Annotated in this window: 61 protein-coding genes (1 of these 61 cut by a window edge); 33 read left to right on the top strand and 28 right to left on the bottom strand. The window is 64.5% G+C overall.

All coding sequences use genetic code 11. The features are described from left to right. The first annotated feature begins 211 nt into the window (after positions 1-211). On the top strand, positions 212-790 hold the full coding sequence (locus tag R3P93_RS11250) for a hypothetical protein (RefSeq protein WP_269596024.1): 579 nt from the start codon (positions 212-214) through the stop codon (positions 788-790). Between the two features lie 67 nt (positions 791-857). Beyond that, the gene (locus R3P93_RS11245) at positions 858-1,481 is read left to right on the top strand and encodes a luciferase domain-containing protein (RefSeq protein WP_317533036.1); all 624 of its coding nucleotides are present in this window, start codon (positions 858-860) and stop codon (positions 1,479-1,481) included. Between the two features lie 20 nt (positions 1,482-1,501). On the opposite strand, the gene R3P93_RS11240 is transcribed toward R3P93_RS11245, so the two are convergent. Continuing rightward, entirely contained in the window at positions 1,502-2,122 is a 621-nt protein-coding gene (locus R3P93_RS11240) for a TetR/AcrR family transcriptional regulator (RefSeq protein WP_317533035.1), read from the bottom strand. Between the two features lie 55 nt (positions 2,123-2,177). Between R3P93_RS11240 and R3P93_RS11235 the strand changes: the two genes are divergently transcribed. Both R3P93_RS11235 and R3P93_RS11230 read left to right on the top strand, forming a co-directional pair. After that, positions 2,178-2,612, top strand: coding sequence for a PaaI family thioesterase (locus tag R3P93_RS11235; protein ID WP_317533034.1), 435 nt, complete (start codon positions 2,178-2,180; stop codon positions 2,610-2,612). 39 nt (positions 2,613-2,651) lie between these two features. Next, complete coding sequence (locus tag R3P93_RS11230) at positions 2,652-3,110, top strand: DUF6194 family protein (RefSeq protein ID WP_068049266.1); 459 nt, start codon at positions 2,652-2,654, stop codon at positions 3,108-3,110. Here R3P93_RS11230 and R3P93_RS11225 read toward each other — a convergent pair whose 3' ends face one another. Beyond that, complete coding sequence (locus R3P93_RS11225; protein WP_094638347.1) at positions 3,111-4,010, bottom strand: transketolase family protein; 900 nt, start codon at positions 4,008-4,010, stop codon at positions 3,111-3,113. After that, on the bottom strand, positions 4,010-4,690 hold the full coding sequence (locus R3P93_RS11220) for a thiamine pyrophosphate-dependent enzyme (protein ID WP_094638348.1): 681 nt from the start codon (positions 4,688-4,690) through the stop codon (positions 4,010-4,012). The genes R3P93_RS11225 and R3P93_RS11220 overlap by 1 nt, the downstream gene beginning before the upstream one ends. Positions 4,691-4,838: 148 nt before the next feature. Here R3P93_RS11220 and R3P93_RS11215 point away from each other — a divergent pair, with 148 nt between their 5' ends. The 6 genes from R3P93_RS11215 (at position 4,839) to R3P93_RS11190 (ending at position 9,455) form a co-directional block, all read left to right on the top strand. Then, on the top strand, positions 4,839-5,210 hold the full coding sequence (locus R3P93_RS11215) for a VOC family protein (protein WP_094638349.1): 372 nt from the start codon (positions 4,839-4,841) through the stop codon (positions 5,208-5,210). Between the two features lie 57 nt (positions 5,211-5,267). Next, positions 5,268-5,612 carry a hypothetical protein gene (locus R3P93_RS11210; RefSeq protein WP_218829020.1) on the top strand — a complete coding sequence of 115 codons (345 nt, stop codon included), beginning with the start codon at positions 5,268-5,270 and terminating at the stop codon, positions 5,610-5,612. Between the two features lie 14 nt (positions 5,613-5,626). Beyond that, a complete protein-coding gene (locus R3P93_RS11205) occupies positions 5,627-6,100 on the top strand; it encodes a GNAT family N-acetyltransferase (RefSeq protein ID WP_094687287.1) in 474 nt (157 codons plus the stop codon). A 23-nt stretch (positions 6,101-6,123) separates the two neighbouring features. Beyond that, the gene (locus R3P93_RS11200) at positions 6,124-6,879 is read left to right on the top strand and encodes a class I SAM-dependent methyltransferase (protein ID WP_317533033.1); all 756 of its coding nucleotides are present in this window, start codon (positions 6,124-6,126) and stop codon (positions 6,877-6,879) included. Positions 6,880-6,970: 91 nt separating this feature from the next. Next, positions 6,971-7,255: a DUF1490 family protein gene (locus R3P93_RS11195; protein WP_068049254.1), complete on the top strand. Its 285-nt coding sequence runs from the start codon at positions 6,971-6,973 to the stop codon at positions 7,253-7,255. A gap of 19 nt (positions 7,256-7,274) precedes the next feature. Next, positions 7,275-9,455 carry a heavy metal translocating P-type ATPase gene (locus R3P93_RS11190; protein WP_068049252.1) on the top strand — a complete coding sequence of 727 codons (2,181 nt, stop codon included), beginning with the start codon at positions 7,275-7,277 and terminating at the stop codon, positions 9,453-9,455. A 46-nt stretch (positions 9,456-9,501) separates the two neighbouring features. Here R3P93_RS11190 and R3P93_RS11185 read toward each other — a convergent pair whose 3' ends face one another. Together R3P93_RS11185 and R3P93_RS11180 are read right to left on the bottom strand one after the other, a co-directional pair. After that, positions 9,502-9,759, bottom strand: a complete 258-nt coding sequence (locus tag R3P93_RS11185; protein ID WP_068049250.1) for a DUF3297 family protein — start codon at positions 9,757-9,759, stop codon at positions 9,502-9,504. A gap of 162 nt (positions 9,760-9,921) precedes the next feature. Further along, positions 9,922-10,152: a hypothetical protein gene (locus R3P93_RS11180; RefSeq protein WP_317533032.1), complete on the bottom strand. Its 231-nt coding sequence runs from the start codon at positions 10,150-10,152 to the stop codon at positions 9,922-9,924. A 163-nt stretch (positions 10,153-10,315) separates the two neighbouring features. Between R3P93_RS11180 and R3P93_RS11175 the strand changes: the two genes are divergently transcribed. Then, positions 10,316-10,852, top strand: coding sequence for a hypothetical protein (locus R3P93_RS11175; RefSeq protein WP_094668984.1), 537 nt, complete (start codon positions 10,316-10,318; stop codon positions 10,850-10,852). On the opposite strand, the gene dnaB is transcribed toward R3P93_RS11175, so the two are convergent. The 6 genes from dnaB to rpsF form a co-directional block, all read right to left on the bottom strand. Further along, a complete protein-coding gene (gene dnaB / locus R3P93_RS11170) occupies positions 10,849-12,243 on the bottom strand; it encodes a replicative DNA helicase (RefSeq protein WP_032396923.1) in 1,395 nt (464 codons plus the stop codon). The two genes, R3P93_RS11175 and dnaB, sit on opposite strands and share 4 nt — an antisense overlap. Before the next feature lie 521 nt (positions 12,244-12,764). After that, the gene (locus tag R3P93_RS11165) at positions 12,765-15,044 is read right to left on the bottom strand and encodes a SulP family inorganic anion transporter (RefSeq protein ID WP_068048787.1); all 2,280 of its coding nucleotides are present in this window, start codon (positions 15,042-15,044) and stop codon (positions 12,765-12,767) included. Between the two features lie 234 nt (positions 15,045-15,278). Beyond that, a complete protein-coding gene (rplI, locus tag R3P93_RS11160) occupies positions 15,279-15,734 on the bottom strand; it encodes a 50S ribosomal protein L9 (protein ID WP_032378698.1) in 456 nt (151 codons plus the stop codon). Positions 15,735-15,748: 14 nt separating this feature from the next. Further along, complete coding sequence (rpsR, locus tag R3P93_RS11155; RefSeq protein WP_032396926.1) at positions 15,749-15,991, bottom strand: 30S ribosomal protein S18; 243 nt, start codon at positions 15,989-15,991, stop codon at positions 15,749-15,751. 42 nt (positions 15,992-16,033) lie between these two features. Beyond that, positions 16,034-16,585, bottom strand: a complete 552-nt coding sequence (locus R3P93_RS11150) for a single-stranded DNA-binding protein (protein ID WP_037195207.1) — start codon at positions 16,583-16,585, stop codon at positions 16,034-16,036. Positions 16,586-16,642: 57 nt separating this feature from the next. Further along, the gene (gene rpsF, locus R3P93_RS11145) at positions 16,643-16,930 is read right to left on the bottom strand and encodes a 30S ribosomal protein S6 (protein WP_008711385.1); all 288 of its coding nucleotides are present in this window, start codon (positions 16,928-16,930) and stop codon (positions 16,643-16,645) included. A 162-nt stretch (positions 16,931-17,092) separates the two neighbouring features. Here rpsF and R3P93_RS11140 point away from each other — a divergent pair, with 162 nt between their 5' ends. The 3 genes from R3P93_RS11140 to R3P93_RS11130 all read left to right on the top strand — a co-directional run bounded on the left by R3P93_RS11140 (position 17,093) and on the right by R3P93_RS11130 (position 19,921). Then, complete coding sequence (locus tag R3P93_RS11140) at positions 17,093-18,496, top strand: hypothetical protein (RefSeq protein ID WP_317533031.1); 1,404 nt, start codon at positions 17,093-17,095, stop codon at positions 18,494-18,496. Between the two features lie 21 nt (positions 18,497-18,517). Beyond that, positions 18,518-19,216 carry a response regulator transcription factor gene (locus R3P93_RS11135; protein WP_317533030.1) on the top strand — a complete coding sequence of 233 codons (699 nt, stop codon included), beginning with the start codon at positions 18,518-18,520 and terminating at the stop codon, positions 19,214-19,216. Between the two features lie 339 nt (positions 19,217-19,555). Continuing rightward, the gene (locus R3P93_RS11130) at positions 19,556-19,921 is read left to right on the top strand and encodes a helix-turn-helix transcriptional regulator (protein ID WP_068048450.1); all 366 of its coding nucleotides are present in this window, start codon (positions 19,556-19,558) and stop codon (positions 19,919-19,921) included. Positions 19,922-19,945: 24 nt separating this feature from the next. On the opposite strand, the gene R3P93_RS11125 is transcribed toward R3P93_RS11130, so the two are convergent. Together R3P93_RS11125 and R3P93_RS11120 are read right to left on the bottom strand one after the other, a co-directional pair. After that, positions 19,946-21,043: a DUF475 domain-containing protein gene (locus R3P93_RS11125; protein WP_068048447.1), complete on the bottom strand. Its 1,098-nt coding sequence runs from the start codon at positions 21,041-21,043 to the stop codon at positions 19,946-19,948. A gap of 93 nt (positions 21,044-21,136) precedes the next feature. After that, positions 21,137-21,712: a TerD family protein gene (locus R3P93_RS11120; RefSeq protein ID WP_032396932.1), complete on the bottom strand. Its 576-nt coding sequence runs from the start codon at positions 21,710-21,712 to the stop codon at positions 21,137-21,139. A 220-nt stretch (positions 21,713-21,932) separates the two neighbouring features. Here R3P93_RS11120 and R3P93_RS11115 point away from each other — a divergent pair, with 220 nt between their 5' ends. From R3P93_RS11115 to R3P93_RS11075, 9 genes are all read left to right on the top strand, one after another. Next, the gene (locus R3P93_RS11115; protein ID WP_068048460.1) at positions 21,933-23,018 is read left to right on the top strand and encodes a hypothetical protein; all 1,086 of its coding nucleotides are present in this window, start codon (positions 21,933-21,935) and stop codon (positions 23,016-23,018) included. A 23-nt stretch (positions 23,019-23,041) separates the two neighbouring features. Next, positions 23,042-24,190: an HpcH/HpaI aldolase/citrate lyase family protein gene (locus R3P93_RS11110; protein WP_317533029.1), complete on the top strand. Its 1,149-nt coding sequence runs from the start codon at positions 23,042-23,044 to the stop codon at positions 24,188-24,190. After that, a complete protein-coding gene (locus tag R3P93_RS11105; RefSeq protein ID WP_317533028.1) occupies positions 24,187-26,520 on the top strand; it encodes a phosphoribosyltransferase in 2,334 nt (777 codons plus the stop codon). The genes R3P93_RS11110 and R3P93_RS11105 overlap by 4 nt, the downstream gene beginning before the upstream one ends. Further along, complete coding sequence (locus R3P93_RS11100) at positions 26,517-27,320, top strand: HAD family hydrolase (protein ID WP_317533027.1); 804 nt, start codon at positions 26,517-26,519, stop codon at positions 27,318-27,320. Before R3P93_RS11105 ends, R3P93_RS11100 begins: the two co-directional genes overlap by 4 nt. A gap of 39 nt (positions 27,321-27,359) precedes the next feature. Beyond that, positions 27,360-28,745 (top strand): PPE domain-containing protein, encoded by a 1,386-nt coding sequence (locus R3P93_RS11095; protein WP_317533026.1) that lies wholly within the window; start codon positions 27,360-27,362, stop codon positions 28,743-28,745. A 17-nt stretch (positions 28,746-28,762) separates the two neighbouring features. After that, positions 28,763-29,494, top strand: a complete 732-nt coding sequence (locus tag R3P93_RS11090) for an ESX secretion-associated protein EspG (protein ID WP_317533025.1) — start codon at positions 28,763-28,765, stop codon at positions 29,492-29,494. 84 nt (positions 29,495-29,578) lie between these two features. Beyond that, positions 29,579-30,178, top strand: coding sequence for a DUF2975 domain-containing protein (locus R3P93_RS11085; RefSeq protein WP_317533024.1), 600 nt, complete (start codon positions 29,579-29,581; stop codon positions 30,176-30,178). Further along, positions 30,178-30,405, top strand: coding sequence for a helix-turn-helix domain-containing protein (locus R3P93_RS11080; protein ID WP_068047485.1), 228 nt, complete (start codon positions 30,178-30,180; stop codon positions 30,403-30,405). Before R3P93_RS11085 ends, R3P93_RS11080 begins: the two co-directional genes overlap by 1 nt. A gap of 90 nt (positions 30,406-30,495) precedes the next feature. Further along, positions 30,496-31,728, top strand: coding sequence for a TerD family protein (locus R3P93_RS11075; protein WP_317533023.1), 1,233 nt, complete (start codon positions 30,496-30,498; stop codon positions 31,726-31,728). On the opposite strand, the gene R3P93_RS11070 is transcribed toward R3P93_RS11075, so the two are convergent. From R3P93_RS11070 to R3P93_RS11060, 3 genes are all read right to left on the bottom strand, one after another. Next, positions 31,703-33,154 (bottom strand): glycosyltransferase family 87 protein, encoded by a 1,452-nt coding sequence (locus R3P93_RS11070; RefSeq protein ID WP_317533081.1) that lies wholly within the window; start codon positions 33,152-33,154, stop codon positions 31,703-31,705. The genes R3P93_RS11075 and R3P93_RS11070 overlap by 26 nt on opposite strands. Before the next feature lie 112 nt (positions 33,155-33,266). Further along, complete coding sequence (locus tag R3P93_RS11065) at positions 33,267-35,375, bottom strand: transglycosylase domain-containing protein (RefSeq protein ID WP_317533080.1); 2,109 nt, start codon at positions 35,373-35,375, stop codon at positions 33,267-33,269. A 702-nt stretch (positions 35,376-36,077) separates the two neighbouring features. After that, complete coding sequence (locus R3P93_RS11060) at positions 36,078-36,509, bottom strand: DUF5318 domain-containing protein (RefSeq protein WP_170944655.1); 432 nt, start codon at positions 36,507-36,509, stop codon at positions 36,078-36,080. A 191-nt stretch (positions 36,510-36,700) separates the two neighbouring features. Here R3P93_RS11060 and R3P93_RS11055 point away from each other — a divergent pair, with 191 nt between their 5' ends. Beyond that, a complete protein-coding gene (locus R3P93_RS11055; protein ID WP_317533022.1) occupies positions 36,701-37,231 on the top strand; it encodes a GNAT family N-acetyltransferase in 531 nt (176 codons plus the stop codon). A gap of 35 nt (positions 37,232-37,266) precedes the next feature. Here R3P93_RS11055 and R3P93_RS11050 read toward each other — a convergent pair whose 3' ends face one another. Beyond that, complete coding sequence (locus R3P93_RS11050) at positions 37,267-37,674, bottom strand: fatty acid desaturase family protein (RefSeq protein ID WP_094638365.1); 408 nt, start codon at positions 37,672-37,674, stop codon at positions 37,267-37,269. Positions 37,675-37,795: 121 nt separating this feature from the next. Here R3P93_RS11050 and R3P93_RS11045 point away from each other — a divergent pair, with 121 nt between their 5' ends. Together R3P93_RS11045 and R3P93_RS11040 are read left to right on the top strand one after the other, a co-directional pair. Continuing rightward, positions 37,796-38,386 (top strand): PadR family transcriptional regulator, encoded by a 591-nt coding sequence (locus R3P93_RS11045; RefSeq protein WP_068047497.1) that lies wholly within the window; start codon positions 37,796-37,798, stop codon positions 38,384-38,386. Continuing rightward, positions 38,379-39,461 carry an inositol-3-phosphate synthase gene (locus tag R3P93_RS11040; protein WP_032396939.1) on the top strand — a complete coding sequence of 361 codons (1,083 nt, stop codon included), beginning with the start codon at positions 38,379-38,381 and terminating at the stop codon, positions 39,459-39,461. Before R3P93_RS11045 ends, R3P93_RS11040 begins: the two co-directional genes overlap by 8 nt. A gap of 141 nt (positions 39,462-39,602) precedes the next feature. Here R3P93_RS11040 and R3P93_RS11035 read toward each other — a convergent pair whose 3' ends face one another. Next, complete coding sequence (locus R3P93_RS11035) at positions 39,603-39,953, bottom strand: nuclear transport factor 2 family protein (protein ID WP_068047527.1); 351 nt, start codon at positions 39,951-39,953, stop codon at positions 39,603-39,605. Positions 39,954-40,061: 108 nt separating this feature from the next. Here R3P93_RS11035 and R3P93_RS11030 point away from each other — a divergent pair, with 108 nt between their 5' ends. From R3P93_RS11030 to R3P93_RS11015, 4 genes are all read left to right on the top strand, one after another. Continuing rightward, on the top strand, positions 40,062-40,481 hold the full coding sequence (locus R3P93_RS11030; RefSeq protein ID WP_306437681.1) for an MmcQ/YjbR family DNA-binding protein: 420 nt from the start codon (positions 40,062-40,064) through the stop codon (positions 40,479-40,481). Further along, positions 40,472-41,359, top strand: coding sequence for a LysR family transcriptional regulator (locus R3P93_RS11025; protein ID WP_317533021.1), 888 nt, complete (start codon positions 40,472-40,474; stop codon positions 41,357-41,359). The genes R3P93_RS11030 and R3P93_RS11025 overlap by 10 nt, the downstream gene beginning before the upstream one ends. A gap of 88 nt (positions 41,360-41,447) precedes the next feature. Then, positions 41,448-41,816: a DUF5313 family protein gene (locus R3P93_RS11020; protein WP_094668537.1), complete on the top strand. Its 369-nt coding sequence runs from the start codon at positions 41,448-41,450 to the stop codon at positions 41,814-41,816. A gap of 47 nt (positions 41,817-41,863) precedes the next feature. Next, entirely contained in the window at positions 41,864-42,589 is a 726-nt protein-coding gene (locus R3P93_RS11015) for a peroxiredoxin (RefSeq protein ID WP_317533020.1), read from the top strand. 3 nt (positions 42,590-42,592) lie between these two features. Here the strand turns inward: R3P93_RS11015 and R3P93_RS11010 are convergent, their stop codons facing one another. Genes R3P93_RS11010 through R3P93_RS10995 form a run of 4 tightly spaced genes read right to left on the bottom strand, consistent with a single transcriptional unit; the run spans position 42,593 to position 45,922 of the window. Beyond that, positions 42,593-42,766, bottom strand: coding sequence for a hypothetical protein (locus tag R3P93_RS11010; protein ID WP_317533019.1), 174 nt, complete (start codon positions 42,764-42,766; stop codon positions 42,593-42,595). Next, entirely contained in the window at positions 42,763-43,584 is an 822-nt protein-coding gene (locus R3P93_RS11005; protein ID WP_068047507.1) for a carbohydrate ABC transporter permease, read from the bottom strand. Before R3P93_RS11005 ends, R3P93_RS11010 begins: the two co-directional genes overlap by 4 nt. Next, the gene (locus R3P93_RS11000) at positions 43,581-44,627 is read right to left on the bottom strand and encodes a carbohydrate ABC transporter permease (RefSeq protein ID WP_317533018.1); all 1,047 of its coding nucleotides are present in this window, start codon (positions 44,625-44,627) and stop codon (positions 43,581-43,583) included. The genes R3P93_RS11005 and R3P93_RS11000 overlap by 4 nt, the downstream gene beginning before the upstream one ends. A 14-nt stretch (positions 44,628-44,641) precedes the next feature. Further along, complete coding sequence (locus R3P93_RS10995) at positions 44,642-45,922, bottom strand: ABC transporter substrate-binding protein (RefSeq protein WP_094687298.1); 1,281 nt, start codon at positions 45,920-45,922, stop codon at positions 44,642-44,644. A gap of 189 nt (positions 45,923-46,111) precedes the next feature. Between R3P93_RS10995 and R3P93_RS10990 the strand changes: the two genes are divergently transcribed. Beyond that, positions 46,112-46,930 carry a DUF2786 domain-containing protein gene (locus tag R3P93_RS10990; RefSeq protein ID WP_094668539.1) on the top strand — a complete coding sequence of 273 codons (819 nt, stop codon included), beginning with the start codon at positions 46,112-46,114 and terminating at the stop codon, positions 46,928-46,930. Here R3P93_RS10990 and R3P93_RS10985 read toward each other — a convergent pair whose 3' ends face one another. The 6 genes from R3P93_RS10985 to R3P93_RS10960 form a co-directional block, all read right to left on the bottom strand. Beyond that, positions 46,931-47,743, bottom strand: a complete 813-nt coding sequence (locus tag R3P93_RS10985; protein ID WP_094668540.1) for a MerR family transcriptional regulator — start codon at positions 47,741-47,743, stop codon at positions 46,931-46,933. 311 nt (positions 47,744-48,054) lie between these two features. Continuing rightward, on the bottom strand, positions 48,055-49,320 hold the full coding sequence (locus tag R3P93_RS10980) for an MDR family MFS transporter (RefSeq protein WP_094687322.1): 1,266 nt from the start codon (positions 49,318-49,320) through the stop codon (positions 48,055-48,057). Next, on the bottom strand, positions 49,317-51,068 hold the full coding sequence (locus R3P93_RS10975; protein ID WP_217901106.1) for an ABC transporter permease subunit: 1,752 nt from the start codon (positions 51,066-51,068) through the stop codon (positions 49,317-49,319). Before R3P93_RS10975 ends, R3P93_RS10980 begins: the two co-directional genes overlap by 4 nt. Positions 51,069-51,071: 3 nt before the next feature. Next, on the bottom strand, positions 51,072-52,586 hold the full coding sequence (locus R3P93_RS10970) for an ABC transporter substrate-binding protein (protein WP_068047551.1): 1,515 nt from the start codon (positions 52,584-52,586) through the stop codon (positions 51,072-51,074). Next, positions 52,583-53,329 carry an ABC transporter ATP-binding protein gene (locus R3P93_RS10965; RefSeq protein WP_317533017.1) on the bottom strand — a complete coding sequence of 249 codons (747 nt, stop codon included), beginning with the start codon at positions 53,327-53,329 and terminating at the stop codon, positions 52,583-52,585. The genes R3P93_RS10970 and R3P93_RS10965 overlap by 4 nt, the downstream gene beginning before the upstream one ends. Next, the gene (locus tag R3P93_RS10960) at positions 53,326-54,051 is read right to left on the bottom strand and encodes an ATP-binding cassette domain-containing protein (RefSeq protein ID WP_317533016.1); all 726 of its coding nucleotides are present in this window, start codon (positions 54,049-54,051) and stop codon (positions 53,326-53,328) included. The genes R3P93_RS10965 and R3P93_RS10960 overlap by 4 nt, the downstream gene beginning before the upstream one ends. 98 nt (positions 54,052-54,149) lie before the next feature. Here R3P93_RS10960 and R3P93_RS10955 point away from each other — a divergent pair, with 98 nt between their 5' ends. Both R3P93_RS10955 and R3P93_RS10950 read left to right on the top strand, forming a co-directional pair. Further along, the gene (locus R3P93_RS10955) at positions 54,150-54,659 is read left to right on the top strand and encodes a TIGR04338 family metallohydrolase (RefSeq protein WP_300516392.1); all 510 of its coding nucleotides are present in this window, start codon (positions 54,150-54,152) and stop codon (positions 54,657-54,659) included. 46 nt (positions 54,660-54,705) lie between these two features. After that, positions 54,706-55,352, top strand: the 5' portion of a protein-coding gene (locus R3P93_RS10950) for an LLM class F420-dependent oxidoreductase (protein WP_317533015.1). Its footprint extends 124 nt past the window's final position; 647 of the gene's 771 nt are visible here — the first part of the coding sequence; the start codon lies at positions 54,706-54,708; its stop codon lies beyond the right edge, outside the window.

Below are 55,352 nucleotides of genomic sequence, written 5' to 3'. Positions count from 1 at the left end.
ATCGGTCTGCGTGGGTATTTCGTCGTACATCTCGAGATGTACGACGCGGTCCGGGTCGGCCCCGTTGTTCAGTCGACCGAACGACACAAGCCTTTGGGGCACAGACAATTTGGCTCCGAACGATCATCCGAACAAGGGATATCCGACGCGGTTCCGTTGTGTCACCATCGCTGAGACGGACAGCCCGTCCAATACTTTCGGTGGAGGAATTGTGTCGAGCAAGAGTGGAATTCGTAAGAACCTGGCGCGCCGTTCGGTGGCGGTGGCCCTGACCGCCGCAGCGTTCACATTGGCCGCGCCCTCGTCGGCCCTGGCCCAGCCCGAACTCGGCCCGATCGTCGACAGCGGCAGCGCCATCGTCGACAGTGGCAGCGCGATTCTCGACGGCGGGAACATCATCGACAACGGTGTACGCATTCTCGGCAGCGGAAGTGCCATCGCCGGCGACATCCTCGGGATCGACACGGGTTCGGCGAACGGAGGTATCGCGACCCAGCAGTGCAACGCCTCGACACTGTCGGGCGAAGAGGGCCTGACGGAGACCCTGCACGAGTTGGGTCGAACCGGACCGACGTCGTTCGTTCTCAGCTACGACACCGTCGACGTTCCCGATCAGATCGAGGTGTTCTACCAGGGCGCACTGATCCACAACACCGGCTATGTCGGCGGCAGCACCGGCGTCGGCTCGGTGGTGGTGGCAGTTCCGCCCGGCGCAGCAACCAATGTTCTGGTGCGCGTCACCGGACCGGTCGGCACCGTCTGGACCTACACCGTGAGCTGCCCGGCCTGAGGTAGAGCTACCCACGACAGGCCCCTCCGGGCTACGTTGTCGCTGAGCGACGTGACCTGGGGGGGCTGTGCACAACGTCAAGAGCGACTACGCCGCGTGGATGGAACTGGGGCCGGGCGGCCTTCCCGCGAACGTGGGCGGCTGGCTGATCACCACTGCCCTGAGGCCACTTGCTCGACGCGATCCACTGACGGTCGCCGGCACATCGAGTCCTGGCCTGCACTGGCATCTCGAACAGCGCCCCGGGACTCGGCCGGCGATCGCGCCGCACCCCATTCCTCATCGCCAACTCACCGATCGAGGTACCCATGCTTCGATCGAGCGTCTGACTGCCGCCGTCGCCGAACACGCCGGACCGGAATCGCCGTTTCACATGGAGCGCAGTCGATTCGAGCGACGAGGCGACGCGCTGTACGTCTCGGACATCAGTGCTGCCGCGCCGTGGATATCCCGAACGAAGGGCGAAGTTCTGCACGTACACGAGAGCGAAGGCTCGATGCACGTGGTGATGCAGCCGGACGACGCCCAGACCGTCATCTCCGCCGGGTGGGGCGAACTGCACCCTTTGGCCGGACGCCCGGTCCTCGGGTTGCCCGAGACCTACGTCTTCCTCTACGCACCACGAGACTCCGACGACATCTACGGAATCGAACAGATCATCGGTCGCGCGGTCTCCACCGCGAGGGCCTGATCCTCCGCTCGAGCGGGCGATCACCGGTTTTCATCGGACGCGCCTGTCAGGTGACGGAGCATATCGGCCCGCGTGATCGCGAGCATCGCGTCGAGCATCGGTTGATCGACGATGCGTCGCTGTCGCAGTGACACGGCGCCGTTCATCGCTGCCCAGGCATTCAGAACCAGTGCACGGGGGACGACGTCGGTACCGGCGTTCTCCACCGCTCGCGTCACCGAATCGATGAGTTCTCCGAGTGCAGTGTCGATCCTGTTCTTCGCCTCACCGACCGATACGGACTCGGACTTGTCCACATCCGTCAGCGCCAGCAGTCGCAGCGCCAGTGGATTCTCGCGGTGGAACGCGATGTATCGGTCGAGGAACTCGGCAACCACACGGACGGGGTCGACCGCGTCGATGGGTGCAGACATCTGCTCGACGTGAGTGAGCGCAGTTCGCCACGCCAGTGCCGCATAGACGTCGACCTTGCCTGCGCCGAAGTTGGCGTAGATCGAACTCACTGCCACATCTGCTGCTGCAGTGAGCATCTCGATCGTCGTTCCGCGATAGCCGTGCCGAAGGAAGAGCTTCTGACCGGCGTCGAGCACAGCGTTGTGGGTTCGACGCTTCCGCTTGTCGGTGGGGGTATCCAAGACCATAACTTTATCGTACTCTGATTCCGATATCGGAATCCAATTACGATAGAGGGTAGTGATGACAACCAACGACGTACAGGCACCGGACAGCGGCAGCGCGGCGATGGCCATGTTTCTCCCGCAGTCACCGTTCGTGCAGCAACTGGGCATCGAGCTGGTGACCATCGACGAGGGCACAGCTCGGCTGCGGCTGCCATACCGCGATGAGCTGTCCACCGTCGGCCAGATGCTGCACGGCGGCGTGATAGCCGGCTGCATCGATATCGGGATCATGACCGCCGCATGGGCCGGATCCGCAGTGCCCGAGAAGCTTCGGGGCGTCACGGTCTCCATGTCTGTGCAGTTCATGGAGCCGGTCTACGCCGAGGGTGTCGACATCGTCGGGACCCGGATGCACGCGGGCCGGAGCCTGAAGACATGTCGAGTCGACATCGTCGGGACCGAATCCGGCCGCCTCGTCGCAACCGGTACGGGAACCTACAAAGTGGGCTGAACTCTGGGCAGAAGCTGCCGAACATGTGACGATCGATGAATGACACTCGACGACATCGTGAACGTGGTCGCCAGCTTCGAGGGCACCGTGACGCAGCGCCCACGAGAGGGTGATGGAACTCCCGAACTTGCTTGGGGCGATGCGTTCTTCTACTACTCACCCGACGGGACGATCCCGACGACGCAGCCGTTCGCAACCATCGTGACCAAGAACTATCCGGGTGACGAATTGTCCCAACTGAACAGGCCAGGCGCGTTCCGCGTCAATATCGTTGCAGGAAAGCAGGATTTCGAGAGGATTCTGGGAATGCCGCCCCGCGACGCGGCCCACGCACCCCAGGCCGACAGCGACGACGTCATCGCCGCCCACCCTCAGTACGGCACCGCCGGTTGGCTTTCGGTGGTCAACCCGTCGGCGCAGACCGAGACACACGTTCGGGAACTACTGGACTCCGCCTACAACGTTGCCAAGAGCAGATACGAACGACGCCAGGGCTGATCAGCCGAAGAAGTCGTCCATCGATCGGGACAGCCCTTCGACGTCCAGGCCGTTGGCCCGATCGTGTTCGGCCACTGTGCCGTACTTGCGACGCTCTCCGGGCTCCACCCCGATTCCCGACACCCGATGACGCACATCGGCCAAGGCTCGATCAACCTGCAGCACAGACGTTCCCGCGAGATACGGCTCGACGATCATGATGTCCGGCGCCGTCAGCCTCTCTCGTAGAGTGGCACTGTCGAAGGGCCTGATCGTCGACGCATGCAGCACCGTCAGGTCGCGGCCTTCGGCCGCGTTCTGCACCCGATCGGTCATGGGCCCGACGGAGATGACGGTTCCCGAATTGCCCTGCTGCAGAACGGTGAACATCCCGTCGGACCGTCCGTAAGGGCGATCGTTGCACACCCCGTCGAGCCTGATGTACACGCGATCGTCGGTGGCCGCCGCGCTGTGCAGCATCCACTCGACCTCGTCTACGTGACCGGGGACGTGGACCGTCCACTCGCCCAGCGTGTCGAGGAGTGCGACATCTCGCTGACCGAAATGTGTCTCGCCGCCCTGCGGCCATCCGTAGGACCCGCCCGAGCTCACCAGGATGGCACCGACGCCCTGGTGCCCCAGATCGAGCTTCACCTGCTCGAAGGGTCGCTCGATCAGAAACGGCGGGAAGGTATGCACGATCGGCCGCATTCCGGCCAGGGCCAGACCACCGGCGACACCGATCATCGCCTGCTCTCGAATCCCGACGTTGATGACCCGCGATCGAATATCAGGGGTGAGGTGCGGTTCGAGATACCCGGCTCCGATCTCCGCCAGCACCAACGCTGTTCGCTCGTTATGCGCCAACAATTGGGGTACCAGACTGTAGAAGTATTCGCGTTGATCCAGCGATGCACTCATCAGCTCTCCTTCTTTTCGACGTGAGCGACCACCACGTGCGGACGGCCTGCGTGATCGGCGCGAAACGCCTGGCGAAGAGCACTGTGGTCTCGACCGTCGACGTCAGAGGTGAGCCACCCCTCGACGGCGAACCGCGAGGCGATACCTCCGGGCCAACCCAGACCGGCAGAATCGTTGTCGATCACCACGGCGGTCAGGTTGCCCAACTCGGACCGCGCAGCGAATTGGATGGCCTCCATATTGCTGCCCTCGTCGAGTTCCGCGTCGCCGATCAGTACGAAGACTCGGGCAATGCGCTTCTGAATCCGCAGCGCGACAGCAGTTCCAGCGGCCAGCGCCAGACCATGACCGAGCGATCCGGATCCGATGTCGACCCCGCGAATGAGCGTGCGGTCCGGATGATTACCCAGCGGAGAGTGGTAGCTGCCGAACGACGCGAGCTCGGTGGGCGTCAAGAATCCACGTGCCGCGAGCACGGCGTAGTACGCCATCGGGCCATGCCCCTTGGACAGATAGAACCGATCACGATTCGGGTCATCGGGATTCGTAGGATCGAGCCGCACTATGTCGGAGTACAGCACCCACAACACATCCAGCGTCGAAGTGGCACTGGTGCTGTGCTTTTCGTCGCCCGTCATCAATGTCATGAGTTGCGGCAACTCGTCGTAAGTCCTCTGCATGACCCCACCTTGCAACCTCGAGTGCACTCGAGGTCAAGGCAGAAGTGGGTGGTGCGGTGGGTGTCCAACATTTGTGCTCCGATGCGCTTTCCAGATTCTCGAGCAGAATCGTGGACACTGAGCGCACCGCCGCCCGTAGTCTCCAGACATGCCGCGAAAACACCTCGCTGTAGCGGGGACGTCCATCGACTGCGCCGAGCCGGCGGAGCTGGCTCGCTTCTACCTCGCCCTACTCGGTGGAGAGCTGTTGTGGGAGAACCCGTCGAGCTCGGGCATACGCACGCAGGCAGGCCTGAACATCGTTGCGCAGAAAGTAGCGAAATACATTCCGCCCGTGTGGCCGTCGACTTCGATCGTGCACTTCGACCTAAACGCGGGAGGGGACCTCGCGGGATCTGTTTCCTACGCAGTCGAATGCGGAGCGACCGAGGCGGCGGACCAGCCTGACCCCCGTTGGCGCGTTCTCCTCGACCCTGCCGGACACCCCTTCTGCATCACCACGGAGGTGTACGACGGTTGACGGGCGGTATCGAATTGCGACGCTAAGCCGTTGCCCATACCGGGGTGCGGTGACAGCATGAAAGGCATGAAGGCCGAAGAACGCCCCTGGAAGCGATACGGGCTTGCCGCGTTGCTGGCTGCGCTCGCGTTCATGACCATCAGCGACCTTGTGTCCGATCCTTCTGCCTGGAACTGGTCGAAGCTGGTTGTGCTGGCTGTAGCCGGTCCGTTCATCTGGTTCGGAGAGAGCCGGTCCCGGACGTCTCCGGAGAAGATCGGGCCCGAGGCCGTACCCGCCGAGGATGTCGACGCGGTGGTCGCAGAATCCGGCAGAACTGTCCACGCCATCAAAGCGCTACGAGAGATGCATCCCGGTCTCGGTCTGCTCGATGCGAAGAATCTCGTTCAACCGGATCACTGACGGGGGAGAAGTCGATGACATCGGTCAGCGGTACACGTGCCGTCCAGGATGCCGCCGAATTCATCGAGGCTGCGCAGCTGTTGATCGATTTCAATCGCGAGTACGACTACCCGGTGCCCGAGCCCGACTGGCTTGCAGCACATCTCGACACTCTGGTGAAGTCGGGCGACACCAGCGTGCTGACGTTCGGGACTCCCGCTATCGGTGTTGCGGTACTGCGCTTCCGGACCGGTACGCTGAGCGCAGACCTCGAGGCCTACCTGGCCGAGTTCTACATCCAGCCCGGTCTTCGCGGGAAGGGCTACGGCACAACCTTTCTCGATGGCGTCATCGAACACGCGCGCGGCAGGGGTGCCACCTACATGGACCTCAATACCTCAGAGGACGACGAGGCGGCGCGACACGTATACGAAAAGCGTGGGTTCGACTGCCACGAAGGCCGCGGCGAGGGACCGAAGGCTCTCTACTACGAACTCGAACTGAACTGACGCAGGAGATGTAACCTGGCTATATGGTTAGCCGAGATAACAGCTCGACGTCGTTCGGGACCGTCGCCGACGTGTACGAATCTGCTCGCCCCGAATACCCGTCAGCCGCGGTCGAGTGGCTGTTGGAACCCGTTCTCGAGGTCGGCAGGCGTCCTCTTGTCGCCGACGTCGGAGCCGGCACCGGCAAGCTCACCCGCATCATCGTTGCTGCAGGGTGCGATGCCGTCGCCGTCGACCCTGATCCCGCCATGCTCGACGCCCTGCGCGACGCAGTGCCCGGCGTTTCCGCCCACGTCGGCACTGCCGAGTCCCTCCCGTTGGAAGACGGAAGCGTGGATGCCGTCCTGCTCGGACAGGCCTGGCACTGGGTCGAGCCAGTGGCCGCGTCACGCGAGATCGGCCGGGTTCTTCGCCCTAGCGGCACCCTGGGACTGATCTGGAACCTTCGCGACGAATCGCAGCCGTGGGTTCGGCGACTGAACTCGGTGGTCTCGCGTGGTGGAGCCCTGACCATGTTCGACGACGGTCCACCGCCGATCGCAGAACCGTTCCATCAGCTCGACGAAAAGCGGTGGGCGTGGTCGCGGACTGTGACTCGGTCCCAGCTGACCGACCTGGTTCGGTCGCGCAGCTTCTACATCACTGCCACCGCCGATGAGCGCAACCGGATCGACCAGGAACTCGCCGCACTGTTCGACGAACTGGGCCTGAACGGCTCGACGACGATCGACCTTCCCTACGTGACCAGAGCGTTCCGCACCACGATGCCGATCCGATGATGCTTCCCGCGACCCCGGAAGTCGCCACAGCCGAACAAAACGAATACGATTCCCAATAAGTGGGTCAGGTTCGAATTCGAGGAGCTACAACATGGCGTTTCCGATCATCGTCGCGAAGGCAGTATCGACGGTCGTAACAGGCGCAGTCGGAGTCGCCGCATACAACGGTGCCAAGAAGCTGTACGACAAGGCTCCCGTCCGCAAGGCTGCGGTATCGGCAACCGAACTCGGTCTCCGCGCCGCACGAAAAGCCGAAATTCACGCCGAATCAGCGCGTTTGGCCGTGTCCGATGTCGTTGCGGAGGCACGCGACCGGCTCGGCGAAGAGGTACCGCCACCCTCGGCCACCGAAGTCGGCCACGGCCACTCGCACTGACCGCGACAGCACGCCGATTATGACGACGCTCGTCGAACACTCGCTCGATGCGGTTCCCGACCGCGCGGATGGCATCGAAATCCTGTCCGACGCAGCCGGCCGCATGCGGCTCCGCGTCGACTGGCTGCGGTCCAGTCCGGGTCGCGCGGTCGCCGTCGAAGACCACGTCGACAAGATTCGCGGCGTGCGGGCCGTCCACGCGTATCCCCGCACCGCATCGGTTGTGGTCTGGTACTCCCGCACCCGCATCGACCGGGCAGAGTTGTTCGACGCAGTGAACGCCGGTCGCACCACCGACTGGGGACTCGTACCAGTCCGTAGCCCACGGTCTGCGGACGTCAACAACGGCGACGTCCTGCGCATGACCATCGGCGGAGCCGCGCTGGTCCTGCTCGGCTTCCGTCGCTACGCCTTCCGGCGGCCACCCATCCTCGGCCCCACCAGCCGTGTCGTGGCCACCGGAGCCACCATCTTCACCGGCTATCCGTTCCTGAAGGGAGCGCTGCGCTCGCTGGCCGGAAACCGGTCCGCCGGCACCGACGCGCTCGTCAGCGCTGCCACTGTGGCAAGTCTCGTACTCCGCGAGAATGTCGTTGCCCTGACCGTGCTGTGGCTGCTCAACATCGGCGAATACCTGCAGGAGCTGACCCTCAAGCGCACTCGTCGGGCAATCTCCGATCTCCTGACCGGCACGCAGGACACCGCATGGATCCGGCTACCCGACGGTTCCGAGATCTCCGTGGACGTCGATCGGCTGGAGATCGGCGACGAGGTCGTCGTGCACGATCACGTCGGCGTTCCGGTGGACGGGACCGTCGTCGACGGGGACGCGGTGGTCGACCAGTCGGCGATCACCGGTGAGACACTGCCGGTATCGATCGTTGCAGGCGACCGCATCCACGCTGGATCCGTCGTGGTTCGTGGCCGCATCGTCATCCGCGCGTCTGCGGTGGGCCGCGATACGACGATCGGTCGAATCATTTCCCGTGTCGAGGAAGCGCAGGAAGACCGCGCCCCGATTCAGACTGTGGGAGAGAACTTCTCACGTCGGTTCGTACCCGCGTCGTTCATCCTGTCGGCTCTCACGCTCGTTGTCACCCGCGATGTCCGACGAGCGATGACCATGCTGCTCGTCGCATGTCCGTGCGCGGTAGGGTTGTCGACTCCGACGGCCATCAGTGCCGCTATCGGAAACGGTGCTCGCCGAGGCATTCTCATCAAGGGCGGATCGCATCTGGAACAAGCAGGCAGAGTCGATGCCTTCGTGTTCGACAAGACCGGAACCCTCACCGTCGGGCGCCCCGTCGTCACCAATGTCGTGTCTTTTCAGGACGACTGGGAGCCTGAGCAGGTACTGGCGTACGCGGCCAGTTCCGAAATCCATTCTCGACATCCGTTGGCCGAGGCCGTGATTCGCAGCACCGAGGAACGCCACATCGTCATTCCTCCGCACGAGGAATGCGAGGTGCTCGTCGGTCTCGGCATGCGCACCGTCGCAGACGGCCGGACCTTGCTGCTGGGCAGTCCTTCGCTGCTGCGCAGCGAGAACGTCGACGTGTCCGAGTATGCAGCCGACTGGGTTTCGCGACTTCAGCGTCAGGCCGAGACCCCATTGCTTCTCGCAGTCGACGGGGTGTTGGTCGGGTTGATCAGCCTGCGCGACGAGGTCCGGTCGAATGCTCTGGACGTACTGAACGCCCTTCGCGCCGACGGTGTGGAACGCATCGTCATGCTCACCGGAGATCACCCCGAGACCGCTGCGGCCGTAGCCGCCGAACTGGGCATTGCCGAGTGGCGAGCCGAGGTGATGCCCGACGACAAACTCGAAGCCGTCCGAAAGCTACAAGAAGAGGGCTACGTCGTCGCCATGGTCGGAGACGGCACCAACGACGCTCCCGCCCTCGCCGTCGCGGATATCGGAATCGCAATGGGCTTGGCGGGCACCGATGTTGCCGTCGAGACGGCCGATGTAGCTCTGGCCAGCGACGACCTGACACGGTTGCTCGACGTTCGCGATCTCGGCCGACATTCGGTGTCCGTCATCCGGCAGAACTACGGAATGTCGATCGCTGTGAATGCACTGGGCCTCGTCGTCAGCGCCGGTGGAGCACTGTCTCCGGTGCTCGCCGCGATTCTGCACAACGCATCCTCGGTCGCGGTGGTGGGCAACAGCTCACGACTGATTCGATACCGAATCTGATCAGTAGCGCCCGAACGCGAGGGCGATGTGCTCGGTACCTAATCCGCTACTTCGCGCCGCGGAAGTACGGTTCGACCGTGCCCTTGAGCTTGACGAGCATGGGATTTCCGAAGCGATCCTTCGCGGTAGGGACTTCGACTCGGACCCAACCCTCGGTCACGTTGTATTCGCGCACACTGGTCTTCTCGACGCCATTGAAGCGAATACCCACGTCCCGCTGAAGAACTTCTTCGTTGTAGAAGGGGCTCCGCGGATCGATCGAGAGGCGATTCGGTGGAACGTCTACGTTCTGGTCCTCTGGCATGGATCACTTTCGTCGAATGCGGCGTCAGGTGCTCGGTTGATTCACAGCGAGAATACGCGACCCAGCGTTGGACCAGCGCCGTTGGTGTTGGTTCTCGACCTCAGAGATGCTGTCCGCGCAGGTGCACAGAGCGAGAGTTGTTCTCAGACATTGGAGCTCAGGTCAGTCGAGAAGTGCGGCGGGGGTGCTGCAACCGACACTTCCCATGACCGTGCAGTGGCCCGGCAGGAAGATTCGAATGATGTCGTCGACCTGCTCGATGGTCAGACCCGACGATCCGAACGTCGGTGGCGTCGCGTCGCTGGGAGCGGCCGATGCGGAGGGGGCTGCGCTCAGCATCGCCAAAGCGACGAAGCTGGATACGACCAGGGTGCGTACGCGGTTCGATTTCATGTTCGGCCTCTCATCGGATCGGTGGCGTCACCATAAACCGAACGATAGGTTTGTTCAACCCCTGTTCGCACAAGAGCGAAGGCTGATAGCTGCCGGTGTTGCACCGGACTGTGGGGTTGCAGACCGTTGACGGTCGACGCCAATCGAGCACAGACTCGGGTCCATGGATCTGGAGCACCTCGTCGTCGCCGTCGGCGACCTCGTTATCGGGCGAGGCACACTGGTGGCGGACTCCGATGGTTCGCTGTTCATCGAACCCGATACTCCCGATCGGGCAGCGGAATCCTCGAGTGTGGCGCGGCTACCGTTGAACGGCTCCGATCTCGATGCCTCCGCGGCCGGCAACCTGGTAGCCATTCGCGGAACCTTCCGGCCGGACGGAATTCATCTGCGCGACATCAGGATTGTCGAGGCGACTCCGTTTCCCGGCGCGCCCACACTGAGAATTCCTGGACCACTCCGCACGAACTGGACTCGCGCGGACGTACTCGACACAGTCGAACATGACATGCCGGCAGGAAACGAACTGCTGGCCGGTAGCGGCGGGACAAGGAATCCCGACGGGTCGGACACGTTCACACTCTTCTTCCTCTGCATAGACGACGCGGCCGCCGCTTGGCTGCGCCGTCCTCACCCCGGCCTGATCGACGTGTGGACCGCACTGACCAAAGATCTGCGGTCGGCCGACCGATCCAACTAGCCCCGCGCCATGTCCACGAATCTGGACAGGTGAAGCTGGTGTGCCACGGTGATTGTCGCGGTCGGACCGTTACGGTGCTTGCCGAGAATCAAGTCGGCCTCACCGCCGCGGGGGTCGTCGCGCTCGATCGCGTCGGGGCGGTGCAGCAGAATCACCATGTCGGCGTCCTGCTCGAGTGAGCCGGACTCACGGAGGTCGGACACCATCGGCTTCTTGTCGGTTCGCTGCTCAGGACCACGGTTCAGCTGGCAGACCGCGACCACCGGGCATTCGAGTTCCTTCGCCAACAGCTTGAGCTGACGCGAGAAGTCCGAGACCTCCTGCTGACGAGATTCGACCTTTTTACCGGACGACATCAGCTGAAGGTAGTCCACCACAATGAGTTTCAGGCCGTTGCGCTGTTTGAGGCGACGGGCCTTGGCGCGGATTTCCATCATCGTCAGGTTCGGAGAATCGTCGACGAACAACGGCGCTTCGCTGATCTCGCTCATTCGGCGGGCCAGCTTGGTCCAGTCGTCGTCGGTCATCTTTCCCGAACGCATGTCGCCGAGCTTGATCTTCGCCTCGGCGGACAACAGTCGCATGACGATCTCGGTGCGACTCATCTCCAGAGAGAAGATGACACTGGGCATGCCGTGCTTGATGGAGCACGAACGCATAAAATCCATACTTAGGGTCGACTTACCCACGCCAGGCCTCGCCGCCACGATGATCATCTGACCCGGGTGCAAGCCGTTGGTGATTTCGTCGAGTTCGGCGAATCCTGTTGGTACGCCAAGGGATATGCCGCCGCGGCTGGCGATGGAGTCGATTTCGTCCATCGTGGGCTGCAGGAGTTCCTCGAGGGGGAGGAAGTCCTCGGAGGTGCGGCGCTCGGTGACCTCGTACACCTCGGCCTGCGCGCGGTCGACGACCTCGGCCACGTCCTGCCCGTCTGCTCCGGCGTAACCGAACTGCACGATGCGGGTACCGGCCTGTACGAGCCTGCGCAGAATCGACTTCTCCGCGACGATCTCGGCGTAGTACCCGGCATTGGCTGCCGTCGGCGTGGTCTGGGTGAGGGTGATCAAGTACGGCGGGCCGCCGATGCGCTTGAGTTCCCCGCGACGATCCAGCTCGGCCGATACGGTCACCGGGTCGGCAGGCTCACCGCGGCTGTAGAGGTCGAGGATCGCGTCGTACACGTTCTGGTGGGCCGGCCGGTAGAAATCGCCGGGACGAAGCACCTCTAGCACGTCTGCGATGGCGTCCTTGCTCAGCAGCATGCCGCCCAGAACGGACTGCTCCGCGGCCATGTCCTGTGGGGGCTGGCGACCGAAATCCTCGCCGGGCCCCTCGCTGGACGAGGGGCCGGAGTAGTCGGACTGTCCTCGATCGTCCACAACTGCCACGCGAACCGGCCGTCCTCTCCCCATTGTCGTCGGCATCGTCGGGTGTCACCCGGCGGTGCTGTGTAGCAAGTTCTACCCCCGGGCACCGACAAGCTTTTTCGGCACCGGATTCGCACTGTCCCGTCGCCGCTGCACGGCATCGAGAGAGACGCTGCACGGACGTTAAGCGCTATCGGCAGGAGTCACAACACGGCCTGTGGATGAACCTGTGCACGAAATGTGGATGGTCTTGAACAACCGTGTTGACCGTCTGGGGATAACCTGGGTATAACTTTCCAAGTTTCGGTCTTTTCGGCAGGTCAGGGCATGTACATAAAGTTTTCTTCCTGTGCATCGATTCTGGATCGGCGTGTCGGCCGAATTGACAGCTCGGGCGTGTTGAGTAAATACCAGGTGAACCCGGGGGTGAACCAGGTCACAGTGGCTGGGATGACTCACAGAAACAGACCAGTGTCCCGTTTACGCGCGAGGGGCCCGATTCCACGCTGGGAATCGGGCCCCTCGACACTGTTGACGAAAGCTCAGCTACCGAGCTCCTGCGGGCACATCGCCGGGTCCAGCACGGTGACCTCCTTGGTACCGATCTGAAGCACTCGTGCCGTGGGAATGTCGAAGAACAGTCCGGTGATGCGCAACCGCCCCTCGGCATTGGCTCGGCCGACGACCCGGTGACGGGTGAGCGTCTGCAACTGCACCGCCACGTTCACCATCGCGAGTTGGTCCGCCTCCCCGAAGCCGAGCTCTGCCGCCTGACGGCCCACCACGTGCCCGCTGCGGTACGCATCCAGGCTCGTCATGGCATGACCCAGCCATTCCGCCACCGACTCGTCCGCGGCGTTCTCCGGTCCACTCAGCACCGCCTTCATGGCACCGCAGCCCGAGTGTCCGCACACCACCACCGACGAGGTACCCAGTTGATCGACACCGAAGGCCAGCGCTGCCTCCACCGAGCAGTCCTGCCCCTGGGCAGGAACGAGATTGCCCATGTTTCGGACCGTGAACAGATCGCCCGGTCCGCTACTGGTGATCGTGTTCGGCATCACGCGCGAATCCACGCAGCACAGAAACAGGGTGTCGGGATCCTGAGATTCGGTCAAACCCTCGAGGTGCGGTCGAATATTGGGGGCGTGGGTGCGGTGATACTCGGCTACGCCACTGAGGACCGCCCGCAGCGCTACGGGTGACTCATTCTGTGTCACATCGCTTTTCAGCTGCCATGCCCGCCACGGTGCCAACGAGCTGCGTACCGTCGCAGATCCGCGCTTGGGCGGCCCCTCGGCAGCAGCTGCCATCGACGCCGTGCCCACTTCCTCGACTCTCACCGTGCCGCCGCCGAGTTCGTGCTGACGGATCCACTCGTTCAGAGCGTCGTGCACCGCATGATCGAGGAAATCCACTCCCAGATGCACGGTGACGACGGTGCCTGCGGGGACGGTGGACAGTACGTGTGTCAATCGAGGGAGCGCAAGGAAGCTCAACGACCCCTCGGTCGTGACGCGCCAGGTGCCGTCGACCGTCTCCTCTGCGCGAACCTTTGCCCACACCACACGGCGCAGCACGAGAACGATCGACAGTGCCAAACCGATCAGCACACCCTCGAGCAGGTTGAGTGCCACCACGCCTACAACCGTCACTGTATAGACCGCGATGTCTCCGGTCTTGTTGGCGATCTTTATGTCTGCCAACTTGATCAGCTGCACACCGATCATCACCAGCAATCCGGCGAGTGCGGCGAACGGAACCAATTCGACGATCGAGATGAACAGCACCGAGAAGATCAGAATCCACACGCCGTGCAGAATCGCCGACGCACGGGACTTGGCACCGACCTTGACGTTGGTGGCACTGCGCACGATCACGCCGGTGATCGGCAGACCGCCGATGGCACCGGAGGCCATGTTGCCCGCGCCCTGAGCCATCAGTTCCCGGTCGAAGTTGGTGCGCTCACCGCTGTGCATCTTGTCGACTGCCACCGCGGAGAGCAGACTCTCGACGCTGGCGATCAACGCGATGGTGATGACGCCGGTCGCGAAAGCGCTCCACTGCCCGTCGGGCATGATCGGAAAGCTCAGCGATTCGATCAGGTTGCCGGGCAACTCGATTCGCTCGACATCCAGGGAGAAGAAGATCGAGACCGCGGTAGCGGTGACCACCGCGACCAGCGCAGCCGGCACCTTCGTGATCTTTGCCATCACGCCCGACACTCCAGCCAATCGCGGCCAGCCGAACATGAGCACGACCACGATTCCGCCGACGATGATCGACGGCCATTGGCCGTTGGCGACCGATGTGGGAATGGCGAGGACGTTCTGAACTGCGGAGCTTTCGGATTCACCGCCGAGAAGTACGTGAATCTGTTGCAGCGCAATGGTTATACCGATTCCGGCCAGCATGGCGTGCACCACCACGGGCGAGATGGCCAGCGCACTGCGGGCAATCCGGCTCATTCCCAGCAGTATCTGCACCGCACCGGCCAGCACCGTGATGGCACACGTTACGCCCCAACCGAATTGATTGACGAGCTCGGCAACCACCACGGTCAGTCCCGCGGCGGGCCCACTGACCTGCAACGGTGATCCGCCGAGTATGCCGGCGAGAATTCCGCCGACCACGGCGGCAATGAGGCCGGCCATGATCGGGGCACCGGAGGCGACGGCGATACCGATCGAAAGCGGTACTGCCACAAGGAAGACGACCAACGAGGCCGGTACGTCGTACTTCAGGATCGACCCGACGCGAGACTGCGGCTCGGGTCGGGTCTCGGGACTGGGGTCGGAATCGGGTTCCACGGTCGTGGTCACGGCAGCGTTCCTCCGGGCGTCTAGGCGTCAGGTCGGGTGGATCCAGTTGGTGATGATGTTCGATGTCGCCCCGCCTAAAGACTACGCAAAGCTTTGCTCACGAACCTTTGAAGAGAGATGCTTCACAAATCGGAACCCATTGCGACAGTTGATCTTTGTGAGAAGACACGAAAAAGCCCCACGAACCCAGGGTTCGTGGGGCTTTGTTCGACCGAAACGGGCCGAAAGCTGAAATCAGCTTCCGACGACCTCCAGCTTGAACTTCGCGGTCACGTCGGGGTGCAGGTTCACGACGATGTCGTGCTTGCCCGTGCTCTTGACGTGAGCCTTCGGCAGATCGATGCTGCGCTTGTCGACGACCGGGCCACCGGCAGCCTTCAGAGCAGAAGCGACGTCCGACGCGGTGACCGAGCCGAACAGCTTGCCCGAGTCGCCCGCGGTCTTCACGGACAGCGTGACGGCCTCGAGGCCTTCGATGGCCTGCTTGAGCTCGTTGGCGTGCTCGAGGCCGCGGACGGCACGAGCTTCCTGAGCGCGGCGGATGCCGTCGACCTGCTTCTGAGCTCCACGGGTGGCCTGGATGGCCAATCCGCGGGGCAGCAGGAAGTTACGGCCGTAGCCGTCCTTGACCTCTACGGTGTCGCCAGGCGCACCGAGGTTGTCCACATCAGCGGTGAGGATCAGTTTCATACCAATCGCCCTTTCTATCGAGCCGTCGCGGCGTAAGGCAGCAGTGCTACCTCACGCGAGTTCTTCACGGCAACGGCCACGTCACGCTGATGCTGGACGCAGTTGCCGGTGACACGGCGAGCGCGGATCTTTCCGCGATCGCTGACGTACTTACGCAGCAACGTCGTGTCCTTGTAATCGATCGACGTGTTCTTTTCCTTGCAGAAGGAACACGCTTTCTTCTTGAGCACCTTGTCGCGCAATGGCGGTTTGGGCATGGGTCTTTCTCCGTTACATCTGGTTGTTCTCGATCGAAGGATCTAGAACGGTGGCTCTTCGTCTCCGCCACGTCCGCCGAAGGAGCCCGACGCCGCCGGGGCACTGCCCCAGGGATCGTCTCCGCCGGAACCGGAGTTGGACGAGGAGTTCGAGCGGCCGCCGCCCGATCCGCCGGAGGAACCGGAGCCGGAGCCGGAGTTGAAGCCGCCTCCGCCGCCACCTCCACCGCGATTGGCCTTGTTGACCTTTGCGGTGGCGTAGCGAAGTGAAGGTCCGATCTCGTCGACTTCGAGCTCGACGACTGTCCGCTTCTCACCTTCACGCGTCTCGTACGAGCGCTGCCGCAGCCGTCCGCTCACGATCACTCGCGAGCCTCGGGTCAAGCTCTCGGCAACGTTCTCCGCTGCCTCGCGCCAGATGTTGCAGCGCATGAAGAGCGCGTCGCCGTCTTTCCACTCGTTCGTCTGACGATCGAATGTGCGCGGGGTGGATGCAACCGTGAAGTTGGCAACCGCCGCACCGGCGGGGGTGAATCGAAGTTCTGGATCAGCCGTCAAGTTTCCGATGACGGTGATGACGGTCTCGCCTGCCATGGTTCCTCTTTCAGTAGTAAGCGTTGTAGATGCCAGCCTAGAGGCGGGCAACGACAATTACTTGCCCTGTCGCAGGACCTTCGTGCGCAGAACGGACTCGTTGAGTCCGAGCTGACGATCCAGCTCGCTGACCGTGGCAGGCTCGGCGTTGAGGTTCACAACGGCGTAGATGCCCTCGGCATGCTTGAGGATTTCGTAGGCCAGACGACGCTTGCCCCACACATCGACCTTGTCGACGGTGCCGCCATCCTTGCGAACGACGTTGAGGAACGTATCGAGCGACGGAGCGACAGTGCGCTCGTCCAGATTGGGGTCGAGAATGACCATCAATTCGTAATGACGCATAAGACCTCATCACCTCCTGTGGACTAGTGAAAACGGCCACGGACTGTCCGTGGCAGGAGGGTCGTTGCGTCAGCAACCCCTCGAAGATACACGAGGCGGGCCCTGACCTGCTAATTCGCGTCGGGCGCACGGTCCGGCGTTCGGGCGTCATAGTCTTGCACCATGCGATCCGGGGTCCGCGCCAATCCGATGACGGTCGTCGTGGTCGTCGCAATGGCTGCGGTGGGATTGATTCTGGGTTATCTGAACAAGGCCCGATGCGCGGTCGCGCCGTTCGACGCCTCCGGTCGCAGCACGATGTTCGACGCCATCAAGGATTCCTCGGTCTGCTACTCCGACATCCAATTCCTGTGGCTCGGCCGAGACATCGACAATCACATCTTTCCGTATATCCACGGGGCCATCACCAGCGACGGAATCCTCACGGGCGGAACGGTGGAGTACCCGGTCCTCAGTGGCTTGCTGATGTGGCTCGGAGCCATTCCGGCCCACACCGATGCACAGTTCCTGTTGACCTCGGCGTTGATTCTCGCGCCGTTCGGTCTGCTCACCGCCTGGATGCTCGGCCGGATGGCAGGCTGGCCCGCCTTGCTCTGGTCGATCGGCCCGCCTCTGGTGATGTACGCCTTCCACAACTGGGAGCTTCCCGTCGTGGCCACCGCCGTCGGCGCGATCTTCGTCATGACGCTGCCGATGCCGCTGCGACGCAAGGCGATTCTCGCCTCGGTGCTGCTGGCCGTCGGCTTCTGCCTCAAGCTCTACCCGGGAGCATTCGTGTTGCCCCTGATCGCGTACGTCGTCACCGGCGGCATCGATGGACGCGAGTCCGCCGACACCGTCCGAGCTCGCTGGGACATCCGCGGCGGCCTGATGGTGGCCGGCGCTGCCATCGGCACGGTCGTCGCAGTGAATCTGCCGTTCGCGGTGCTCGGTTACGAGGGATGGCGGGCGTCCTTCACATTCCAGTCGCTGCGGCAGGCAGACCTGACGACCAACTCCATCTGGTACTGGGGATTACGCCACTTCTACATCAACGACCAGATGAATCCCGATGCCTACGCCGAGGCCGAGGCCTCCTTCCAGAACGTGGTCGACGTGGCGTCGCCGCTGCTGGTGTTCGCCGCGTTCGCTCTCGCGCTGTGGCTCGGATGGCGTCGCGCGAAGGTCGTCGGGACGTACCCGTGGGTCGCCGTCAGCGGATCGATGCTGTGCGGTTTCATGCTGCTGCACAAAGTGCACTCGCCCCAGTACACGCTGTGGCTGCTGCCCTTCCTGGTGCTGCTTCGGGTCCCGTGGGGGCTCGTCGCCGCGTATCTGCTCGTCGATCTGTCGATGGGAATCGGCGTCTTCAAGTACTTCGCCGCGTTGGCCTCGGGGGCCGATGCCACCGACGAGGAGTTCTTCGTTCTCGTCGGAGTGTGGGGACGAGCACTGCTGCTGGTGGTGTTCTTCGTGCTCTTCCTCCGAGCTCGGATGCGGGTTCCGTTCCCGGGCGAAACCGACCAGGCGTCTGTATCATCGCCCCGACCAGCAACGATATCGCTGACAACATCACCGGGGCAGTAGCACGTAGGGCGGGGCGGGGACATGACACAGGTGTCGCAATCGCAGGAGAACACCGAGAAACGAACCAGCGAAGTACGACTCATCGGCCTCGTCGAGGACCACGAATCGGTAGCGCTCGGACTCAAGGCCATGCTCGCAGACGAACCCGACCTGGAACTGGTGTCCACCGCCGCCACGGTCGCGGAGCTGCTCGCCCAACAGCCGACACTCGATCTGGTGGTGCTCGATCTCCGTCTGGGTGACGGTTCGTCACCCCGCTCGAACGTGGAGCAGTTGCACGCCGCCGGCGCGCGCGTCCTCGTCTACACCGGAGCCGAGAACGCCTTTCTCGTTCGTTCGGCAGCCCGTGCAGGTGTGCTCGGCGTGGTCCGAAAGTCCGCCCCGGCGGCGGCGATCGTCTCCGCGATCCGACGCGCAGCGAGCGGCGGGCAGGTCGTCACGACGGATTGGGCTGCGGCGATCGACGGTGATCCGCAGCTTCCCGACGTCGGACTCAGTCCGCGTCAGCGCGAGGTACTCGCCCTCTACGCGTCGGGCGAGAAGGCCGGACGCGTCGCCCGCCTCGCCGGATTGTCCGAGCAGACCGTCAACGACTATCTGGTGCGAATCCGCAACAAGTACGCCGAAGCCGGGCGTCCGGCACCGACGAAAACCGATCTGTACAAGCGAGCGGTCGAAGACGGCTGGCTGCCGATGCCCGAACTACCTCCGCAGGATTGACCCGCGGACTTGCTGTGGTTCATCCCACAGTGTCGATGCGGGTGAGCACCGCGGTTTCCGACGCACTCAGGGGTTCGACGAGCGGTGTGGTGACCGCTCGGATACTGCCGCCCGGCCGCGCGAGGATCGTATCCATCCTGGTCAGCGACTCGAGCGCCGACGTGCGGATCGAACTCGATGCCGACGGCCGGCAGTCTGTCGTAGCTTCGTGACACGCTTACCGGACGGTTGACGGTTCAATGCCCCCAATAGTCAGGGCAGAAAACCTGCGAATTACCTGTGAGAATCATTCCCACTGGTTTAGTTGGTCTCAACCCACTACGGCGTCCGGGAGAATTGATGTCTGCACTGCTCGAACCCTTGCCCTCCGCGGACGACGCGGGAGTCCCGACGACGCCTCGTTCACGTGGGCCCATCAGCTTGGTTCCGCCTGCGATGCAGATACACCCCGTCCCGGCCGCCCCGAGCCCGTTCCCGCCGCGACCGGATCTGACCGGCCGCGAGATCGAGGTGCTGCTCTGCTGGATTCGACACGACTCGAAGACCGAAGTGGCGAAGACACTGTTTCTCTCGCTCGGCACGGTCAACACACACCTCACCCGAATCCGGGCCAAGTACACCTCGGTGGGGCGCCCGGCACCGACCAAAGCCGCCCTCGTCGCACGGGCCCTGCAGGACGGGCTGGTCGACATCTCGGAGCTGTGAGTCTCGGAGCTGTGAACCCGCCGGTCAGACGCTGACTGCGGTCTCCACGCCTTCGTTCTCCAGACGCTTGTTGCGTCGGATGCTGCTCAGCAGGGCGGCTCCGATGAACAGAATTCCCACGAAACCGGTGATCAGCTCGTTGATGTGCACACCGATCGAGACCAGCAGGATGATGGACAACGCGCCGATCGCCCAGTGCGCACCGTGCTCGAGGTACACGTAGTCGGACAACGTTCCCTTGCGGACCAGGAACACCGTGATCGAGCGGACGAACATCGCGCCGATGAAGCCGAGGCCGAGCGCGATGATGATGGGGTCGGCTGTGATGGCGAAGGCACCGATGACACCGTCGAACGAGAAGGACGCGTCGAGCACCTCGAGGTAGAGGAACAGGAAGAATCCGGCCTTACCCGTCGCCTTCGCCAGTTCGCTCGGTCCGCCCGAGGACTCCTCGCCCTCTTCCTCGACGTGGAAGAGCTCGCCGAGTCCGTTGACCGAGATGTAGGTGATCATGCCCAGCACACCCGAGACCATGACGGTGGAGATCTTGTCGTCCTCGGCCAGGAACTCGGCGCTCAGTACCAACAGCAGGCCTGCGACGACCACGGAGAGCTGATCGAGGCGGCCGATCCGGGCGAGGGGCTTCTCGAGCCAGCTCAACCAGGTGATCTCGCGGTCCTCGAAAATGAAGCCGAGGAACAACATCAGCAGGAACATGCCACCGAACGCGGCGATCTGCGGATGCGCGTCGGTGAGCAGAGTTTCGTAACTCGGCGACCCGTCCGGGAAGGTCGCGGCACCGTCGGCGGGCGGGTTCAGTGCCAGATCGAGTGCCGCCACCGGACCCAGACCGGACGCGGCCCAGACGATGACCAGCGGGAACAGCAACCGCATGCCGAACACCGCGATGATGATGCCGATGGTGAGGAAGATCTTCTGCCAGAACTCGCTCATGCGTCGCAGCACAGTGGCATTGATGACGGCGTTGTCGAAGGACAGCGACACCTCGAGGACGCCGAGGATGAGCACGAGGATCATCGCCTCGATCCCGCCGTACAGGAAAGCCACGATCACGGACACGATGGTGACCGCGATCGACCATCCGAAGATCTTCACAACCACAGTCAGTGGCCTTTCTCGAGACTTGAGACGGAAAAACCCCCGCCCATCATGAATGACGAGGCGGGGGTACTCCCAATCTTGAGAGGGCCTTTACTACACGTTTACCCCGAAATCGCGGGCGATTCCTGCGAGTCCGGATGCGTAGCCCTGACCGACCGCGCGGAACTTCCACTCCGCGCCGTTGCGGTACAGCTCACCGAAGACCATGGCGGTCTCGGTGGAGGCATCCTCGCTGAGGTCGTAGCGAGCGAGCTCGGAGTTGTCGGCCTGGTTGATGACGCGGATGAACGCGTTGCGCACCTGACCGAACGACTGCGAGCGTGCGTCCGCATCGTAGATCGACACGGGGAAGACGATGGTCTCGATCTCCGGCGGTACCGCGGCGAGATCGACCTTGATCTGCTCGTCGTCTCCGTCGCCCTCACCCGTGGTGTTGTCGCCGGTGTGCTCGATGGAGCCGTCCGGAGACTTCAGGTTGTTGAAGAACACGAAGTGCCCGTCGCTCAAGGCCTTCTTCGTCGAGTTCAGAGCGATGGCGCTGGCGTCGAGATCGAAGTCGGTGCCGGTCGTCGTGCGGATGTCCCATCCGAGACCGACCACGACCGCGGTCAGGTTCGGAGCTGCCTTGGTGAGCGAGACATTGCCACCCTTGCTGAGGCTGACGCCCATTGAGAGGTCCTTTCGCAATTGGTTTCCCGTTACGGGTTCAACCGTAGTGGGAATGTCCGGTTCTTGGACGTACTCCGCCAACGAGTACGACATCGCCAGGGTTCCCGTCAGTACTATCGAGCAGGTGACAAGTCGCTGGCCTGGGGTGTTCCGCCGGGGTGCCGAATCCGACGCCGCCGCGCGTCGTTCCCAGGACAACGCTGTCGCCGCGTTCCTCGACATGGACAAACGTCAGTCCATCGCCTCGGCGGGCGTCGAGGCCTCCACCGCACTGCGTCCTCAGGATCGACTCGCGAGCCGGTGGGCAGACACCGAGAAGCAATGTTTCGATGCCGGAGCTGCCTACCTCGCCGCCGTCGATCAGTTCGACGGAATCACCACTCCTGCCGCCAGATCGGCCTTCGACCGAGCGACCGCGCTTCTGCACGACGCCAGCTCGGCTGTGGATCGGTTCTACGAAGCCCACCGAGACACCCTCGAGCAGTCCTCCGCTCAGTTCGCCGCGACCCCGCGCTTGGTCCAGGACGCACTGGCCGAGGCCGACGCCGCCCGATCGACCGTCGACGAACAGTTTGCCGGCTACCCCTCACTCCGGCAGGCGTGGCGCGAACTCGATTCGGCAACAACGCAATTGCAGGCCGATCAGCGCGACCCCCTGCGCGCCCGAGAGCACGCCGCCCTGGTCCGCGATCGGGCGGCCGCACTGCGTGCAGCAGTGAACTCGGCTCCGGGCCGCCTTCAGGAGGCCCGAACGGCACTGGCCTCGGTGCGCACCCGAATCGAAGCCGTACGAACGAGATCCGAGGGCATTGCCCCGGCCTTCTCGAGCTTGCTGCGGGAGTTCAACGCCAAGAGCTCGGCGGACCTCTCTCGCAACGAACGGTCCAGTGCGCGCCACATCGAGCAGGCCGACGAGGATCTGAGCGCAGCTCGTTCTGCACTCGACGCGGGCAATCCCGAACACGCGTTGGATCTGGTGACCCAGGCACGCCAACACCTGAGCGATGCCGAACAACTGGTCGACGCCGTCACCGACCGAGTTCGTCTGCTGCGCGCGGTCAAAGCCGATCCGAAACAGACCGAGAACAAAGTGCGGTTCAAACTTCGTGACGCCCAACAACTCGCGGTCAACCGCGGTCTGGTTGCCGAATGGGGCTCGGTGTTGGATGCTCAGCTCGCCCGGATCGACAGGGCGAGCACAGCCCTGTCGGGTACCCACCCCGACTACTGGTCATATCTGCAGGATCTGGATACCATTTCGGACTTCATCGCAGGCGTGATCGACCGCATGCGTACCTCGCACTGATCACATTCACACGAAGGACAGTGGTGCAACACTTTCGCCATCTCGACGCAGACACCCGTGAACGAGTGTTCTTCCTGCAGCCGGAGGACATCGAGACGAGCGACGGAAACGACCTCGTGGCAACGGCTCTCGGAGCGACGCTGTACATCCCGGCGACGCGTCCCGACCTGACCGCGACGGTGAACAAACGCACCGACGAGGGGGTTCGGTCCATCGTCATCGATCTCGAAGACGCTGTGGCGGACCATAATCTGGAAGAAGCGCTGGCCAACACCGTGCGAACTCTGAACGAACTCTCGGGTTCGGGATCACTGGTGTTCGTTCGAGCTCGCACCGCCGCGCACATCCGCAGCATCTGCGCCGGCCTGAACCACGGTGCCGCCGGGCTCGCCGGATTCGTCGTACCGAAGTTCACGGCAGCACGCGGAGCCGAGTTCCTCGACGAGATCGTCGCCGCGTCCACGACACACGGCACCCGTCTGTTCGCCATGCCCGTCCTCGAATCCACGGAAGTGGTGCACCGGGAGACACGCGACGCGGAACTGGTTGCCATCCGTGAACTCCTCGGTGAGTACCGCGACACCGTGCTGGCGGTGCGCATCGGGGCCACCGACATGTGCGGCACCTTCGGCATCCGCCGCGACCGCGACCTGACGATCTACGACGTCCGCGTCGTCTCCGACGTCATCAGCGCTATCGTCAATCACCTGGGTCGTTACGACGGATCGGGTTTCGTCATCACCGGACCGGTGTGGGAGTACTTCGCAGACCACGAACGCATGTTCCGCCCGCTGCTGCGCCAGACGCCGTTCGTCGATCAGGAGGCCGTGCGCTTTCGCCAGCAACTGGTGAGCAGCGACCTCGACGCCCTCCTGCGCGAGGTGGCACTCGACCGCGCGAACGGCATTCAGGGCAAGACCGTCATCCACCCCTCGCACGTGCCTGCCGTGCACGCGCTGTCCGCGGTGACGCACGAGGAATACCACGACGCACTCGACATTCTCTCCTCCGACCAGGGCGGCGTCCAGGCATCCGGCTACCGCAACAAGATGAACGAGCTCGGCCCGCACCGCAATTGGGCGAAGCAGACGGTGGTGCGCGCCAGGGCGTTCGGTGTCACCAACGAGGGGATCACGTTCGTGGATCTACTGACCGCACTGGCACAGCAATGAACGCCAATCCGGCCGACGGAATCGTGCTCACCGACACCGGTTCGTCGTCGTCCTGGACGGCAACACAGTTGGTGCTGCCCGGTCTGCGTCGCAACCCTCGCCGCGCCCACCTGTTGGTCTCGACGGTGCTCGGCAAACACATACCCGTCGATCCGGACGTCGTCATCTCCGCCGGCAACGAACTGGCCGCCCTGGTGCAGACCGCGGTGGGCGGCTCCGATGTCGACGTGCTCGGATTTGCCGAAACTGCAACCGGATTGGGCCATACCGTCGCGACGGCTCTGGGCGCGCACTGCTACCTGCACTCGACGCGTCGCCACGTTCCCGGCATGAACGTGCACGGCGAGTTCGAGGAGGGTCACTCACACGCCACCGACCACCTGCTGATGCCCACCTCGGCCGACCTTCTCGCCGGCGACCTACCGTTGATCCTCGTCGACGACGAGATCTCGACCGGAGCGACCGCGCTCGATGCCCTTCGGCAGATTCACGCATCCGCCGGCCGCGCGCACTACGTCATCGCATCCCTGGTGGACATGCGCACCGCCGAGCATCTCGCTGCTGCTGCGGCGGTGGCAACACAACTCGGCGTTCGGATCGACAACGTGAGCCTGGCGCAGGGATCGGTGGAGCTCGAGCCAGGCCTGGTGGAGACGGTGCTGGCCCTCCCCGATCCGGAGTTCGATCCGGTTGCTGCACAGCCTGGTTCGGTTCGCCGCGTCGATGCGCAGTGGCCGGCAACCCTGCCCGACGGCGGCCGGCACGGGTTCCTCCGATCCGACGCCGCCGGTTTCGACTCGGCGATCGATGCTCTCGCAGCCACCGTCGACGCGTCGCTCCCCGGATCGGCACCGGTGGTCGTCATCGGCCACGAGGAGCTCATGTACCTGCCGCTCCGACTGGCGGCGGCATTGCAGGAGCGCGGGCACACCGCACTGTTCCAGACCACCACTCGGTCACCGGCATACGTTCTCGACCTGCCCGGCTACCCCCTGCGCCGCGGCTTCGAGTTCACTGCGCCCGAGGACGAATCGGGACTGCGCTACCTCTACAACGCGTCCGGACCGGACGACGCGACACTGGTGCTCGTCGCCGACGCCCCCGCCGACACCGACGCTCTGGCAGCAGCCGCCGAGACCCTGGCCGCCTCGGGTACCGACGTGCTGCTGGTCGTCGTCACGGGCGCGGACCCGGTGGCTCTCGAAGTCTCGCGGCGGGCACGTCCGCTGCGGGGGCCGGATTTCGGTTCGTACGCAGCGGACGAAGTCACCTGGCTGCTCAAGGACCTCTCGTCGGTCTCACTCGAAGCAGGAATCGAGGAGCGGGAGAAGCGCATTCAAGCCGGCGAAGCCCACTACGCCGAATCGCTTCCGGTCGAGTATCAACCGGATCTTGCCTACCGCGAACTGTTCGAGAAAGTGCTGCAGGAGAGCGCGTCACGGCTGGCGGTCGCGGTCGGCACCGTCACCGAGGTCGTGCTGGCCGAGCGCGGACACGACATTGCACTGGCGTCCCTGGCCCGCGCGGGCACACCCGTCGGAATTCTGATGCGCCGCTGGGCATTCGCAGCCCACGGCATCGAGATTCCGCACTATGCCGTCTCGATCGTGCGCGATCGAGGCATCGACGCCGTGGCCCTGCGCTACCTGGCCGAGCATCACGATTCGCGCTCGGTGGTGTTCGTCGACGGCTGGACGGGCAAGGGCGCGATCGCCCGCGAACTCACCGCGGCGCTGCGCGAATTCCCCGGAGCCGAGTTCGACGACGACCTCGCCGTGCTCGCCGATCCGGGCAACTGCGCTCGCACCTACGGCACCCGCGACGACTTCCTCATCGCGTCTGCCTGCCTGAACTCGACTGTATCGGGCCTGGTTTCACGAACCGTGCTCAACGACAGTCTGATTCGTCCCGGGGACTTCCACGGCGCGAAGTACTACGCCGATCTCGCCCCCGACGACGTCTCGCGTCACCTGCTCGACACCGTCGCAGCCCGTTTCGAGGACGTCCGGGACGAGGTCGATGCCTCGGTAGCAGCGGTTCTCGGCTCCGACCGAACACCCACGTGGTCCGGCTGGGCATCGGTGGAGAAGGTCCGCGAGGAATACGGCATCTCGCACGTCAATTTCGTCAAGCCCGGCGTCGGTGAAACCACTCGGGTGCTGCTGCGCCGTGTCCCGTGGCGAGTACTGGTGCGCGAGGCCGATGCGCCCGAGCACGAACACATCAGGATGCTCGCTGCGGCCAGGGGAGTGCCGGTGGATGTGGTTCCCGACCTCGCATATTCGTGCATGGGGCTGATCAAGAACGTGTCGAGCGGGGACGCGTCGTGAGCGCCCTCGTCGCGGTGGATCTCGACCGTACGATGATCTTCTCCGAGGGCGCACTCGTTGTGCCCCTGGACGATTCGTTCGAGTGCGTGGAGCTGTACGAGGGAAAGCCGTTGTCTTACATGTCTTCTCGTTCGATCTCTCTGCTGCGCGAGTTGAGCGAGAATGTTGTGGTCGTGCCGACCACAACACGTACCATCGAGCAGTTTCAGCGGATCGCACTCCCGGGTGCCCCGTGGCGGTACGCCATCACCAGCAACGGCGGCAACATTCTTGTCGACGGCGAGCCGGACATGCACTGGCGCAACGGGTTCGAGTTGAACCTGGCCGGCATCGGTGCCGAGTTGAGATCGAGGGTCTCCGAGGACTGGGTCCTCAAGTACCGCGAGGCCGACGGCCTGTTCTGCTACCTGGTGGTGAACACGGCGGCCGTGCCCGAGGGCTTCGTCGCGGAGTGGTCGCAGTGGTGCGCCGCTCGGGACTGGAACGTCTCGCAACAGGGGCGCAAGATCTACACGATGCCCAACGCGGTGTGCAAGAGCTCTGCGGTGGCCGAGGTTCGGACCAGGCTGATACAGGACGGCACCCTCGACGCCGATGCCCGAGTCCTCGCCGCAGGTGACGGTGCACTCGACGCCGAGATGCTCATCGCGGCCGACGCCGCGATCCGTCCGCGGCACGGCGAACTGGAGCTGCTCGGATTCACTCGGCCCGGGTTGACCGTCACCGACTCCTCCGGTGTCCGGGCCAGCGAGGAAATTCTCGAATGGCTGCGGAACCGAACCGCCGTGCGCCGCGTCTAACTGTTCGTCGGGGAGGCAGACGTAGGGCAAGGGGTGGGCATGACGGATCCGTACGAGGAACTCGCAGCGACGATCGACAACATCGTCACCAGTGCGTTCGTGACGCCGATCGGCCCCGAATTTCTCGGCTCCGTTCTGAATGCGGCATTCGAGAAGGCGAACGTGGCCCTCGACTACCGCGGCGAGTTCGAGCCGGCCGAAGTGGTCATCACGGAGGCGTTCGAGGTGATGCCGCACGAGCAGATCGTGACCATGGTGAAATCGCTGGGTACCGAGACCATCGGGGAATCGTCCAAGAACTGGAACGACTTGTCCGCTGCCGCGAACAGCGGATCCGACGGCTTCCGGTCCGGCATCGAGGCGGCCATGACGTCGGGCTGGTCGGGACCTACAGCCGACGCCGTCCGCGGCGGTGTGGGCGACTACGTCTCGTCTGCGAACGCGCTGTCCACCTCCATGAGTCTGATCAGCAACAAGTTGCTCGAGGCGCACTCCGGTTTCACGCAGACGAAGTCGAGGATGCCGCCGGTGGTTGCGGGAGCCGAAAACAGCTTGATCGATTCCCTGCTGCCCATTCCCTTCGCCGCGAAGGAGGTGGTGTCGGCCCGAGAGGAGCAGCAGGAGGAAGCACGGCGAATCATGCGCTCGGTCTACGTACCAGGGGTATTGCAGTCCGATTCCGAGGTCCCGGTGCTACCGGCAGCGCACAACCCGGTCGTTGACGGTGGCGGTTCCGACGGCAGCTGGGGACAGTTTGGTTCTGCCGGGGGCGGAGATGGGGGTATCGGGTCGACTTCGCCCGGCGGCTCCGGTGCCGAGGGTGGGGCTGACAGGGCAGCGCAGGCGCAGGCCGGCGGCACTGGGGCTGCCGAAGCGGGTCGGAGCGGTAGTGCTGCGTCGGAGCAGCCAGGGTCGAGCGGTTCGGGTTCCCTGCTTCCGGCCGACCACTCCGGTGAAACTCGTGCCGCAGCGGCTACCGGGCCGGGTGCTTCCGGCAGTGGTGCGGGTTCCGGGTTCGGCGCAGGTCCCGGCGGGGGGTTCGGCGGAACAGGACCGGGCGGCAGCGGCTTCGCAGGATCCAATGGTTCCAGCTACGGCGGCGGTGCGGGATACGGGTCCGGATCCGGAGGCAGTTCCGGTACCGGATCGGGTTACGGCGGCTCGATTCTCGGCTCTCCGATCGGCGGCGGCACGGGCGGGATCGGTGCGGGCGGCAGCGGTGCGGGCAGTGCAGCTGCGGCGTCGGCCGGCCGCGCGGGAGCACACGGCATGCCGGGAATGGGTGCCATGGGCGCAGCAGGCGCACGGGGAGCCGGCGACAACGACGGAGAGCACGCCGTTCCCGGCTACCTCGTCGATGTGAGCAACGGCAGCGAGCTGATCGGCGATCTACCCCTGGTCGCACCTCCGGTACTCGGCGGCTGACGGTGACGAAATGGACCATGCCCGGCATCGACTTCATGATGCTGTGCAGTCGATTCGGACGCGACCGACTGCCGTACCCCCTGGCGGTCACCATCGACGTCGAGACCGTCGACGAACTCCGACAGTTGCGGAGCGAGGCGTCGGCGAGGATCGACGCGATGATGGACGAGAAGCTCGGCGCAGCCGTTCGGACCGTCGTCGACCCGATCGTTCGCATCGAATGTCGCGGCGAGACAACCGATTCTCGTCACGACATCGTGCGCAGCCACGCGGCGATTCGCCACGACACTGCCGCGGTGCTCACTCGAGAGCCCGGGCCCGACGCCTCCTCCGGCGGTGTCGTCACCGTCGAACTGACCGGCCCGGCCCATGCCCCAGCCGTCGTTCTCGGATCCGTACCGAACATCGCTGCAGGCCGTCGACCGGCCGAGCGACTCGAACGCGTCACTGCTGCAACGACTTCGGGTGGGTCGCATCTGTCCACCGCAACCCGGGGTGCGACGGCGGACGAGCGGTTCCGGTCGTTCTTCGACCGCCCGCGGTCTGCAGTCGGCGAGATCATCGTCGCGCGCGGCCCGACCTACGACAACCGCCGCGACACCGATGCCGTCTCGTTCTTCTGGATGGACTTCGAACACGACGGCCGGTACATCGTCCACTCCGCGGAAACGATCGACATCGCGCCCGCCGATACTGCCGGCCTGGCGTCGGAGATCGGACGGCACGTGGCACTGGCGCTGAGGCGGTGAGGACGGCCCACTCTTGACACCGTATCGATTTTCGATAGGTTATCGATATTCGTTGTTATCGACTATCGATATGGAGGCGGCGGGATGGTATACGGAGTGGGCTCGGCACGGGCGAACAAATGGACGATGGCCTTCTATGCGGCGGCAGCTGTGATCTGGACCGGTCGGAAGATGTGGGAATACCGCTCCTCGGACCACGTCAGCGCAACCGTCACGCCTCTGGAGGAGTCGCCGACGCTCGACCTGTTCGGCGGACAGTTGCAGCCAGGCAACGTCATCGAGCTCAGTGTCCCCAAAAGCGACGTCCAGCGGCTCATCGGGATGATCGACTTCATGAGGTACGGCGAGATCGTGGCCGGCGGAATCCTCATCCTGGTGGGAATCTTCTTCGCGTACCGATTCTTCGACAATGTCATCAAGGAGACCCCGTTCAGCGTCGGTGCCAGCATCGACCTGGTCGTGGTTGCTGCCTGCCTGGTCCTGTACCCGGTCATCACCGGAGGGCTTCGGGTGATGAGTACCAACGCCATTCAGGCCGCACTCGAAACAACCGAGGTCACCGATACTGCACGAAGCTTCGGCTCGGTCTGGCTGGCCTTGATCGTCGCTCTGGTCCTGCAATTCGTCTACGCAGTTCTCCGGCAAGGCTCCAAGCTCGCTCGCGATGCCGATGGTCTGGTCTGATGGCGGAGGAATTCGTCGACCATCTCGTCGTCTGTCATCTGGGCGAGATTCTCGACGCCCGCGGTATGACTCTCGCGGAACTCTCCCGTCTCGCCGGGGTCAGCGTCGTCAATCTGTCGGTGCTCAAGAACGACCGCGCCAAGGCCATCCGATTCTCGACGCTCACCGCAGTCTGTCGCGTCCTCGGCTGCACACCCGGCGACCTGTTCACCCTCCGCGAGATCTGACGTCCGCCCGATCGCAGCCACACCAGTCGGACAAATCGAACAAGTACATTGGATGACGGTAACCAGCACTACGAGAGAGAGTCCATCACATTGTCTGCTCCGGCCGGTCAACCGTTGTCCAAGGGTCAGAACGGCCCCCTCACCGTCGGTGACGTCGTCGTCTCCATCTCGCTGGCCGTACCTGCGGACCTGTCCGCGCTACTGGTCACCGACGCCGGAATAGTACGCACCGACGCCGACTTCGTATTCTTCAACCAGCCCACCGGCCCCGGTGTTCGCCTCGAGCCCGGCCAGGGCGGACCGGCCCGGCTCGCCGTGTCGCTCGCGGCAGTGCCCGCCGACATCGAGCAGATCCGCGCGGTCATCACCCTCGACGACGCGTCGAGCAACTTCGGGCGATCCACCGCCCCCGTGGCGCGGGTGAGCGATACAGCCGGAAATGTGTTGTACGAGTACACAATCGATGGCCTCAGCTCGGAGTCCATCGTGATCGCGCTGGAGATCTACCGCCGTCAGGGAAGTTGGAAGGTGCGAGCCGTCGGGCAGGGCTACGCGGGCGGGTTCGCCGCCCTGGTGACCGATCACGGTGTGTCCGTGGACGACGCCCCTGCTCCGACACCTGCCGCACCGACACCTCCTCCCGCTCCCGTCACTCCACCGCCGCCCGCTGCCCCGCCGGCACCGCCCGCCGCCCCGGTCCCCACCGAGGCTCCGGAAGTCAGCCTCACCAAGTCCAAGCCCGTCAGCCTCACGAAGGGCCAGAAGGTCACCCTCCGCAAGGACGGCGGCGTGGCGCTGACGGTCATCCGGATGGGTCTCGGCTGGGACCCGGTGACCACTCCGAAGAAGGGCGGATTCTTCGGCGGCGGCGGCCGAGCTGCGAACATCGACCTGGACGCGTCGGCGATCATGCTCGCCGACCGCAACGTCAACGATGTCGTCTACTACGGGCAGCTCAATGCCAAGGACGGCTCGATCGTGCACCAGGGTGACAACCTCACCGGCGAAGGCGAGGGCGACGACGAGGTGATCGTGGTCGACCTGACGCGGGTACCCAAGCACGTGACCGGCATCATCTTCACGGTCACGTCGTACCGCGGTCAGACGTTCGAGCAGGTCGCGAACGCATTCTGCCGTCTCGTCGACAACACCACCAACACCGAACTGGCCCGCTTCACTCTGCAGGGCGGCATGCCGTTCACCGGTCTGGTGATGGCGAAGGTGTACCGCCAGGGCAGCGAATGGAAGCTCCAGGCCATCGGCGACGGTATCCAGGCCAAGCATGCCGGTGAAGCCGTCAAACAGCTCGGCCGCTATATGTGACCTTGCGGGCAGTAGTCGTCCGATCTGCAGCGCCGTCGAGCACGCCACCGAGCGGGTCGACGGCGCTGCCGTTTCGAATGAGATCCTCCGCCGGACGGTAGATCTGCCGAACGATCAACGCGCACAATCCGATCACGGCGACATCGCGCACCACGACGGTCGCGGTGAACCACTGTTCGGGTAGACCCTTGTTCTCCACACCCAGGTAGTAGTACATCCGCGGGAACCAGACGAAGGCGTCGATCGTCATCCACGCCAACAGGATTCGACGATGTGGCAACGCCAGTACGGCCAGCGGAACCAGCCACAGCGAGTACTGCGGACTCCACACCTTGTTGGTGAGCAGGAACCCGGCGACCACCAGGAACACCAGCTGCGCGAGCCGCGGCCGCGTCGGTGCCGTCGTGCCTATGTACGCGATCAGCGCACACACGATGGCGAACAACACGAGCGTCACGGCATTGAGAACCAACGGTTTGTCGCCCGGGTACAGGGGACCGTCGAAACCGGTCCAACCAGTGAACGAGGTGACGACGTTGTACAGCGAATCCGGGTCCGCACCACGCTCGGAATTGAGCCGGAAGAACTCGTACCATCCCGACGGATACAGCAGCGCCAGTGGAAGATTGACCGCCAACCAGGCACCGATCGCCGCACCGGCGGCGATGCCCCACTCGCGCATCTTCCCGGTGCGCCAGCACAGCACCAGCAGCGGACCGAGGAACAGCAGGGGATAGAGCTTGGTGGCACCGCCGAGACCGATCAGAACTCCGGCCAGTACCGGCTTCTTCTTGGCCCATGCCAGCAACCCAGTGAGCGCGAAAGCCGTTGCGAGAGCGTCGAAATTGGTGAATCCGTGCACGATCACCAGGGGCGAGACCGCCACGAGGGCAGCGTCCCAGATGCGGCGTCCGGCGGCTATTGCGGTGGCCCATACGGTGACCAACCAGGCGACGGCCAATCCCAGGGCAACCACGTTGAAGTAGACGACGACCGGCAACGCCTGCGGCAGGAAACTCAGTGAGTTCCATGCCTTTCCGACGACCATCGACCCGTACTGGTAGAGCCCGGCGAGCACCGGGTACTCCATGTACCGAATCTGACTCGACCCGTCGGCCTTGGTCTCTTCCCAGGACTTCTTGTACGGGAACGCACCTTGATCGAGTCGCTCCGCCCCGTACAGCGGCACGGTATCGGAGTAACACATCGCCACGTACTGACGACTGCCACTCCAATCGAGTCCGAGCTCACCGCCCGGTCCCACCGGTGCCTGCTGGATACACGCGGCCTTGGCGAACCAACCGAAGCAGAGAAAGACCACCGCGAGCAGCAGAATCACCCGGAGCGCAGTGAACCAGCGCTGCCGTCCGATGACCGCGTGCTTGCCGACCGGACCGCCGATGACCGAGGACAATTCCTCGGTCATCGGATCGGTACGACTGGGTAGATCGCGGTCCGCAGCGCTCGCCGAATCGAGGCGACCGGGGCTCGCCACGGCTCGACCCTTGCGGTCGGGTTCGGTCGTCACCGCCGCGTCGCTACTGCCCGGGCGCTGCCGGTTCGGGCGCTGCCGGTTCAGGTGCCGCCGGTTCGGGTTCCGCGGGCTGCGCCGGTGCCAGTCCGGGAAGCGGGATGGTCACGCCGGGCAGAATCTCGACCTGCCGCGGAGTGATGACTACCGGCGGCGAGATCTCCGTCGGAATCGGCAGGGTCACCTGCGGCGGAGCTGTCGATGGTGCCACCGTCGTCGCCGGAGCGGGTGCCGAGTACTGCGGCACACCGGCCTGACCCGCGATGGCCTCGGGCGTCGGGAAGGTCTCGTTCGAGGTGCCGTCCAACGTGCCGTCCATCGTGTCTTTCCAGATGTCCGACGGTAGGCCCGATCCGTAGATCGGTCCGCCGTAACTGTTCTCGAGCGGCAGACCCTGCTCGGTGCCCACCCAGACGGCAGTGGACAGCGACGGCGTGTAGCCGACCATCCAGGCATCCTTGTTCTGACCGGTGTCTCCGAGCTGAGCGGTACCGGTCTTGGCTGCCGACTGGCGACCGCCGGCGAGGTTGTGACCGTTGGAGTAGCCGGCGATCGGACGCATCGCCGAGGTCACGTTGTCCGCAACCGCAGCCGAGACGACCTGCTGGCCGGCTTCGGGAGCCCGGTCGAGCAGCACGGTGCCGTCGGCGGTGACGACCTTCTGCACGAAGTGCGGAGTGTGATAAACGCCGGACGCAGCCAATGTCGCGTAGGCCGAAGCCATGTCGATGACGCGAGACTGGTACTGGCCGAGCACGACTCCGTAGTTGGGGCCCGCGTTGTCGGGCTCGGTGAGGGTGGGTCCGACGCCCTCGATCTCCTGCGGGATGCCGAGCGTGTGTGCCATGTCCGCGATGGCCTGCGGACCGTTGTCCATGCTGAGCATCATCCGGTAGAAGCTGGTGTTCAGTGAACGCTTCAGCGCCTCGGCGATGGTGCACGTTCCACAGGAAGCGCCCTCGACATTGCTGATCTCGATGCCGTTGACGTCGAGCGGGGAGCTGTCGTACATCTTCGACAGCGGAATGCCCTGATCCAGCGCGGCGGCAAGACCGAACACCTTGAACGAGGATCCGGTCTGCAAGCCGGACTGGGCGAAGTCGAATCCTCGACCGTCCGCACCGCCGTAGTACGAGCGAACCGCGCCGGTGCGTGGATCGATCGACACCGACGCCGTCCGCAGCTCCGAGGGCTCGCCCTCCATGTTGCTGTTCACGGCCTCGACCGCGGCCGCCTGGGCGTTCGGGTCGATGGTCGTGGTGATCTGCAACCCCTCGGTATTGAGGTCCTGGTCACTGATACCCACCGCCGACAGCTCTCGCAGCACCTGGGCCTTGATCAAGCCGTCCGGCCCGGCATCCTGAGCATCGCCGGTATCGACCTGCGCGCTCGGGACCACCGCCGGGAACGTCATCGACGCCCGCTGGGTCGCATCGAGCTGACCCTGGGAGACCATGCCGTCGAGCACGTAGTCCCAACGCGCTTGCGCGCCGGTGGGGTTGAACTCGGGATCGAGATTGGAGGGTTGCTGGATGACGGAGGCGAGAACGGCACCCTCCTCCACCGACAGCTGGTCGACGGACTTGCCGAAGTACGCCGTCGACGCGGCGGCGATGCCGTAGGCACCGCGACCGAAGTAGATGGTGTTCAGGTACGCCGCAAGAATGTCGTCCTTGGACCACTGCCGCGCCATCTTCGAGGAGATGACGAGCTCACGCATCTTTCGGGTCAGCGTCCGATCGTTACCGACCAGCGCGTTCTTGACGTACTGCTGGGTGATGGTCGAGCCACCGCCGGCACTGTCGCGTCCGAGCACGTTGTCACGCAGAGCCCGGCCGAAACCGGTCACCGAGAATCCCGGATTGGAATAGAAGTCGCGATCCTCGGCCGAGAGAACGGCGTTGCGCACGTGCTCCGGGATCTGATCGATCGTCACGTCGGTGCGGTTGCCCTCGGGTGGCACCACCTTGCCGAGCACACTCGAGCCGTCGGCCGCGAAGATCGTGGCGACCTGGTTGGTTCTGATGTCGCCGGGACGCGGCACGTCCTCGACGGTGTACGCCACCATGAACGCCAGGATCGGCACGATCAGACCCAGGGCGATCAACGCATACATCGTGCGTCGAACGACCCGCCACTTGGACTTCTTCTTCGTTTTCGCGGCGGGACCTCTTTCGGGCGGCTCGGGCGGTTCGCTGCCCGAGGAGAGAACTGATGGATCGTTCGGTTCGTGGGGTGGTGGCACAGCACCGGACCGAGTCACGCCCGTCGGGGCAGCGGATCGAACAGGAGGCGCGATGGGCGGCTCTCCGTACCGACGTTCGCCGTAGGGACGCTCGCCCGCGGGACGTCCACTCACCGGATCCACCGGCGGCCTGCCCTGAACGGGCCGGCCCTGCGGGGGCACGGGAGGACGGCCCTGCGGCGGCATCGGACGCTGCCCGGGAGGAGGACCCGGACGCTGACCGGGAGGAGGCATCGGAGGACGGCCCTGCGGCGGCATCGGACGCTGCCCGGGAGGAGGTCCCGGACGCTGGCCGGGAGGGGGTACCGGTCGCTGGCCGGGCGGAGGCATCGGGGGACGGCCCTGCGGCGGCATCGGACGCTGGCCGGGAGGGGGTACCGGGCGACGCCCGGGTGGGTCGGAATGCCGGCTGCCGCGCGGCGGCCCGGGCACGTCGGGACGCCGTCCGGAGTCGCTACGGCCCGGTTCGTTGCTACCCGGATTGTTGTCGTAGGGGGAACTCACGTACGAATCTCCAGTAATTTCGGCGGCCGCGTCGAATTCTCGGTGGATGGGATCAGCTGAGCGATTGTGTCACTCACTCGCTGTTCGACGGTTCGGTTGACGGGAACCCGATCGCGGACGACGGGGTTGCTTGGGCGCGGGGACGGCCCCGAGGACATAGGACTGGACGAGGTGGTTCCAACTGCACGACCTACACACCTCGACCACGTGGACCGAGAACTCCTCCTGGGTCGCCGCGAGACGGACGAGTTCGTCCGCCGTTCTCGCCGACCCGGACAGTGCCCCGAGCTTCTCACCGAACACCCAGGACACCAGCGTGAGCTGCTCCTTGCGGCAGATGGGGCACACCACATCGCTGCCACGTCCGTGGAACTTGGCGGCGCGAAGAAGGTACGGATCCGCATCACAGACCGCTGCGACGCCCGTCCTTCCGGAGTACACCTCGGCCAGCAGCGACCGACGCTGAAGGGCGTAGTCCACCACCTGTCGCTGAAGTCGCACGAGGACCAGAGTACGTGCGGCCCCTCCGATGCGGACCTGCGAACCCCGCCTCGACGGCGAGCAGGGCCCATTTCGGCCCTCGGAAACTCCGCTCCACCTGTGCCGACGCGGTCTGCCCCTCGACGCAGGCGAGAGACGCAGATCGCACCGACGTCGATTCGGTGTGAGCTCCGGTCCCTACACTTGCTCGCATGTCGGCCACATCGGGAATCCACGTGCGCCCCCGACGACACGGCGACCTGACCACTCTCCTGCCCATCCTGCAACGTGCGCACGAATTACACCGTTATCCCGTGCGCGCAGCGGCGGTGCGAGCCGACTGGCTTGCCCCACCGAACGAACTCGCGGCCTGGGTGGCCGAGTCCGACGACGACGTCGTCGGCCATGTCGCGCTGCACTCGACGGCAGCACCGGGAACCGATCCCGGCGCGGACGACGCAAGCGCGCAGTGGCGGCGAGCAACGGGGGTGGCTGCTGATCGACTCGCTGTGGTGTCGCGCTTGGTCACCGACGGTTCCGTACCGGGCAGTGGAACGACTCTGCTTGCACACGCGATCGATACTGCGCGCGATGCAGGGCGCGTGGCGGTTCTGCTCGTCGAGCCGAGTAGCGCCGCCCTCGGCTTCTACCGCAGGCGAGGGTGGCAACAGATCGGGACGTCTGCGCAGCAGTGGGGCGAGTATCGAGTCGATGCCGTGCTGATGGTGGCACCGTCTCGCTGAGCCGACTGGCCACGTGCACGTTCACCCGCGCTCGGTCACGCCGACAGTGCAAAAAACGCACACACCACTGCACCGCAGAGACGTACGCGGTCCGCCGATCGCAGCCGACTCATCAGGTGTTCGTTGCGTCCCGCACGCCCCAGTTCGCCATGGGTGGGGGCAGCCACGAAGGCAGTCGCCGACGCCGAGACCGCCGCGCCGCCGATGCTCGTCAAGACAACCGCATCGATCGGCCCGGACACCAACACCCACAGACACGCAGCAGCGAGCAGTCCGTAGACCGGCCCGACGACGAGGGTTATCCGACGCGAGTGCGCGTCGTGGGCACGCGACCAGTCTTCGTCCGGAACCTCCGCCAGCGCCGGATAGACGACGCCGGTCACCACCATCTGAAAGCCCAGGTGGAGGGCCGCGGCGGCGAGAAGCGCGTCGACCGGGGTCATGTGTCGCACGATACGTGCACGGCCGAGTTGTCAGAATATGTATCGGCGCGATACATTCTTCGATAGTGCGGTCAATCGCATCGTCATGATGTGATCGTTGGATTCGAGAAGGGGGAGTTGCATGCTCGAGCTCGCAATTCTCGGACTGCTTCTCGAATCACCCATGCACGGTTACGAGCTCCGCAAGCGGCTGACCGGCCTGCTCGGAGCTTTTCGAGCGTTTTCGTACGGATCGCTGTACCCGGCACTCCGTCGACTACAAACCGACGGTCTCATCGCCGAGGACGCCGGTCCCGACTTGCTCGTGAAGAGACGAGCAAAACGGGTGTATCAGCTCACCCCGCTCGGCAGGGAACGATTTGCCGAACTGGTGGCCGACACCGGACCGCAGAACTACACCGACGACGGATTCGGCGTACATCTTGCCTTCTTCAGTCGGACTCCCGCGGAAGCTCGAGTCCGCATTCTCGAAGGCAGACGTCGCCAGGTCGAGGAGCGCCGAGAAGGCCTCCGCGACGCTGTGGCCAAGGCGAACGGGACACTCGACCGCTACACCCGGCAGCTACATCAGCTCGGTCTCGAATCGAGCGAACGCGAGGTGCGCTGGCTCAACGAAGTCATCGCAGCCGAGCAGGCCGACCCCAACCCAGCACCGTCCCGCACAGCACCAAACAGGACAGTCAAGACAGAAGGAGAACCCGACCATGGGTGAGAACAACAACGCAATCCGCGTGGCCATTGTGGGTGTGGGCAACTGCGCCTCATCCCTGGTCCAGGGTGTCGAGTACTACAAGGACGCGGACGAGAACGCCACCGTCCCCGGCCTCATGCACGTCATGTTCGGCAAGTACCACGTCCGCGACGTCGAGTTCGTCGCCGCGTTCGACGTGGACGCCAAGAAGGTCGGCTTCGATCTCTCCGAGGCCATCTTCTCCAGCGAGAACAACACCATCAAGATCGCCGACGTACCCCCGAAGGACGTCCACGTCCTGCGCGGACCGACCCTCGACGGCCTCGGCAAGTACTACCGCGAGACCATCACCGAGGCCGACGGCGACGCCGTCGACGTAGCGCAGGCCCTGCGCGACGCCAAGGTGGACGTGCTCGTGTCCTACCTCCCCGTCGGATCCGAAGAAGCCGATAAGTTCTACGCACAGGCCGCCATCGACGCAGGCGTCGCCTTCGTCAACGCGCTACCCGTCTTCATCGCCTCGGACCCCGTCTGGGCCAAGAAGTTCGAGGACGCAGGCGTCCCCATCGTCGGCGACGACATCAAGAGCCAGGTCGGTGCCACCATCACCCACCGCGTCATGGCCAAGCTCTTCGAAGACCGCGGCGTGCAGCTCGACCGCACCATGCAGCTCAACGTCGGCGGCAACATGGACTTCCTCAACATGCTCGAGCGCACCCGCCTCGAGTCGAAGAAGATCTCCAAGACCCAGGCCGTCACGTCGAACCTGCAGAAGGAATTCAACGCCAAGGACGTCCACATCGGACCGTCCGACCACGTCGGCTGGCTCGACGACCGCAAGTGGGCCTACGTCCGCCTCGAAGGCCGCGCCTTCGGTGACGTTCCCCTGAGCCTTGAGTACAAGCTCGAAGTATGGGACTCGCCCAACTCCGCAGGCGTCATCATCGACGCAGTCCGCGCCGCGAAAATCGCCAAGGACCGCGGAATCGGTGGACCGGTCATCCCGGCTTCGGCCTACCTGATGAAGAGCCCCCCGAAGCAGCTGGCCGACGACGTCGCCCGCGAGCAGCTGGAAGCGTTCATCATCGACGCATAAATGCCTGCGACAGTGGTGTGACTGAGTGCCCGCGACGGCACTCATCCGCGCCACTGCCCCCGCCCGCCGGTCCACTCGATGTGACATTGACCCCCGAAAAGGTCACTGAATGTCACATCGAGTGGACCGGTGGGCGTTCGTCTATCCGGCCGCGGTGATTTCTCGTGGATCGAATGTCACCCGGATTTCCCTGATTGTTCCGTCCTCGATTCGCTGCCAATTGGCGGTGCTTGCCGGGGAGGCGATCGACGTGTGCAGATCGAACCACGTCAGTACGTTGGGGCCGTCCACGAAGACGTGGGTGATATCGATGTCGGTGACGATCTCCGACATTCCTTTCAATCCCGCCACACATTCCGCGCCGTTGGCCGCTGTGCCCAGTGGTCCCCGGAATGTCGCGTCCTCGTGCAGGATCGACGCCAGGGTGTCGAAATCTTTGCTTTTCCAGGCCTCGAAGTAGGTTGCGGCAACTTCTTTCGGTGTCCGTGTCATGACCTCGAGTCTCGAGCGCACCGGGTCAGAAGTCCAACAGTTGCTTCCGATGACCATCAGAAGTTCTACTCATAGCCGCAGCTGAAGCTAGCGCGCTATCGTGTGCTGGTGGCCATCGATCCCACGTCCAAGCATCCGGTCCTCGAACGCGTCCGCGCGCTGGCCTTCGCCTATCCCGAGGTGTCCGAGAAGATCTCCCACGGACGGCCTACCTTCCGCACGTCCTCGGTCTTCGTGTACTTCGGCGGTGGCGTCAAAGGCGGCGACCAACACGACCTCTCGATCCTGGTCAAATGCGAGAGCGCCGAGGAACAGCGTGCCTGCGAGCTCGAACCCCGGTACTTCCACCCCGCCTACCTCGGACCGGCCGGCTGGGTGGGATTCGACCTCTCCGACGCCGACGACGACGTCTGGGCCGAGGCCGCCGAACTGATCGACTGCAGCTACCGCGTGACTGCCCCGAAGCGCAACGTCGCCAGACTCGATGCCGGTGAGGGTCCGAATCTGGATGTTCAGCAGTGGAACTGAGGCAGCTGGAGTACTTCGTCGCCGTGGCCGAGGAAGCGAACTTCACCCGCGCCGCTGCCCGAGTTCACATCAGCCAATCCGGCGTCAGCGCCCAGATCCGCGCGCTCGAACGAGAACTCGGTGCCGAATTGATCGACAGATCCGGCGGTACAGCAACATTGACCACCGCAGGCCAGGCCGCGCTGGCACACGCCCGTGCGACTCTGGCCGCCGCCGACTCGGTTCGGCAATCCGTCGACGATGTTGCCGGACTTCTACGTGGATCCGTCCGGATCGGCATGGTGACCGCGTGCACCGTCCCACAACTGTTCGACGCGTTGGCCCGCTTCCGTTCGGCGTATCCCGGCGTCGAACTTGCTCTGCAGGAGGGGAATTCGGATCGTCTGGTAGCCGATGTGCGCTCAGGGGAACTGGATCTCGCACTGGTCGGCGTCGCGGCTCGGGCCCCCGACGGACTGGAATCGATGGTGATCATCGAGGAACGAATCTGCGCGGCCGTGTCACCGAACCATCCGTTGGCATCGCTCGAGCGGGCGACGTTGGCTCAGGTGAATCACTACCCGGTCGTCTCGCTTCCCGTGGGTACCGGAGTGCGGGCGGTGTTCGACCGTGACTGCGCCGGAGCGGGGCTGCCGCCGTCGATCCCGTTGCAGGCCAGCGCTCCCGACGCAGTCGCCGACCTCGCTGCACGCGGCCTAGGGGTGGCAATTCTGAGCGCATCGATGCTCGATACCTACGGCGATCGACTGACTGTGGTGGAGCTGGCGGACTCGACCACAGCAGCGCTGTTGGCTCTCGTCTGGACCCCGAAACCGAACGCCGCGTCGGCGAGGTTCGTCTCGATGACGCTGGATGCCTACGGTTCCACCGCGATCTGAACCGGATCGATAACCGGAGTCGTTCGGCGCACAGGTCGGGACTTCCTACCCCAGTGCCGGGCGCACCTGCGAACCTACGGTCGAAGACATGAAAACTCCCACCTTCGGTCAGCGTCTTCGCTACGACGTCGGCGGCGTCCTCCCGGACGACCTACGGGATTGGGTCCTCCACGACCTGACCGGACGTGGATCCACTCCGCGCTATCTGGCCCGATTCCTCGTTCCACTGGCCGCCGTGCTCTTGCTGTTCCTCCTGTTTCCAGGGCCGAACTGGATTGCGGGTCTGATGATGATGCTGATCTTCGTCCCGGTCGTCTACTTCGCCTCCGCACTGCATCTGATCTATCGCGCGTTCCGGCTCGGGCAACACGGGATCGACGCAGCCTCGATTCCACGCGCTACGCCCAGTGCGGAACGCGACCGCAGAACCTACGAGGCCAACTACAGGCACCCGTGACCACCACACCCGATATTCGAACGAAAACAGCACAGGACGAGGCAACCATGACCAGCACCCAGACAGAGCCCGCGACCGATGTCGGAAAGCCACGAATCGGAGACCGCGCGCCGTCGTTCACTGCAGTCACCACGCAAGGGCCCATCGATTTTCCCGCCGACTACCGCGGAAAATGGGTAATTTTCTTCTCGCACCCCGCAGATTTCACACCCGTCTGCACCAGTGAGTTCATCACCTTTGCCTCGATGGCAAACGAATTGCGTGACTACAACACCGAATTGGTCGGCCTGTCGATCGATGGTCTGTACAGCCATATAGCGTGGTTGCGCACGATCAAGGACAAGATCAGTTTCAACGGGATGTCCGGTGTCGAGGTCGAATTCCCTCTGGTCGAGGACATCTCGATGGACATCGCCCGGGCGTACGGCATGATCATGCCCGGCGAGAGCTCGTCGAAGGCAGTGCGGGCGGTGTTCGTCGTGGACCCGAAGAGTGTGGTGCGCGCAGTCATCTACTACCCGCTGAGCACCGGTCGGAACTTCGACGAGATCCTGCGTCTGATCAAGGCACTGCAGACCGCAGACGCATTCGACGTTGCGACGCCGGCAGATTGGCGCCCGGGCGACCCGGTCATCGTGCCACCGGCCGGTTCGTGCGGTACTGCCGCGGACCGAATGGACGGTACCGATTCCGACGTGGAATGCCAGGATTGGTTCTTCTGCACACGGTCGATCAGTGCAGAAGACATCGAAGGTGCCATCCGCGCACGCTGAGAGTCAGCGAATCTTCTTGACGGTGAACCACAGTGCGACAAGCAGACCCAGCAGCGCCAGCGACGGCGGTACGCCGGGATCACCTCCGATGATCCCGGCGACAGCGAACCCGAGCGCCACCAGCGCGAAGAATCCCAGAATGCCCGCCAGCAGCTGCAGATGATCCTGTGCCGTCACGACTTGACGCCGCCTGCGGTCAAGCCCGAGATGATGCGGCGTTGGAACAGCAGCACCATGATCACCAGCGGGATGGCCACGATGGTCCCGGCGGCCATGATTGCCGCATACGGCACCACGAGCGGATCGTTGCCGGTGAACCGCGCGATGGCCACGGTCACCGGCTCGGTGCTGTCACTCGAGAGCTGACTCGCCAGCAGGTACTCGTTCACCGCTGCGATGAACGCGAGGATGGCGGTGGTGAACAGGGCAGGTGCGGCAAGTGGAAGCATCACCAATCGGAAGGCCTGGAAGCGTCCGGCGCCGTCGATCCGGGCGGCTTCTTCGAGCTCCCAGGGCAATTCGGCGAAGAACGCCGCCAGCGTGTAGATCGTCAATGGCAGTACGAACGAGATGTTCGGGATGATCATGGCCTGATAGCTGCCGATCCACCCGATGTTGGTGAAGAACTGGAACAGCGGGGTGACCAGCGCGACGACCGGGAACATCGAGGCACCCAGGATGATGCCCGTCACCACGTATTTGAAGCGAAAGTCGATGCGCGAGAGTGCATATGCAGTGAAGATGCCGATGGTCAGTGCGATCAGCGTGGTCGCGCCGCCGACGATGAGGCTGTTGCCCACCGCCCGCAGAAAGTTGTTGCCGTTCGCGGTCGACAGGGCATTTTCGAAATTTTCCCACGTGACATGCGTCGGCCACGGCGTCGTGTCGAAGGTGTAGCGCGGGTCGCGGAACGCGGTGACGACCATCCAGTAGAACGGTGCCAGCCCCCAGACGAGAATGACGACGACGCCGAGATAGATGCGGGCCTGCTTCATCGGCCGGCCCCCTTACGCTGAGTGTCCTGCGTGGCAACGGCATTGGCACCGAGGAACTTGACCAAAATGAACGCCACTACGAAGATCATGACGAACGAGATGGTCGACAGTGCCGCAGCGCTGTTGAATCCCTGCCGGATCTGCTCCACCACCAGGATCGAGATGGTTCGCGTGGCGGGATTGCCTTCGGTGAGGATGGCGGGAAGGTCGTACATCCGCAGCGCGTCCATGGTGCGGAACAGAATTGCGACCATCAGCGCGGGCTTGACCAGTGGCAGCGTGATCTTGGTGAAACGCTGCCACGCCGACGCGCCGTCGACGCGAGCTGCCTCGTAGACGTCCGCCGGGATCATCTGTAGCCCGGCCAGGATCAGCAGCGCCATGAACGGCGTCGTCTTCCAGACATCGGCGATGATGACCGCGAAACGCGCCGGCCACGCGTCACCGGTCCACAGAATGTTCGTTCCCAGAATGCGATTGGCGATACCGTCGTACGCGAAGATGAAGTACCAGAGCTTGGCCGTCACCGCCGTCGGGATGGCCCACGGGATCAGGATCGCGGCGCGCAGCAGGGCCCGTCCGGCGAAGGTCTTGCCCATGATCACGGCCATGGCGAAGCCGATGAGCACCTCGATGGACACCGTCACGACGGTGAAGAACGCGGTGTTGCCGACCGCGCCCCAGAACTGAGAACCGAGAGTTCCCGGCGGGCAGGGCACCAGCGTGCCCGACGCCGACGTGCATTGCTGCAGTATCCAATGCGTGTAGTTGGCGAAACCCGCAGAGCCGCCGGAGACGAACATGCCGGTGGCCGGATCGAGACCGGGATCCTTGGAGAACGACATCACCAGAGCTCGAACGACCGGGTAGACGATGACGATCGCGAGGATCACCAGCGTCGGTGCGATCAGCAGCCAGGCCCGACCAGGCGTCAGCCCGAAGCGCTTGTTCTTGGACCGCACATGCCGACCGCGGCCGGGGGACGAGCCCCCGGCCGCGGTGGTTGCGCCGGCCCCACTGGTCACACCAGCAGGTACAGCCATTGGTTCTCCCGAAATCAGTTGGCGCCGGCGGTTTCGATGCCGGCCTGCATGTCCGTGATCGCCTGGTCGACGTTCTTCTCACCCTTGATCGCGGCAGACACGTTGTCCTGCACGGCCTTCGATACGGCCGGGTAGAACGGGGTCACGGGACGCGGAACTGCATTCTCGATGGATTCCTTCAGTGCGGGAAGGTACGGCATCGCGGCGATCAGTGCGGGGTCGTCGTACAGCGATGCAAGCACGGGCGGCAGTGCACCCTCGGCGATGATGCGCTGAGCCTGCTCGCCCTGCAGGAATCGCAGGAAGTCGGCAGCGGTGGCCTTGTTCTCGGAGTACGCGCTGATCGCGGCGTTGTATCCGCCGAGCGTCGAGGTGCCGACTCCGGTGACTCCGGGAAGCGGTGCGACCGAGTACTTTCCGGCCACAGTCGATCCTTCCTCGGCCGCGGTGCCGTAGACGTACGGCCAGTTGCGCAGGAACAAGGTCTGACCGTCCTGGAATGCCTGCTGGCTCTCGGACTCCTTGAACGTGGTGTCCTGAGCGGGAATGACGCCGGTCTCGAACGCGGTGACGAGGGTCTGCAGTCCTGCCCTCGCCTCCGGGCTGTCGACGGTGGGGGTCTTGCCGTCCTCGGCCACGATGGATCCGCCGTGCGCATTGATGATCTCCGACGCGTTGGCCGTCAGACCTTCGTACGGGGCGAATTGCCCGGCGTAGCAGTCGATGTTGTTGTCCCGGGCGACCTGGCAGTCCTCGGTGAGCTCGGCCCAGGTGGTGGGCGCCTCGGGGAGCAGATCACTGCGGTAGTAGAGCAGTCCACCGTTGGTGTTCTTCGGTGCGGCGTACTGCGTGCCGTTGTAGGTCGCGCTGGCGACGGTTGCGGGCAGAACGCCTCCGTTGTCGAGCGCGAATTCGCCCTCGAGCGGCACGAGCCAGCCCTTGGCCGCGAACTCGGCGGTCCAGACGACGTCGAGTGCCATCACGTCGTAGTCGCTCTGCTGAGCCTGCAGCTGCTGGACGAAGTCGTCGTGGGCCTGATCGGCGTCGGCGGACTGCTCCTTGAAGGTGACCTGCTCGTCGGGGTGGCTGGAGTTCCACTCCGAGATGATCTGCTGGACGACACCGGTCTCGGTGGTGTCCTGGCCCTCTACATAGGTGATAGGTCCACGGCCGTCGGCATTTTCGGATGCAGCACCCGAATCGCCGCCCGAACCGCTGTCGCTCGAACATCCGGTGAGCGTCAGCAGCGTGGCTGCCGTTGCAACCACCGCCACCTTCGTGATCAAAGACGCCATTGTTCTCTCCACTTACTTCTACGCGGTGGTATGTGCCCGGAGATGGGCACGCAGAATCTCGCTGTGATGCTCCCCCCGACACATATGTCGATGGGTACTGTGGCACACATCGCACCGCGCAGTGGTCGTTATCGCGTTCCTGAATCGGTCAACCAGGACGTGTCGTAAGGGGCCGGTAGCCTTTCGCTCATGAGTTCGGACAAGATGCTGACGCGGATCGGCGGGCTGCTGCGCCAGGCCGAGTCCACCGACAATCCACACGAGGCCGAGGCCTTCATGGAGGCAGCTCAGCGTCTGGCCACGTCGGCGTCGGTCGATCTGGCAGTGGCTCGTTCGCACAGCGCGTCACGGGAACGGCAGGCGACACCCAGCCAGAAGGTGATCCCCATCGGAGAACCGGGCAAGCGTGGACTCAAGACCTACGTGCACCTGTTCGTGTCCATCGCACACGCCAACGACGTCCAATGCGATGTGTCCCGATCGTCGACGCAGGTGTTCGCCTACGGTTTCGACTCCGACATCGAGACCACCGAAGCCCTCTACTCCTCGCTGCTGATCCAGATGGTGCGAGCCTCCGACGCGTACATCAAGTCCGGTGCCTACAAATCCGAGACGGCCATCCGTACCGTCACCGAGATCAAGAATCGCCGACGCTACACCCGGCGCGAGGAAGTGCCGGTCGCTGCGGTGACGGCGCGGCTCAACTTCCAGACCGCATTCGCGTCGCGCATCGGTCAACGACTCGGTGACGTGAAGAAGGACACCGAGGCGAAGGCCATCGCACAGGAGCAGCAGGGCGCTGGTACGGCGCTTGTGTTGCGCAACAAGGAGATCGAACTGCGCGACTACTATCGACAGACCTCGACCGCGCGCGGACACTGGCGCGGCCAGAGCGCGAACGCCGGCTACTCCGAGGGTGCCCGAAAGGCCGGAGATCGAGCGGGGCGAAACGCGAAGATCGGCGGTCATGCCGAAATCGACGCCGCGAGCCGGCAGTTGGGTCGCTGACTACCGAGTTCGCGGCGATGCCGCGAACACCGGCCATCCGATTTCCGTGCGCCACTGCGTCGAATCGTCCGTATCGCGCGGCCCGACGGCGTAGACCTCACGAACCGGCCCCGCGATGGCCAGGCCGTTGGTCTCCACGTAAATCCCCAGAGCGCCGTAGGTGACGTCGATATCGTCGTGGGGCCCATGATGGACCGTCACCGCGAGTTCGGTCGGCTGCAGCGTCATCGGCCGAATTCTGTTCAGAGAGAGCGTATGTGCGGTGGGGACATAGACGGTCATGGCCCCGCGCCCCTCGGTGAACAACTCGTTGTCGTACAACCCACCCGGTGGTCCGGTGTTGTCGGAAACGGCTGCGTCGATCTCGGCCATCGCGTCGGAGTACCAGTCCAGCACCTCGGACGCGTCGACCATCTCGGAAATTGCTGCGACAGAGCACTCTTCGGTGAGGATGCGTCGAACCTCGATGGTCGGTGGCGTCGGGTCGAGGAGTCGCCGCAGGGCCGTGACCGCTGATCGGGTGTCGTCCAACTGCCGCTCGAGCCGAGTGAGGTGTTCGGTGATCAGTCGGGCTCGGGCGTCGGGGTCCGGGGTGTGCATGATCGCCCGCACCTCACGCTCGGGCATCTGCATGGTGCGGAACCGGCTGATGACCTGCGCCGTGGCAACCTGATCGGTGTCGTAGTACCGATAGCCGGAGTAGTCGTCGACGGTCGCAGGCTCGAGCAGACCCGACTCGTGATAGCGCCGCAGCGTCTTGACCGACAGGTGCGTGATCCGAGAGAACTCACCGATCGTCAACAAACCGTTCATATCGACATTCTGACCCCTCCCCCTGCGGGAGAGTGAACACTCGCCTTGGGACAGGGGTGACACTCGGTTCACGGCCGAACTTCGATGCTGGGGATTCGGGTGTAGCCGGGGCTGTTAGCAAATTCGCGCGCATTCGCCAAGTGCGCGGGGAATCGCGTCGAATCGGAGACGAATCTGCTCGCGTATGACAAACGCGCGCGCATTTGCGGGGACTCGGGGTGCGGGGACTCCGGGGCGGCGGGGACTCCGGGGGTGGGGACTCGGGGGTGGGGGACTCTGGGGCGACGGGGACTCCGGGGCGGCGGGGGCGGTCAGTCGAGGCGAGCGAGCACCACGCGCAGTCCGATGACACTGGCGATGGGGAACAGGGCGGCGACCAGCCATGGGATGGCTGCGCCCCAGCCGGTGTCGGGGGAGGCGTCGATCACCACACCGAGTGCGGTCGATCCGATGAGCACTCCGATGCCCCCGAGCGAGGCCATGAAGCCGTAATACGAGCCCAGGCGACGTTCGGCGGCCATGCGCGGCACCAGGTCTCGGGCCTGTGGCATGGCGATCATCTGCCCCAGCGCCAGCAGCAGCACGAACAGAGCGGCCGGGACGAGACCGACCGGACCTTCCAACTCGAAGGGACTGAATGCCGCGACCAGGGCGAAAGAAACTGCCATGACGGCGAATCCGATCGGCAGCGTGATCCTCGGTGATACCCCGGCGACGCGTCGGGTGATGGGCAGTTGCGCAGATACCACCAGTACTGCCGAGATCGCGAAGAACCACCCCAGCACCGTCTGCGAACCCCAGGCGCGTTCGACCTCGAGGGGCAGCAGCAGGTACAGCTGGTTGTAGGCCACCAACTGCGCGCTCATCGCCACCGCGAACAGCACGAAGGTTCGGTTGCGCACCACGTCGGTCCAGCCCGAGAGCCATGGGTCGTCGCGATGCTCGCCGCGCTCACGCGGCAGCCACCGCATGTGAGCGGCGACGACCAGAACGAAGATCGCCGCGGCCACGAGGCACGCGATCCTGAAATCGACGAGCAGCAACACCGATCCGACGAGCGGGCCGGTGAACGAGCCGATCTGGCTGCACACCGACATCAGCGCGAAGCTCTCCACGCGCGTGGGTCCGCCGTCGCGTTCGCTTTTGCCCGCCTCGATCGCCACTGCGGATTCGACTGCAGGGGAGAACAATGCGGCTGCGAATCCCACCATCACCGTCGCGATCAACACGGCAGATAGCGAATCGGCGAAGGCGAGACCGACAAATCCTAGCACCCGCAGAACACAGCCGACGAGAACGACCGGCTTGATACCCCACCGATCGGCGAGGGTGCCACCGACGAAGAACAATCCCTGCTGCGAGAACGTTCTGATTCCGAGAACCACTCCGACGACCGCGGCACCGAGCCCGAGGTCGCTCGTCAGATGCACCGACAGATACGGCAACACCATGAAAAAGCCGATGTTGAAGGTCATCTGAGTGAGGACGAGCAAGCGGACGGTGGGGGTGGCCCGCCGCAGATCGACCAGAAACGACCACCGCCACCGCGTCGGCGATCCGTCGGTTCTCGTGCTCACGTACTGCGCCCTCCTGCGTCGACTTTCTCGATGACGCTACCGGTCTTGCGCACGCGTCCCGAGGTGGCACCGGCGAGCGAGACTGCGAGAACGGCAAGTGCGATCAACGACGCGAGCGGAGCGGCGGTGACCCACGGTGCCCGCTCGACGGCGGCGACCCCGTCGGACAGTATCAATCCCCAATCCGCAGTGGGGGGTTGCGGACCGAGGCCGAGGAATCCGAGGGCCGCGAGAGCAAGAGCGACGCCGGGAAGCCGAATCATGGCGTGCCGCAGAACTACCGGAACGACGCTGGGCACGATGGATCCGAACAGGATTCGCGCATTGCCTGCCCCGAGTGTCGGCAGAATGGAGATGTACGGCCGAGCACGAGTCTCCTCGACCAGAGCGGCAGTGTGCGCGGCGAGCGGAGCCCACGTGACGATGAGAACGGCAACGGCCGCCCCGCCTGCACTCGGACCCCAGATCGCCGCGATGAGAATGCCGGTGACGACGGGCGGTGCCGCATTGGTGACCTCGACCAGACCACGCGAGGCCCGCGGAATCAGTCCCAGCAGCACGCCGACCACCAGGGCCGCGAACGTCACCGCCAGCGAGAGTCCGATGGAGCGCAGTGCGCCGTCGGCGACGCGGGCCAACAGATCTCGGCCCGACGCGTCCGTACCGAAGGGGTGGGCCGATGATGGCGCCGCGAACTTCTCCCGCGTCGTCGCCTGGCCGTCGCGTGGGAGTCCGGCCACGACCATGATCAGCAGGACCGACGCCGCCGCGATCGGCACCACCCAACGCCGGGGTGACGGGTGGAAGACGCCGGACGGGATGGGCATCGCCTTCTCGTGCAGGGCGCTGCCGAGCAGTAGCCGTCGCACGAGTTCGGCGGAAATCCCCAGAACGGCACTGACGGCCAGCAGAAGGATGATGTCGATCTGCAGGGCGGGAAGATCCTGTGATTGCGCATCACCGAGAGTGGTGCGGCCCAATCCCGGTATGGCGAAAACCTTTTCGACGGCCACTGCGCCACCGGTCATGGCGACCATGATCAGCCCGATCTGCGATGCGAGCCCGGGGAGGGCGCGTCGCAGAACCGCACCGGCGATCTGCCGCCGCGAGAATCCTGCGACCGTCCACGTGATGACCCAGCCCTCGGTGAAGGTGACGGCGATCGCGTCGGCGAGAAGGCGTCCGATCAGCCCGCCGGCAGGCAACCCGAGCGCGAGTGCAGGCAACACCGCGTACTCCGGGCCGTTCCAGCCGTACGCCGGGAACGACAGCCACACGGCTCCGACGAGGACCAGCACCGAGGCGAGCAGAAACTCCGGCATCGACGTGAGCGCTGCGGCGACGCCACCCCCGGTTCGCTTCGGGGTGCCGCGCAACCCCGCCCGCACGCTGGGGAGCACGACCAGTGCGGCCGTGACGACCGCAACCAGCATCGCGAAGCCCATGAGGGTGAGCGAGACCGTCAATGCATCCAGGGCACCGGGCAGTACGGGCTTGCCGGTGTTCCACGATGTTCCGGGATTGCCCGACGCGATGCCGGTGAGCCAGTCCCAGAACATCCGCAGCGGCCCGGCATCGAGACCGAGGTCGCGGCGAATGGCCGCCAGAGCCTCGGGGGTTGCTTCCTGTTCGGCCGAGCGAGCTCGCAGAATGCTCAGTGCCGGATCGCGATTCGACAGCCACGGCAGCATGCCGACGATCAGGACGACACCGGCGACGGCAACCAGCCGCGAGGCGGTTGTTCTCACTGCTTACTCGAAGGCGGTCTGGTTGGTGATGAGCGTGCGTTCCCGCGGATCGCGGGCGACACCGGTGAGGCCTTCGGATTCACCCTGGATGACGCGTTCGTGCAGCATCGGCACGGCCGCATCCTTCTCCAGGATGAGCTTCTCGGCGGCCAGGATCGCGGCGCGGCGGTCGTCTCCGGGCTCGGTGGCCGAGGCGTCTGCCAGCGCCGTGTCGACCTGCGGGTCGCAGAACTGGGAGATGTTGAACGATCCCTCGCAGGCGAAGTCGGAGTACATGTATGCCACCGGGTCACCGGAATCGAGGACGGTGGCGCGGGAGAGGATGAAGGCATCGAATGCACCACTGAGAGCATCGGTTTCGATGAACTGGTATTCGCGCACCACCTGCTCGACCTCGAAGCCCTTCGCCTCGAGTTCCTGCTGCAACAGCACGGCGACCTCGGGAAGTTCGGCGCGGTCGGTGAACGTGGCGAGGGTGATCTTCTTGCCGGTGGCATCGCCCGCCGGGGTCTCGGTGCGCGCCGGACGGTCCGCCGCCCACGGCAGCGCGGGGCCGAGCAATCCGTTCGCGGCGTCGGCACGACCCTCGTACACCTGCTCGACCAGACGATCCTTGTCCACCGACTCCCGTGCGGCGGCGCGCATGGCGGGGTCCGCGAACACTCCGGACGACGTGTTCAGATACAGGGTGTTGGTGCGCGGCATCGGAACCTCGTGCACCAGCGACTGGTCGAGGTTGGCGGCCTGCGACACCGGAATCGCCTCCACCACATCGGCGGTGCCGTTACGTAGCGCTGCTGCGCGGGCCGTACCGTCGGGCACGAAGTCGGCGTCGATGCCGGCGAGCTTCGCGAGCTCACCCCAGTAGTCCTCGTTGCGGTCCAGCGTGGCACTGGACGTGCCGTTCACTGCGGTGAGCACGAAAGGTCCGGTGCCGGTTCCGACGGGGTCGCTGCCGCCTGCAGAGTAGGCCGCGGGTGCCAGGATGGCGAGCTGCGGGCTCGAGAGTCGTTGCGGCACCAGTGGATCGATGTCCGCGGTGGACACCTCCACCGTGTCGTCGTCGGTAGCGGTCACCGTCAGCTCGACCCCGTCGAGGATGCGCGGCTTCGGCGCGGCGGTAGTGGCAGCAGTCAGTGCGGTGACGACGGCAGCGGAGTCGAGTGGCGCACCGTTGTGGAACCTCACGTCGGGTCGGAGGTCGAAGCTCCAGGTCCGGTCGTCGACGCGATTCCAGGCGGTGGCCAGCTCGGGCTCGGCGTCGCCGAGATCATCGAGAGTGACGAGGGTTTCGGCGGTGGACCAGCGCGACAGCTTGAAGGCATCATCGCTGAATTGCGACAGCCCTGAGCGTGGTGGTTGCAGCATCGCCACGCGGGCTCGATCTGCGGTGTCGTCGGCGGCACCCGAAGAGAAGCAGCCGGTGAGCGTGAGGGTGCCTACCGCTGCCAGGGCACCGATACGGAACACGTTGGTAGACAACAGAGTGGTGGTCAATGGATCTCCTGTGATGGTCATGCAAGCCGGGGTACGGCGTCGATCAGGTCTCGGGTGTAGGAGTGCTGTGGTTCGGTGAGAATGCCTCGTACGCTGCCGGTTTCGACGATTCTGCCGTCGTGCATCACCGATACGTCGCTGCAGAGACGAGCGACTGAAGACAGGTCGTGGCTCACGATCAGCAACGCGCTGGACAGTCCGGCCAGAACCGCGAGGACCTGCTCACGCAGATCCGGGTCCAGTCCGCTGACCGGCTCGTCCGCCAGCAGGTACTGCGGTTCGCATGCCACCGCGCGCGCGATGGCGACGCGTTGGTTCTGACCACCGGACAGTTCCGTCGGTCGGCGTTGCAGATAACGCTCGTCCAGCCCGACAGCGGCGAGTGCGGCACCTGCTTTGGCTCGATGATCGCCCTCGACGCCCAGAAGTCGAAGCGGCGTCGCCACCAGATCCAGCACACTGCGGCGTGGATCGAGGCTGGTGGCCGGATCCTGGGGTACGTACTGCACGAGTCTGCGAAACCACCGCAGCGAGCGCGCGGAACCCGGACGTACTGTGCGGGCGTCCAATTCGATGACCCCTTCGGAGGGCACATCCAGCGCCAACAGCATGCGCAGCAACGTCGTCTTCCCCGAACCGGATTCGCCGACCACGGCAACGCGACCGGCCGGTGGCAGCGTGAACGAGACGGCGTCCAGCGCGGTACGAGAAGAGCCGTGCCGTACGTAGGTGCGCGTGATGTCCGTGGCCACCAAGCCCGTCATCGCGCGACCAACTGACGAAACGGATCGGCGGCGCGAGCCCGCTCGAGCATGCGCACCACGAGCTCGGATTCCGGGCTGTCGAGAATCGCTGCCGTGGAACCGGATTCGACAACCTTGCCCGAGTCGAGAACCATCAGGTGATCGCACAGCTGCGCGGCGACGGCGATGTCGTGCGTGATCAGCAGCAGAGACGCCACCTCACGGAGAGCGTCGAGCACCCGCGCCTGACTGATCACGTCGAGGGCCGTCGTCGGCTCGTCCGCGATCACCAGCGGACTCTCACGCGCCAATGCGACTGCGATACAGACGCGTTGACGCTGGCCACCGGACAGCTCGAGCGGGTGCGAGGCCAGGATGCGTTCGGTGTCGCGCAGACCCACGCGCTCGAGCAGCGCGGAGGCGTCGGGCGTGCGGAGTTGCTTGCCGACGGTGACCATCGGGTTCAGTGCGGTGGCCGAATCCTGGAAGACCATCGCCGGACGGGCGGGGCGTGGCCGGCGGGGCGTCGGAACTCCGGCGACGTCGTGGCCGTCGACGACGATGCGGCCGGTGCAGGTGATGCCCGGCGGGAGCGCTCCGACCAGTGCCGACGCAATCAGCGACTTTCCCGATCCCGACGCACCCAGCAGGCCGAGGCGTCGACCCGCTGGGATCTCGAAGGAGACGTGCCGGACGATGCGCGAGCGTCCGGCGTCGATGCAGAGGTCATCGACGGCGAGCACGGTTTCTCCTGAGGATAGACATGGGAACGACTTCGACAATCGTTGTCGATAGACGACTGTAGGCGAGTCGGGGGGACGACACAAATTAGGCTGACCGGATGAGCAGGGCGAGGGACGCGCAACGAGCGGCCGTCTACGACGCAGAACAACTGGTTCGCACCATGTTCGATCGCGCCGAGGAGCGGGACCTTCGCATGGTGCAGGTGATGGGTTCGCAGATCACGCTGCCGATCGAGCGCAAGTTCGCCTCCATCGACTCGGTGCAGGCATACGTCGATGCGGTGCTCGCTCTGGAGTGGGTTGCCGCAACGTGGCCCGACGCCGGTCGGGTGGTCACCGTCCGAGCCCGATCGGGTTCGGCTGCGGCGCACTACGAATCGGACACCGCCACCATCGCGGTGCCCCTGCACAGGGGCAACAGGGCGTGGGCGTTGCGGGAACTGGTGGTGTTGCACGAGCTCGCGCACCACTTCGCCGACGAGAACGAGGAGCAGCACGGCGGCGCATTCGTCGACCGCTACATCACTCTCGTCGGCGAGATTGTCGGCTCCGAGGCCGGGTTCGTCCTGCGCGCGATGATGGCCGAGAGCGGCGTCCGCATCGGCTAGTGGTTTTCGGGTGCATCATGGGAGACGCAGCCCACACGACGAGGAGATGTCCATGACCGTCAAGATCGGTGTTCAGCTTCAGCCCCAGCACGCTCCCGACTATCAGTTGATCCGCGACGCGGTGTTGCGCTCGGAGGATGCGGGCGTCGACATCGTCTTCAACTGGGACCACTTCTATCCGCTTTACGGCGACCTCGACGGTGCGCACTTCGAGTGCTGGACGATGCTCGGGGCCTGGGCCGAGCAGACATCGAACGTCGAGATCGGCGCACTCGTCACCGGCGGCGGATACCGCAATCCGGACCTGTTGGCCGACATGGCGCGCACCGTCGACCACATCAGCGGCGGACGGTTGATCCTCGGCATCGGCGCCGGATGGAACGAGAAGGACTACGACAACTTCGGGTACGAGTTCGGCACGGCCGGTTCGCGACTGGCCTTGCTGAAAGAGAGCCTCGCCAGAATCCGCCACCGCCTCGACGTCGGAAACCCGGCCCCGACCCGCGACATCCCGATCCTGATCGGCGGCGGCGGCGAGAAGAAGACGCTGAAGATGGTGGCCGAGTACGCGCACATCTGGCACAGCTTCGCCGACCTCGAGGCGCTGAAGCGCAAGTCCGAGATCCTCGCCGAGCACGGCACCACCGTCGGACGCGACGTCTCGGTCATCACCCGCTCGGTCGCGTGGCCGGG

The sequence above is a fragment of the Rhodococcus cerastii genome, from assembly GCF_033042195.1.
Classification (GTDB): domain Bacteria; phylum Actinomycetota; class Actinomycetes; order Mycobacteriales; family Mycobacteriaceae; genus Rhodococcoides.
This window is presented reverse-complemented; position numbering and strand designations above follow the sequence as displayed.

Excerpts from the sequence above, each read along its gene's own strand:
- R3P93_RS11240 (WP_317533035.1), bottom strand. The coding sequence starts at position 2,122 with ATGGTCTTGGATACCCCCACCGACAAGCGGAAGCGTCGAACCCACAAC.
- R3P93_RS11235 (WP_317533034.1), top strand. The coding sequence starts at position 2,178 with ATGACAACCAACGACGTACAGGCACCGGACAGCGGCAGCGCGGCGATG.
- R3P93_RS11230 (WP_068049266.1), top strand. The coding sequence starts at position 2,652 with ATGACACTCGACGACATCGTGAACGTGGTCGCCAGCTTCGAGGGCACC.
- R3P93_RS11225 (WP_094638347.1), bottom strand. The coding sequence starts at position 4,010 with ATGAGTGCATCGCTGGATCAACGCGAATACTTCTACAGTCTGGTACCC.
- R3P93_RS11220 (WP_094638348.1), bottom strand. The coding sequence starts at position 4,690 with ATGCAGAGGACTTACGACGAGTTGCCGCAACTCATGACATTGATGACG.
- R3P93_RS11215 (WP_094638349.1), top strand. The coding sequence starts at position 4,839 with ATGCCGCGAAAACACCTCGCTGTAGCGGGGACGTCCATCGACTGCGCC.
- R3P93_RS11210 (WP_218829020.1), top strand. The coding sequence starts at position 5,268 with ATGAAAGGCATGAAGGCCGAAGAACGCCCCTGGAAGCGATACGGGCTT.
- R3P93_RS11205 (WP_094687287.1), top strand. The coding sequence starts at position 5,627 with ATGACATCGGTCAGCGGTACACGTGCCGTCCAGGATGCCGCCGAATTC.
- R3P93_RS11200 (WP_317533033.1), top strand. The coding sequence starts at position 6,124 with ATGGTTAGCCGAGATAACAGCTCGACGTCGTTCGGGACCGTCGCCGAC.
- R3P93_RS11195 (WP_068049254.1), top strand. The coding sequence starts at position 6,971 with ATGGCGTTTCCGATCATCGTCGCGAAGGCAGTATCGACGGTCGTAACA.
- R3P93_RS11190 (WP_068049252.1), top strand. The coding sequence starts at position 7,275 with ATGACGACGCTCGTCGAACACTCGCTCGATGCGGTTCCCGACCGCGCG.
- R3P93_RS11185 (WP_068049250.1), bottom strand. The coding sequence starts at position 9,759 with ATGCCAGAGGACCAGAACGTAGACGTTCCACCGAATCGCCTCTCGATC.
- R3P93_RS11180 (WP_317533032.1), bottom strand. The coding sequence starts at position 10,152 with ATGAAATCGAACCGCGTACGCACCCTGGTCGTATCCAGCTTCGTCGCT.
- R3P93_RS11175 (WP_094668984.1), top strand. The coding sequence starts at position 10,316 with ATGGATCTGGAGCACCTCGTCGTCGCCGTCGGCGACCTCGTTATCGGG.
- rplI (WP_032378698.1), bottom strand. The coding sequence starts at position 15,734 with ATGAAACTGATCCTCACCGCTGATGTGGACAACCTCGGTGCGCCTGGC.
- rpsR (WP_032396926.1), bottom strand. The coding sequence starts at position 15,991 with ATGCCCAAACCGCCATTGCGCGACAAGGTGCTCAAGAAGAAAGCGTGT.
- R3P93_RS11150 (WP_037195207.1), bottom strand. The coding sequence starts at position 16,585 with ATGGCAGGCGAGACCGTCATCACCGTCATCGGAAACTTGACGGCTGAT.
- rpsF (WP_008711385.1), bottom strand. The coding sequence starts at position 16,930 with ATGCGTCATTACGAATTGATGGTCATTCTCGACCCCAATCTGGACGAG.
- R3P93_RS11140 (WP_317533031.1), top strand. The coding sequence starts at position 17,093 with ATGCGATCCGGGGTCCGCGCCAATCCGATGACGGTCGTCGTGGTCGTC.
- R3P93_RS11135 (WP_317533030.1), top strand. The coding sequence starts at position 18,518 with ATGACACAGGTGTCGCAATCGCAGGAGAACACCGAGAAACGAACCAGC.
- R3P93_RS11130 (WP_068048450.1), top strand. The coding sequence starts at position 19,556 with ATGTCTGCACTGCTCGAACCCTTGCCCTCCGCGGACGACGCGGGAGTC.
- R3P93_RS11120 (WP_032396932.1), bottom strand. The coding sequence starts at position 21,712 with ATGGGCGTCAGCCTCAGCAAGGGTGGCAATGTCTCGCTCACCAAGGCA.
- R3P93_RS11115 (WP_068048460.1), top strand. The coding sequence starts at position 21,933 with ATGGACAAACGTCAGTCCATCGCCTCGGCGGGCGTCGAGGCCTCCACC.
- R3P93_RS11105 (WP_317533028.1), top strand. The coding sequence starts at position 24,187 with ATGAACGCCAATCCGGCCGACGGAATCGTGCTCACCGACACCGGTTCG.
- R3P93_RS11095 (WP_317533026.1), top strand. The coding sequence starts at position 27,360 with ATGACGGATCCGTACGAGGAACTCGCAGCGACGATCGACAACATCGTC.
- R3P93_RS11090 (WP_317533025.1), top strand. The coding sequence starts at position 28,763 with ATGCCCGGCATCGACTTCATGATGCTGTGCAGTCGATTCGGACGCGAC.
- R3P93_RS11085 (WP_317533024.1), top strand. The coding sequence starts at position 29,579 with ATGGTATACGGAGTGGGCTCGGCACGGGCGAACAAATGGACGATGGCC.
- R3P93_RS11080 (WP_068047485.1), top strand. The coding sequence starts at position 30,178 with ATGGCGGAGGAATTCGTCGACCATCTCGTCGTCTGTCATCTGGGCGAG.
- R3P93_RS11070 (WP_317533081.1), bottom strand. The coding sequence starts at position 33,154 with ATGACCGAGGAATTGTCCTCGGTCATCGGCGGTCCGGTCGGCAAGCAC.
- R3P93_RS11065 (WP_317533080.1), bottom strand. The coding sequence starts at position 35,375 with ATGTATGCGTTGATCGCCCTGGGTCTGATCGTGCCGATCCTGGCGTTC.
- R3P93_RS11055 (WP_317533022.1), top strand. The coding sequence starts at position 36,701 with ATGTCGGCCACATCGGGAATCCACGTGCGCCCCCGACGACACGGCGAC.
- R3P93_RS11050 (WP_094638365.1), bottom strand. The coding sequence starts at position 37,674 with ATGACCCCGGTCGACGCGCTTCTCGCCGCCGCGGCCCTCCACCTGGGC.
- R3P93_RS11045 (WP_068047497.1), top strand. The coding sequence starts at position 37,796 with ATGCTCGAGCTCGCAATTCTCGGACTGCTTCTCGAATCACCCATGCAC.
- R3P93_RS11040 (WP_032396939.1), top strand. The coding sequence starts at position 38,379 with ATGGGTGAGAACAACAACGCAATCCGCGTGGCCATTGTGGGTGTGGGC.
- R3P93_RS11035 (WP_068047527.1), bottom strand. The coding sequence starts at position 39,953 with ATGACACGGACACCGAAAGAAGTTGCCGCAACCTACTTCGAGGCCTGG.
- R3P93_RS11020 (WP_094668537.1), top strand. The coding sequence starts at position 41,448 with ATGAAAACTCCCACCTTCGGTCAGCGTCTTCGCTACGACGTCGGCGGC.
- R3P93_RS11015 (WP_317533020.1), top strand. The coding sequence starts at position 41,864 with ATGACCAGCACCCAGACAGAGCCCGCGACCGATGTCGGAAAGCCACGA.
- R3P93_RS11005 (WP_068047507.1), bottom strand. The coding sequence starts at position 43,584 with ATGAAGCAGGCCCGCATCTATCTCGGCGTCGTCGTCATTCTCGTCTGG.
- R3P93_RS11000 (WP_317533018.1), bottom strand. The coding sequence starts at position 44,627 with ATGGCTGTACCTGCTGGTGTGACCAGTGGGGCCGGCGCAACCACCGCG.
- R3P93_RS10995 (WP_094687298.1), bottom strand. The coding sequence starts at position 45,922 with ATGGCGTCTTTGATCACGAAGGTGGCGGTGGTTGCAACGGCAGCCACG.
- R3P93_RS10990 (WP_094668539.1), top strand. The coding sequence starts at position 46,112 with ATGAGTTCGGACAAGATGCTGACGCGGATCGGCGGGCTGCTGCGCCAG.
- R3P93_RS10985 (WP_094668540.1), bottom strand. The coding sequence starts at position 47,743 with ATGAACGGTTTGTTGACGATCGGTGAGTTCTCTCGGATCACGCACCTG.
- R3P93_RS10970 (WP_068047551.1), bottom strand. The coding sequence starts at position 52,586 with ATGACCATCACAGGAGATCCATTGACCACCACTCTGTTGTCTACCAAC.
- R3P93_RS10965 (WP_317533017.1), bottom strand. The coding sequence starts at position 53,329 with ATGACGGGCTTGGTGGCCACGGACATCACGCGCACCTACGTACGGCAC.
- R3P93_RS10955 (WP_300516392.1), top strand. The coding sequence starts at position 54,150 with ATGAGCAGGGCGAGGGACGCGCAACGAGCGGCCGTCTACGACGCAGAA.